This is a genomic window from Nocardia coffeae (genome assembly GCF_019890715.1).
Classification (GTDB): domain Bacteria; phylum Actinomycetota; class Actinomycetes; order Mycobacteriales; family Mycobacteriaceae; genus Nocardia; species Nocardia jiangxiensis.
This window is the reverse complement of the sequence record NZ_JAINZY010000005.1, coordinates 115,343-173,013: the sequence shown is the minus strand read 5'-3', so window position 1 is coordinate 173,013 and position 57,671 is coordinate 115,343. Positions and strand designations below refer to the sequence as shown.

Sequence of the window (57,671 nt, the reverse complement as noted above, 5' to 3'; positions counted from 1 at the left end):
CAACCCCCGCACCGATATCGGTCAGCGACCGACCACCCAGCCGGACATGTCCCGTATCCGGCCGCACCAGTCCCGCAACGATTTCCAGCAACGTCGACTTGCCCGCACCATTGGGCCCCAGCACGGCCAGCACCTCACCCGGCGCGACCTGGAGTTCCACGTCCAGTCCGCGCTGCGCCAGCCGAACCGAAACCTCGAGCCCATCAGCGTCGTTCATGCGCGCCCGCCCCAACGCCACAGGCCCGCTGCCCATTCGCGGCCTTCCGGAACGCCGACGCGGCGGTAGGCGACCAGCACGATGAGTACGGCCATGAGCACCAGCAGCAGCGACAGCGCGACGGCGGCGCCGGGATCGTTCTCGCGCTGCAGGTAGATCTCCAAGGGCAGAGTGCGGGTGCGACCCTGCAGGCTGCCCGCGAAGGTGAGGGTCGCGCCGAATTCGCCCAGCGCGCGAGCGAAGGCGAGTACCGAGCCGGAAATGAGCGCGGGTCGCAACAGCGGCAGCGTGATTCGCCGCCACACGGTCGTCGGCGCGGCCCCGAGCGTGGCCGCGATCCGCTCGTACCGCTCACCGGAGGTGCGCATCGCCCCCTCCAACGTGATCACCAGGAACGGCAGCGCCACGAAGGACTGCGCGAGGACGACAGCCGTTGTACTGAAGGCGATCTCGACGCCCATCGCCTCGAGATGCCTGCCCAGCAGCCCGTACCGCCCGAACAGATACAGCAGCGACAACCCGCCGACGACCGGCGGTAACACCAAGGGCAGCAACACCATCGCCCGCAACACCGGCAGAATCTGCCACCGCACCCGGGCCAGCAGCACCGCCATCGGCACCCCCAGCACGACGCACACCAGGGTACTGGCCAGCGCCGTCTTCAGACTCAGCCACAACGCATCCCGCGACGCCTGCGAGGTCACCAACTCCCCGAAGTGCGGCCACTCCACCGCCCCCGTCAACGCCACCAACGGCCCGATCACGAACGCGAACCCCAGCAACGCCGGAACCAGCAACCACCGCGGCACCCCGGGCCCGGGCCCCCGCACCAGGACTCGCAGGCCACGCTGCACCGGGCCGACCCTCGTATGTCCTTCCCGCGCACCGACACCCGCGGCAGTCGGCTCCGGAACCCTCACCGAATCGTCACCACTCATGGACATCCCTCACCCGAGGTCGGCTCGGTACCGGCCGTGCGGGTCCCGGACCACGACACCGCACCGGGGCGCAGCGCCGTCGAACCATGTCCCTGCCTGCTCCGCGTCAGGGCGCGGGGGACAGCGTCATTCATCGCCGCGGCGCGGGATGGTCCGGCCGCCGAACGACGCTGTCCGCCGACGATCACGGTGCGCCGAATCCGGCCTTCGCCAGGGCCGCGCGCCCGTCGGGGCCGGTGACCAGCTCGTCGAACTGTTTCGCCAGCTCGGCGTGCTTCGAATCGGCAACTGCGGCAATGGGATAGGTGTTGACCGCACCGGAGGATTCGGGGAAGGAGACGGTGGTGACCTTGTTTCCCGCGCTGGACGCGTCGGTGACGTAGACCAGTCCGGCATCGGCGTCACCGGAGGTGACCTTGGCCAGCACATCGGTGACGTCGGATTCCTCACTGACCGGGGTCAGCGTGACGTGCGAGGCGGCCTCGACCTTCTTGGTCGCCGAACCACACGGCACCTGCGGTGCGCAGACCACGACCTTCAGGTCGGGATTGGCCAGGTCCGCCAGGGTCGCAACATGTTTCGGGTTGCCGGGCGGTGTGACGATGGTCAGCACGTTGGTCGCGAAGTTCCGCGGCTGCTCGGTGATCCGCTTGGTCTTCACCACCTTCTGCATGTTCGCGGTGTCCGCGGAGGCGAACACGTCCGCGGGCGCGCCCTGGTTGAGCTGCGCGGCCAGATCCGAGGATCCGGCGAAGGAGAAGCTCACCTTGGTGTTCGGATGTTCGGACTCGAACTTCTTGCCCAGATCCGCGAAGACGTGATTGAGCGAGGCCGCCGCGAACACGGTCACCGTGGTCGTCGAACCGCCCGAACTGCTCGAACCACAGCCCGCCAGCGCCGCACCCAGCGCCGCGGCCGTGATCACCACGCCCGCCCGGCGCGCGTACCTCATGCCGACGGCGTTTCGACCACCACCGTGGTCGCCTTCACGCTGGCCACCGCGACGCTGCCGGGCTCGAGCCCCAGCCTCCGCACCGACTCGCTGCTCATCAGGGATATCACCGTGAACGGCCCGCATTGCATCTCCACCTGTGCCATCACCCCGTCGGCCACCACCTTGGTGACCAGTCCGGGAAACCGGTTGCGGGCCGAGCTGGCCCCGCCCAGCGTCACCTGCGGCGGCCGCGCCTGCGCGACCGCCCATGCCGCCAGATCCCTGCCGTCGATCACCAGACGACCGGACGCGTCCTTGTGTGCGTCCAGTGCGCCGGTATCGATCCACCGGCGCACGGTGTCGTCGCTGACACCGAGCAGTTCGGCGGCGTCACGAATCCGCAGGTCGGGCATCAGTGAAGGATAGTTCCGCAGATTCGGTGGAAACAATGGCCGATCGTCCGAATCTGCGGATGAATTCGCGGCGAACACAGTAGGTGTAACCGAACCGCACCCCCGGATGTCACCGCCTGCCAGTACGCTCGGAGCAATCATGGCCACCTATTTCGATCCGAGATCCTGGTCGCCGTTGCGGGCCGTCGGACTCGGTAGGCGGCTGCTGGATCCGGGCTGGTTGGAACAGTGGAGTTCGTTCACCACCGCCTGGCTCGATCCGGTCGCCGACCTGGGCGCGGGCGCGGTCACCGCACTACTGCCCGATGTGCTGATGACGCTGCTGAGCGAGGGGATCCTGAGCCGGTTCGGCGGTCAGGTGATCAGCGCGACACTGCTCGGCAGCGATATGACCGCCACCCTGGAATCCCTCGAAGCCCGCCGCCGCGGCGCGCATTTCGAGACCAGGGCCATGCTGCGCGGGCTGCGCTGGAACCGTCATCCGATCGAGCGGATGACCGTCGTCGCGCACGGTGTGCGGCTGATTCCGGGTGTGCCGACGAAGGTGCGCAGCACCCATCTGGACATCACCGGCACCATCACCACCGCCGCGCTGATCGGCTGGCTGAACACCTGGCAGCTGGACTGGGAGCTGGGCGTGGGCGCCGGCGGGCTGATCACCGCGCGACATCGGCGGCTGCGCATTCAGGCGCTGGTGGATGCGTCGGTGACCAACGATCTGCTCACCGTCCAGGTCCGGCAGGCGAGCTGGATGGGTGTGCGAATCCCGCGGCGAGCGTTCGCCGTGACCCCGATACCGCTGAGCGACCTGCCGAAGCAGCTTTCGGTGCGGAGCGCGGAACGCGACGGTGAGCTGGTGCGATTCCACGTGGACGTGCCCGAGATCATCGGATCGTTCGATCTGGCGCAGATGCGCTCAGCCATCGTCGCGGGCACGACGCTGATCATCTTCTAGCGAGTCACCTTCCAGCGAGCTCGCGCAAGGACGCGAGCCCTACTGCCCGCCCGCGCTCCACCACTCCCGCAGCGCCGACTCGGCCTCCTCGCGCGTCATCGGACCGCGGTCCAGCCGCAACTCCTTCAGGAATCGCCAGGCCCGGCCGACCTGCGGTCCCGGTTCCAGGCCGAGCAGCTCCATGATGGCGTTGCCGTCCAGATCCGGGCGCACCCGCGCCAGATCCTCCTGCTCCTGCAGGCGTTCGATGCGCGCCTCGAGATCGTCGTAGGTGGCGCGCAGTGCGGCGGCGCGGCGCTTGTTGCGGGTGGTGCAGTCCGCGCGGACCAGTTTGTGCAGACGCGGCAGCAGTTCGCCGCCGTCGGTGACGTAGCGGCGCACCGCCGAATCGGTCCACTGCCCCTTGCCGTAGCCGTGGAAACGCAGGTGCAGGTAGACCAGACGGGCCACGTCCTCGGTGAACTGCTTCGGATACTTCAAGGCGCGCATCCGCTTTCGCACCATCTTGGCGCCGACCACCTCGTGATGGTGGAAGCTCACCCCGCCGCCCGCCTCGTTGCGTTTGGTCGGCGGTTTGCCGATGTCGTGCAGCAGCGCCGCCCAGCGCAGCACCAGGTCGGGATCGCCCTGTTCCTGGTCGATGGCCTGGCGCAGCACCGTCAGCGAATGCTGGTAGACGTCCTTGTGCTGGTGGTGCTCGTCGATCTCGAGTTTCATCGCGGGCACCTCGGGCAGGACCCGCTCGGCCAGCCCGGTCTCGCACATGATGTCGATGCCCTCGGTCGGGTGTTCCCCGGCGATCAGCTTGTCCAGCTCGGTACGCACCCGTTCCGCGGTGATCCGGCCGATCTCGTCGGCCATCATCGCCGTCGCGGTGCGCACCCGCGGTGCGAGTTCGAAGCCGAGCTGGGCGACGAATCGCGCACCGCGCAACATCCGCAGCGGATCGTCGTTGAACGAATCCTCCGGTGCGGCAGGGGTATCGAGCACACCGGCCAGCAGCGCGGACATGCCGTCGAGCGGATCGACGAATTCGAGCGCGCCGTCCGCGCCGATCCGCACGGCCATCGCGTTGACGGTGAAATCGCGTCGGACGAGATCGCCTTCGAGCGTGTCGCCGAAGGTCACCTCGGGATTGCGGGAGACCCGGTCGTAGCTGTCGCTGCGGAACGTGGTGATCTCCAGCTGCCATCCCGACTTGGACGCGCTGACCGTGCCGAACGCCAAACCGCCCGTGTCCCAGAGGTTGTCGGCCCACCCGCGCACGATCTGCTGCACGACCTGCGGCCGCGCGTCGGTGGTGAAGTCCAGGTCGGTGCCCAGCCGTCCGAGCACCGCGTCGCGCACACTGCCGCCCACCAGGTACAGCTGATGCCCGTGCGCGGCGAACATCTCCCCGAGCGGGGTCAGCACATCGGACACCCGCCCCAGCGTGATGGCCGCCGAGGCAAGCAATCTCGTACGCCGATCCTCCGGCGACAGCGGGACCGGCACTGCTACATCCTCGGACTTCGGCGAAACCACAGCCACGCAGCTTACTGACCGGAGAACCCGCGACCCCATCCGCAGCATCGAGACGGCGGACAACCGACGAAAGAGAAGGGGTACAGGAGTCGGTCGGGGGAGTCTTTCAGCTGCGCAGGTACGAAGCGCCGTTGAGGTCGACGATGGTGCCCGAGGCCCAGGCCGCGGCCGGTGACGCGAGAAAACGGACGGCCGCGGCGATCTCCTGCGGGGTGCCCACGCGCCCGAACGGGCTCTGGTCGCGGATCCGATCACCATCCGGACCGGCCAGTTTGGCGGTCTGCCGTTCGGTGGCGACGAATCCCGGGGCCACCGACGTCACGACGATGTCGTGTGGCGCCAGCGCCAGGGCCATCGACTGCCCGAAGGCGTGCAGGGCGGCCTTGCTCGCTCCATAGGCGGGAAAGTCCGGTTCGCCGCAGAACGCACCGCGCGATCCGACGTTCACGATGCTCCCGCCGACGCCGCGGTCGATGAGGTGCCGGGCCACCGCCCAGGTCACCTCGGCCGTCCCCAGCACGTTGACGTCCATCATGCGTCGCCAGATCTGCTGCCAAGCGTGCAGCGACACGTCGGCGACCGGATGGCGAGTGCTGTCCGCCGGGGCCACGGCCGCGTTGTTGATCAGGACATCGATGCCCCCGAGCGCCGTCACCGCCTCGCCCACGATCCGTTCGCCGGTACCCGGCTCGCCGAGATCACCCTCGATCAGCGTGTGCCCGTCGCCGGGCAACTGCCGCAACGTCTCCTCGGCGTCCGAGCGTCGGCTGGCGTACTGGACCGCCACCCGGTCACCCTGCTCGGCGAACGCCGCGGCGATCGCCCGCCCGATCCCCCGGGACGCGCCCGTGACCAGCACACCCCTCATCGCACGAACGCCGTCGACCGGAGCGGCCGGGTGGACAGTGGGACGGGACGACATGGCGCCCCTCCTCTCATGACGCGACGGGAAACAACCCCGTCCACCTTCCTCCCACCACCGGGAATTCCCGGCACCGCACCATCCGCACGAGCTGACGCGCCAGCAAGCGGCCTGCGTCAGCACCGACGCGTTGTGGCCACGAACACAGCGGTCACGTCACCAGGTCGGCGGCCGAGACAGTCACGACACCAAGCTGCGCACGCACGATCCTCAGCCACGACACCGACTCACACCCACCCGATTCCACCCCGTCCGTACACGCCACACAGCCACGACAACAACCTGCGCCCACAACAGGTCCACTGCCACAACACCACTCACAACACCGCCCGACACACGCACCCACAACGGTTTGCGGCCGGCTCGCCGTTGAGCGGTCGGCGCGTACGCGACGAAGGAGCAAGCGCCGGCCGCTCAACGGCGAGCCTGAGGGGCCGCAAACCCGCCGGAGCGAAGCGGAGGCCAAAGATTCAGCACAGCTAGACTGACCGGGTGTCTCCGGCCGATCGCGCGAACAGTCGACGCCGCCAACCCCGGCGCCGCGGTTCGGCCGGTAATGCGGCCAAACCGAGGATGCGCACTGTCCGCGAAACGTCCGCGGGCGGCCTGGTCGTGGACGGGCTGGACGGGCCCCGCGATAAACGCTGCGCCGCCCTGATCGGTCGTACCGACCGGCGCGGGCGGCTGCTGTGGTCGCTGCCGAAGGGACATATCGAACAGGGCGAGACCGCCGAACAGACCGCGGTGCGCGAGGTGGCCGAGGAAACCGGCATCAACGGTCTGGTCGTCGCCGAGCTCGGCAGCATCGATTACTGGTTCGTCACCGAGGGGCGCCGGGTACACAAGACGGTGCACCACTATTTGATGCGCTCGGTCGGCGGCGAGCTCTCGGACGCCGATATAGAAGTCACCCAGGTTGCCTGGGTTCCGCTCACCGACCTGGATTCCCGGCTGGCGTACGCCGATGAGCGCCGGCTGGCGGAGGTCGCGAACCGCCTGATCGACCGGATGGAGAACGGCAAACAATGACGCATGCGGGTCGGAGGCGTCAATGAGTCAGCTCATGGACGCCCCGCAGGCGCGGGCGCGCACACTGTCTCGACACCGCTGGGCGGCGATCCTCGCCGTCCTGGTCCTCGGGGTGCTGAGCCTCGGTCTGACCGGCCCGGCGGCCGCGGAGCCGTCGGGGGTCGGCGATTCCTCCTCGACGCCGAAGTTCCTCAAGCTCACGCTCGACTCGGTGTCGCCGAACACGGTCACCACCAGCAGTGATTCGGTGGTGACCATCACCGGGACGGTCACCAATATCGGTGATCGCATGGTGGACGACATCGAGATCCGAACCCAGCGCGCCGGTGCGATCACCGATCCGCGCGGGCTGCGTTCGGCGCTGCGGCTGGATCAGTCCAGTTATCCGGTCGCCACGCCGTTCGTGGATGTGGCGAATCGGCTGGGTCCCGGGCAGCGCAAGCAGTTCACGCTGCGGGTGGGCGTTCGGGCCGGTAGTAAAGGCACGCCGGGAAGTGCGCCGGTCACCGCGTCGCTGGATATCCCCGGTCCGGGGGTGTATCCGCTGCTGCTGAACGTCAACGGGACGCCCGCGTACGGCGGTCAGGCCCGCTTGGACGACGCACGTTTCCTGCTCCCGGTGCTGGGCCTGCCCTCGCCGGCGGGTGATTCGGATCAGAAGTCCGCACAATCTGTTTCGGCCCCGACCGACGCACCCGTCGCGACGACCATGCTGTGGCCGCTGGCCGACCGGCCGCGACTGGTGGCCGGAATCCCGGGATCGGTGAACGGCAAGGCACTGCTGACCGATGACGAACTGGCCGGTGAGCTGGCCACCGGCGGACGCCTGGATCAGCTGTTGGGCGCGCTGGAATCGGCGGTGCACCCCGATTCGGCCGGGACCTCGGCCAATGTCGCCAGTGCGCTGTGTCTGGCGGTGGATCCCGACCTGCTGCTCACCGTGTCGGATATGACCAACGGATATCGGGTGCTGGCCAGTCCGTCCGATCCGGACGGCCCGACTCGCGACGGCACCGGCACCGATGCCGCGAAGGCGTGGCTGAATCGGTTGCGCGCGCTGGCGCCGACGATGTGCACCGTCAGCCTGCCGTTCGCGCAGGTCGATCTGTCCGCCCTGGCCGCCGTGCACGATTCCGCATTGACCTCCCGCGCGATCTCCTCGCCGACCGATCTGGTCGACCAGATCCTGTCGATGCGGTCGGTGCACGGGGTGAGCCTGCCCGAGTCCGGCAGTATCGACTCCGATGCGGCGACGATGCTCGGCCAGCACGGTTTCACCTCCGCGGTGTTGGCCGACAACGCCGTCGCGCCCGCCGGGACGACCGGCACCTCGAGCAGCTCCGGTTCCTCGACGCACAGCGCGACGACGGTGTCGGCGAGTTCGAGCACCGCGACCCCCGCGACCGTTCGACTGCCCGGTCCGACACCGCCCGCCGCGCCGTCGAACGGGACCTCCACGCCCGATCCGGGGATGAAGGTGTCCACCTTCGACATCTGGCCCGCCACGGCGCTGGCCGCGGTCGGCTCCAATCCGCCGACGCCCGCGTTCACACCCGAGAACGTGCGTTACGACGTGGCCAAGGATTCGCGGACCGCACGTCTGCAGGACGCGCTCGGCGCGATGTCGTGGACCGCGCTCAGTCCGCAGCCGAATCGGCCCCGTTCGCAGCTGCTCATGCCACCGCAGCAGTGGAGCGCCAACCGGGACGAGGCCGCCACACTGCTGACCCAGTTGCAGACGCTGGTGCACAGCGGTCTGGCGACGCCGCGGTCGTTCCAGGATCTGCTTGCCGTCCAAGCGGATTCGCACCCGTACGAGGTGAGTCATCCGTCCGGCGCGTCGTCGGGCGCGGTGCCCGATAGTTTCGTCGCGCCGATTCAGCAGCAGGCCGGGCGGATCACCGATCTGACGAACACCCTGGTCGAGGTGCCACAACAGGAGCCGACCCCGCAGACCTTCGTGACCCCGCTGCGGGACGATCTGGTGCGGACGTTGTCGCTGTCCGATCGCACCAGCACCGGTTCGCAGGCCGATACCGCCGCGCAACGCCGTCTCGACCAGACCACCACCGCTCTGGACGGACTGTTCCGATCGGTCACCGTGCTGCCCCCGGGCGGGGTCTACACGCTGGCGTCGGAGCAGAGTCCGCTGCTGCTGGTCGCGCGGAACGAACTGCCCGTCGCGGCCCGGATCCGGTTCAAGATCGGCGTCCCGTCCGGGACCGACATCACCGATATCGGCGAACAGACCATCCCCGCGGAGGGCACCCGGTCGTTCCAGATCCCGACGAAAGTCAGCGACAGCCGAAGTCTGACGATTCCGATCTCCATTACCACACCCGACGGCATCGCGCTCGGCAACGCCACCTCGGTCAAGGTACGGTCCAACGCATACGGTTCAGCGTTGGCGATAATTACCGCATGTGCCGGTGCACTGCTGTTCCTGTTGGCCGGTCGCCGCTTGTGGCGGCGCTTCCGGGGACAGCCCGATCCGGCCGACGAGGGGTTGGACCCGGGGAAGCGACGCAGGCTGAACAGGTACCTGCGCGCGCGGACGCGGGTCCTGCAGCGACAGGAGACACCATGATCCAGTACAGCGATCGAGCGGACGGGGCCGGACACGGCACGACCGCTCGGGGTGTCCCGTCGTGCCCGGGTGAGTTCGCCGACGCGTCCGGGCCCGGCCGCCCGGCGCCGGGGGTCCGATGAGTGAATACGACGACCCTCGCCACCTGGATCCGGCCGGAGACGATTCGTCCCGGCGACGACCACCTGTCGCGCCGTGGGAGCGGGGGGCCGCCACGCCGGACCAGTTCGGCGAGCCGGAGCCGCCGCAGCCGCAGTCCCCGCCGCTGCGGGTGCCGCTGACCGGACCCATTCCCCAGGTATCGCAGGCCGATCCGCGCGGACCGGAACAGGCGCCGCCGGGCGGAGCCGTACGAGGCGTCCCGCCGGACCGCCGGACCGCCGACCGGATGCCGCCGAGCGGAACCATGCGTCAGTCCCCGCCGAACGGTGCGGACCGCCGTCCTCCGCCGGACCGCATGCCACCCGGTCCGGACCAGCGTCCGCCCAGCGGAACCATGCGCCGGGTACCGCCACCGGACCAGATGCCCCCGAGCGGGACGCCGCGACGAGTACCCCCGAACGCCCCCGATCAGCGGCCGCCGAGCGGAACCATGCGACGGGTCTCGCCGGGCGAACCCGACATGCCGCCCAGCGGAACCGTCCGGCGAGTACCTCCCGCCGGCCCCGACCAGACACCCCCCGGCGAGCCCCCGCGCCGCCCGCGCCCGGCCGGACCCGACCAGCGTCCACCCAGCGGAACCATGCGCCGGGTGCCTCGGGGCGAACCCGATCAGCGGCCCCAGGACGACGCCGCACGACAGGCGCGCCCGCCGGTACCCGATCGACAACCGCCGAGCGGAACCATGCGCCGCGTGCCGCCGGCCGGATCGGACCAGACGCCTCCGGACGAAACCGGCCGCCGGACTCGCCGAGGCGGACCGGACCAACGCCCGCCCAGCGGGACCATGCGTCGAGTGCCTCCGGGCGGCCCGGACCAGACGCCCCCGGACGAAACCGGCCGCCGGACTCGCCCGGCCGGTCCGGACCGGCGTCCGCCCACCGGGTCCATGCGACAGACGCCCCCGGACCGCCGGACCGACGAACCCGGACCGCCGACCGGAGCCACCCGCCGGACACGGGGTGGACCGGTCCGCCGGACAGCCCAGGACCAGCCGCCTTCCGGTCCGATCCGGCCGGACCAGCAGCCGCCCACCGGTGCGCGCCGCCGTGTTCCGCCGCAGGGCAGACCGCCCGCACCGGCGAGCGGACCGATCCGGCAGACCCCGTCCGGCGAACCCGAGGACAGGGGACAGCGGGGTCGCCGGACCGCCTCCGGTCAACAGGCCCCGCCCGGACAGCAGCCCCGACGCCGCCGGTCGGCGGAAGGACGGCCCGGACCGCAACGCGTGCCCGCCCGGACCGAACGGTCCGAGTCCAGCGCGACCGCGCAGCAGACCGAGGCCAAACCGGCGAGTTCGAATTCGCGGTTGCTCAGCGCCACCGGTTCGATCGCGATCGCCACACTCATCAGCCGGATCACCGGATTCGGTAAGCAGGCGCTGCTGCTCATGGCGCTCGGCCCCGCGGTCGCGAGTGCGTACACGGTCTCCAGCCAGATCCCGACGATGATCGAACAGTTGGTTCTGGGTGCGGTGCTGACCGCGTTCGTGGTCCCGACCCTCATCCGCGCGCAGAAAGAGGATCCCGATCGCGGCGCGGCGTTCATCCGGCGGCTGTTCACCACGGCCGCCGTGCTGCTGGGCACGGCCGCGGTGGTGTGTACCGCGATGGCCCCGGTGCTGACCAGGTATCTGTTCCTCACCCACGACGGCAAGGTCAGTACCGGACTGACCACCGCGCTGGCCTACCTGCTGATCCCGGCCGTGCTGTTCTACGGCATGTCATCGCTGTTGATGGCGGTGCTCAACACCCACGAGATCTTCAAGCCCGGCGCCTGGGCGCCCGTGCTGAACAATCTGACCACGCTGGTCGTGCTGGGCCTGTACATGCTGTTGCCCGGCGAGATCTCGCTGGACCCGGTCCGGATGGGGCAGCCGAAACTGCTGCTGCTGGGCTGCGGTATCACCTTCGGCGTCTTCGTACAGGTCGCGAGCATGGTCCCGGCGATCCGGCGAACCGGTATCGACCTGCGGCCGCTGTGGGGTATGGACGCCCGGCTCAAGCAGTTCGGCGGCATGGCCAGCGCGGTCGTACTCTACGTGCTGATCAGCCAGGTCGGATTCGTCTTCGCCACCCGGGTCTCCTCGCACTGGGATGTGGCGGGCCCGGCGATCGTCAACCAGGCCTGGCTGCTGCTGCAGCTGCCCTACGGCGTGCTGGGCGTCACCGTGCTGACCGCGATCATGCCCCGGCTCAGTCGCAACGCCGCCGACGACGACACTCCCGCGGTGGTCGACGATCTCGGCGCCGCGACCCGGTTGACCATGATCGCCCTGGTGCCGGTGGTGCTGTTCCTGACCGTGGCCGGGCCACAGGTCGGCGAGGTGCTGTACGGCTACGGCCATTTCGGTCACGACAACGCGCACCGGCTGGGCGAGGCGGTCAGCTGGTCGGCCTTCACCCTGATCCCGTACGCGTTGGTACTGATCCACCTGCGCGTCTTCTATGCCCGCGAACAGGCCTGGACACCGACCTGGATCATCCTGGGCATCACCGCGGTGAAGATCCTGGTCTGCGTGATCGCACCGCTGGTCGTCAGTCCGGACCAGGTGGTGATGGCGCTGAGCATGGCCACCGGCCTGGGCTTCCTGGCCGGCGCGGTGATCGGCGGCTGGCTGCTGCACCGCAGCCTGGGCGATCTGCGAATGTCGAACGTCGGCCGCACGGTGACCCGAGTGGTGCTGGCGTCGGTCGCCGGTGCCGCGGTCACGGTGATCATCGATCAACTTCTGGGAGTGTCGCGGCTGCATCACGGGCTCGGTTCGCTGTTCCGGGTCGGCGTCGACGGCATCGTGATGTTCGGCGTCGCCTTCGGCCTGATGCGGCTGGTCGGCATTCCGGAGATCGTCGCGATCACCGTCGCGATCTCCCGCAAGCTGGGCTTCACTCCGCCCGCGCCCGACCTGGACCTCGACGGTCCGGCGGGCGACGATCACGAGACGATGCTGCTGCCACGGCCCGAACTGGCGCAGCCGTACTACTACCGGTACGACCCGTACACCGACGCGCAGACCATGGTGCTGCCCGTCATCCGGCCGGACGCGGTTGACCGTACCGGCGGGGGCGAGTTCCCGTACCCTGTTCGGCAGAGAAACGCAAATGCCGATCCCGGCGGTCGCGGAGAAGCGAATATCACTTCCTCCGCAGCTCCAGGGCTCGGCCGGGTCGGCGACGGGCCGGGTGCGCCGCCGGCATATGGGACTTCGACACACCAGGGCGAAGGAGGAACGAGGGTGAGCGACGATGCGGCGGGCGGCGTCCCTGCCGCGCAAGCCGATGCCACCGCAGCGAGCGCGGTGCGCACCGAGGACGTCGTGCCCGGCGAGGTTCCCCCGGATGATCCGGGTGAGCGGACGGAATCGGCCGAGGCCGGCAGCTATGCCGAGGCCGCTGCCGACTCCGCGGACGACGGGCATGCGCAGGACGAACGACCACACGATCCGACCTACGACACCGGCATGCTGCCGGTGGGTTCCCCCGAGATGCCGCCGATGCGCGTCGAATCGCCGTCCAAGCGGTCGCAGCGCGGTCCGAAGCTGATCCCGGGCGCCTCGGTCGCCGGTGGCCGCTACCGGCTGCTGGCCGACTGCGGCGGTGCCCGCGGTCTGCGGTTCTGGCAGGCGCTGGATGTGAAGCTGGACCGCGAGGTCGCGCTGACCTTCGTGGACGCCGATCAGAAGGCCGCCGACAACTCGGGGCACGACGGCCCGCAGGCGATCCTGTCCCGCACGTTGCGGCTGGGCCGGATCAACTCCCCGGGCCTGGCCCGCGTGCTGGACGTGGTGCGCGGCAGCTCCGGCGGCATCGTGGTGGCCGAGTGGACTCCCGGACGGTCACTGCGCGAGATGGCCGAGACCAGGCCCTCACCGATCGGCGCAGCCCGCGCGGTCCGTGCTCTTGCCGCGGCGGCCGAACTGGCCCATCGCGGCGGTGGTTCGCTGTCCATCGACCATCCGGATCGGGTGCGGATCAGCGCGTCCGGCGATGCGGTGCTGGCCTTCCCCGGCACGCTCGGCGATTCGGACGCGCAGTCCGATGTGCGTGGTCTGGGCGCGATGCTGTACGCGCTGATCACCGCGCGCTGGCCGATCCGCACCGGCGGGTTGAGCGGCGCGGCCGCCACCGTGGGCGGGCTGAAACTGGCCGATTCCGGCCCCGACGGCTCGCCGGTCGAGCCGCGGCAGATCCGGCCGGAGACTCCGTTCGAGATCTCCGCGGTCGCGGTCCGCTCGCTGGAGTCGAACAAGGGTGTGCGCACTGCGGCGACGGTTCAGCACGTGCTCGAGCAGGCCTCGGTGGTCGATCAGAAGACCGATTTCATCCCGGTACTGCGACTGGGGCAGCGCGCGCAGGCGCTACCCGACGAATCGCTGGCCGATCCGGAACTGCTCGCCGCGGAGAAGGAACGCTCGCAGCGGATGATGTGGATCCTGGTCGGGCTGGGTGTGCTGGCGGCGCTGGTGGTCGGGGTGATCATCTGGTGGCTGCTGAGCGTCTTCGCACCGCCCACCTCCAACGCCCCCCTGGACGACCAGCGCAAACTCGGTCTGACCACGGCAGCGGTGGCCCCGGCCCCCTCGAACGCGGCCACCTCGGCGCCGGCGAGCAGCGTTGCCGCCGGCACCGGGGTGCCGGTCCCGCTGACCGCGGCCACCGTGTTCTCCCCCGAGGGCACCCCGGACGACCCGAGTCACGTCTCGGCGGTGCTGGACGGCAATCCGACCACGACGTGGCGCACCGACCAGTACTTCCAGCAGTTCCCGTCGCTGAAGAAGGGCGTGGGCATCCTGACCACCCTGGGCAGCCCGAGCAAGCTGACCAAGGTGAGCATCAATTCGCCGAGTGCGGGCACGGTCGTCGAGGTCCGCACCTCGCCGACCGCCTCGCCCACGCTCGATCAGACCCAGCTGATCGGCCAGGCCACCCTCGGCAACGGCACGACCAACATCCCCGTACACGGCGATCAGCCGGTGAGCTACGTACTCATCTGGATCACCTCGCTGGCCCACTCGGGCAATCAGTACCAGTCGCAGATCGCCGATATCCGCTACGAAGCCGCCCGCTGATCCACTCTGGTTGCCTGCCCTTCGAACCTGCCGATATGATTCTCAGCGCGCTCTCAGCAGGGGAGCTTCCCGGGATCTGACGCCGCGGTCCTGGACGAGCGGTATGGGCAGATGTTCGATACAGGGCATCGTGCTGTCGAGAGCGCTGTGCCAAGGGGTATGTGTTGCCGTTTGAAGCGATCGAGCGATCCAGCGGGGGGACGTCGGAGGCGTCCGCTGTAGGCAGACGCCCGATCGATCCGGCCACGGCCACCGATGTCGAACTCCTCGATGCCCATGTCGCGGGTGATCGCGACGCATTCGGCGTGCTGTTCCGCCGCCACTACAACCACCTGTGGCAACTGGCCGTGCGCACCTGCCGGATCCAGGAGGATGCGGCGGATTCGCTGCAGGATGCCCTGTGGTCCGCGCACCGCAATGCCGCGCGATTCCGCGGCGACGCCGAAGTGCGCAGCTGGCTGCACCGGATCGTGCTCAACGCCTGCCTGGATCGCATGCGGCGCAACAAGTCCCGTTACAGCGTGTCGCTGTCCGACGAGAGCGTCGCCGAGCCCGTCGTGGAACGCGACGACATCGCCAGGCTCGAGGTATCGATGCTGGTCGACAACGCGCTGATGCGGCTGCCCGACGATCAGCGCGCGGCGCTGGTGGCGATCGATATGGAAGGGTATAGCGTTGCGGAAGCGGCGCAGTTGCTGAGCGTCGCCGAGGGGACGATCAAGAGCCGGTGCGCGCGCGGCCGCAAGCGACTCCAACAGGAGTTGGAATTCCTGCGGAATCCTGGGAACCGGATGTAGTCGAGATGCGTCATTACTAATGACGGACAAATTCCGTCATACTGGCAGGCTCCGTCCGTGACGGGGCGGCGAGTACCAACTTTTTCACACGGCCCACCCCGGAGAGGCGATGGATGACAAGGGCGAAGCCGCCGAGCATCGGCGCCGACCCGGGGTGAGCGATTCGGACGACGCAGGAGGTTCGATGGCGGCACGCTCGGCTCCGCAACCTCCCTACTCCACGGATCTCCTGGCCGATCTGCACGCCGACAATGTCGCCCCCGATCTCTCCGAACAGCTCTGGCCGCAGGTCCGGCGCGATCCGGAAGCCCTGCGATTCCTCCGCTCACTCGACGACGTCACCACGGAATTGCGGAGTCTGGGCCAGGAGTCCGCGATTCTGCATCCGATGCCCACCCAGGTCACCGCGCGGCTTGACGCACTACTGGACCAGCTCTCCTGCGGTAACGCCGCGGTAGCCGCCGATCCGGCCGCACCGGATCCCGAACCGGCCGAACACGTCGCGACCGTGCATCGCCTGCCCGTGGCCCGTCCGGCCCAGGGGCCACCGAGAACGCACCCCCTGCCGGTCCTGGACCCAGAGCACCCCGACGCCGATATCGCGCCTGCCGACGGCGAGCCGATACCCCTGCGCGCCGACCGGCGACGCTGGCGCTGGCTCGCCGCGGCGGCCGCCGCCGTGGTCGTCGTGGCCGGATCGCTGATCACGGTGGATGCCCTGCGGAGCCAGCAGAGCCCGCCGACCGCGCTGCCCACTCAGCAGTCCGGCGGCGACAACGTCCAGATCTCCGACGATCTCCCGGTCTCCCAGTTGCTCGGCGCCATGGGCCGCCGGGATCTGAGCGGTCCGCTCGCCGATCACGCGGCCCTGGTCGGCTGCGTCAGCGCAGCCGGTCTGGACCGGTCGATACTCGGCGCGATGAACGCCACCTACCACGGTGAGCCCGCGGTGCTGATCCTGCTCACCGGCCCGAATTCGCCCAAGATCACCGCGCTCATCGTCGGCCGGGATTGCGGTCCGGGCAATCCGCACGTGTTGGTGACCCAGGACATCGGCTGAGCGGTATCAGCCGGCCACCGCGCGATGCGGTCCGGCTCACACCCTGTGTGCTGGCCGTTCGGGGGCGGGAACAACAGCGTTTACCCTGTTGTTGACCGACACGCCTGTTGAAACTTTCTTCGGAAGGGCCTCATGAGTACGCAAGTTCGCGACCTGATCATCGTCGGCTCCGGCCCCGCCGGCTACACCGCCGCGGTCTACGCCGCGCGCGCCGAGCTCGAACCATTGCTGTTCGAGGGCACCCAGTTCGGCGGCGCGCTGATGACAACGACCGAGGTGGAGAACTTCCCCGGCTTCCGCGAGGGCATCATGGGCCCCGATCTCATGGACGAGATGCGCGAGCAGGCCAAGCGTTTCGGCGCGGACATTCGCACCGAGGACGTCGACGCGCTGGACCTGTCCGGCCCGATCAAGAAGGTCACCGTCGGCGACGAGACCTATCAGGCCTACGCGGTCATCCTGGCCATGGGCTCGGCGGCCCGCTACCTCGACGTTCCGGGCGAGCAGCAGCTGCTCGGCCGCGGCGTGAGCGCCTGTGCCACCTGTGACGGGTTCTTCTTCAAGGGCCAGGACATCGTCGTGGTCGGCGGTGGCGACTCGGCCATGGAGGAAGCGATCTTCCTCACGAAATTCGCCTCGAGCGTCACGATCGTGCACCGCCGCGAGGAGTTCCGCGCCTCCCGCATCATGCTCGAGCGCGCCCGCGCGAACGAGAAGATCCGTTTCGTGCTGAACTCCGGAGTGGCACAGGTGAACGGGGAGAACAGTGTCACCAGCCTGACCCTGCGCGACACGCGGACCGGCGAGACCTCCGAACTCGCCGCGACCGGCCTGTTCGTCGCGATCGGCCACGACCCGCGCAGCGAATTGGTCCGCGGCCAGGTCGATCTCGACTCCGAGGGCTATGTGCAGGTCAACGACCCGAACACCTACACCTCGCTGCCCGGCGTGTTCGCCGCGGGCGATCTGGTCGACCACACCTACCGGCAGGCCATCACCGCGGCCGGCACCGGCTGCCGCGCGGCGATCGACGCCGAGCGCTGGCTCGCCGAACAGGGCGACATCACCAGCAACACGCTCGACAATGCCGACAAGCCGGTCGAAGTCTCCGCCAACTGATCCACCGCTCGAGGAGTTCATCACGATGTCCGATGCCACGAAGACCGTCACCGACGCCACCTTCGCACAGGATGTACTGGGTAGCGACAAGCCCGTACTGGTCGACTTCTGGGCGGACTGGTGCGGCCCGTGCAAGATGGTCGCCCCCGTGCTGGAGGAGATCGCGGCCACCCACAGCGACAAGCTGACCATCGCCAAGATCGACGCCGACGCCAACCCGACCACCTCGCGGGACTACGGAGTCATGGCACTGCCCACGATGATCCTGTTCTCCCAGGGCAAGGAGACCAAGCGGATCACCGGCGCCAAGGGGAAGGCCGCGCTGCTGCGCGAGCTCGACGGCGTCATCTGACAAGCATTCGCCTCACAGCGGCGGCGGCACGGGTTAGTATTTCGTCGCCGTCCGCTGGGCGCGTGTGCTTTTCGCACGGCCAGCGAGACTCCGTGGTTACGCAAAGACGCGCCAACTCCGGGGTAGGATCCTCTGCACTCGCCAGAATTGCAGAAATTCGGTCCGGGTCTGAGACAATCGACCGACGTTCCGGACGTGTGCCCCGCGGGGATCGCGCCCTGGCACACCCCCGAAAGAGCTTCGGGAGTGGACGGTCCCAGAAATGGGTACCCGGGTTGGCGGAAGGAAAGGGCTCTCACGCATGCACCGACTTCGTCACGGCGATACCGGTCCAGCCGTAACAGAGGTTCGGAGCACCCTCGCAAGTCTCGGTTTCCTCCACATGCATCCGCACGGAGCAGACCGTTCCGACGGCCATGGTGAGTTCTGGAAAGAGACGGACGGCGTCTTCGATCACGATCTCGATTCCGCTGTGCGCGCGTTCCAGCAGCACCGCGGACTGCTCGTCGACGGCGTCGTGGGTCCGGCCACCTATCGCGCACTCAAGGAGGCGTCCTACCGCCTCGGTGCGCGCACCCTGATCTATCAGCTCTCCGCCCCGCTGTACGGCGACGATGTGGCCACACTGCAGCGTCGTCTGCAGGATCTGGGCTTCTACGTCCATCGTGTCGACGGCTACTTCGGCCCGCAGACGCACGATGCGCTGACCGCGTTCCAGCGCGAGATCGGCCTGTCCGCGGACGGCATCTGCGGTCCGGACACGCTGCGTTCGCTGGATCTGTTGGGCGCCCGCGTCACCGGTGGCAATCCGCACCGGATCGCGGAGGAGGAGGTCGTGCACCGGGCCGGGCCGCAGCTGACCGGTAAGCGGATCGTCATCGACCCTGGGATGGGCGGGCCCGACAAGGGCGTCACCGTGCCAACCGAATTCGGCGACGTCTACGAGTCGGAGATCCTGTGGGATCTGGCGAGTCGGCTCGAGGGCCGGATGGCCGCAACCGGCATGGAGACGTTCCTGTCCCGGCCGTGGGGCGCGAATCCGACCGATGCCGAACGCGCGGAGATCTCCAACACCTTCGACGCGGATCTGATGATCTCGCTGCGTTGCGCGACCAACCCCAGCACTCTGGCCAGCGGTGTCGCCAGCTTCCACTTCGGCAATTCGCACGGTTCGGTGTCGATGATCGGTCAGGTACTGGCCGGATTCATCCAGCGCGAAATCGTCGCTCGCACATCGCTGCAGGACTGCCGCACCCATTCACGCACCTGGGATCTGCTGCGCCTGACCAAGATGCCGACCGTTCAGGTCGACATCGGCTATCTCACCAACGATTACGACGCATCGGTGCTGACCAACCCGCGGATGCGCGATGTGATCGCCGAGGCGATCCTCATCTCGGTGAAGCGCCTGTACCTCCTGGGCCAGGACGACCAGCCCACCGGCACGTACACCTTCGCCGAACTCCTCGCGGAAGAACTGGCCGCAGCAGATTCCAACTAGGTCACCCGGCTCTCCGCGACTCGAGCGAGTCCCCGGCGCGGGATGGATCCGGCCGCCGGACACGTACCGCTCCGTGGCCGTACGTGTCCGGGGCGTCCGATTATCGGCAGCCGACTCGGGTCGGGGTGGTGCTTGCTGCCGCGGCGGCCAGGAGCTGGTCGAGGGCGCGTTCGACGTCCTCTTTCCAGAGGTGGTCACTGTCGAGTTCGAGGCGCAGGCGAGGGAAGCGCTGGTGTGGGGCGACGACCGAGAATCCGACATCCTCGAGGAATTCGGCGTCGATCATGCACCCCTCGGGTGAGCAGGCACCGTTGGCACGGGAGGCCGAGGGCGTTCCGGCCGAAGGGATTCCGGTGCCGGGAGTATCGATCCGTTCCATCAGAAACATCGAACTGATCGAGCGGGTGGGCAGCATCGTGGCGGCCGGATCCTGACGGATACCGAAAGCCTCGATCGCGCGAACACCGCGACGCATCAGATCGGCCACCACGGCCTGCATCAGCCGATGTGCTACACCGGTGTCCTGATAGGGGAATTCGGCGCGCAGCGTGGTCAGCAGGACCGCGTCCGGGCTCACCGGTGAGGTGGGGAACAGGCCCGCCCGCGGCACCACGCTCGGCGGTGAGTACAGCGCGCAGCCCGCGGGCTGGCCGTCGACGAGCGCGACCTGTCCGCACGAACCCCATTCGAGCATGACCGTGGACAGCCATGCTTCCTTCTCGAAGACCGGATCGCTGAATTCACGAGAGTCTTCGGCCACGGCGGGGTCGATCTCCCAGAACACGCATCGGCGTGCGTGTGTCGGAAGTTTGTCGAGCCCGCCGAGGCTCAGTGCGGTCACGCTCGTCGACACCGCTCTGCTCAGCCTCCAGCTGTCGGATTCATCCACGCTCACGTGGCATCAATATCTTCTCGCCAGCAAGAATAAGCGATCAACACGAACCGCCTCATTTCCGTCGCTGCGCTCGATGGCATACGCCGTCACAGTGACGTTTCGGCGCAAAGGCAATAGTCATCGGGTGCTCATGGTTTTCGCCCGTATGTTTACGGTGTCAGGACTACTGCTGTTTTTCCATCAGTGTGACGATGCGCTCGAGATCGGCCAAATCACCGAACTCGACGGTGATCTTGCCCTTCTTCTTACCCATGCTCACGGTGACGCGGGTATCGAACGAATCGGCCAGGCGCTCGGCCAGACGATCCAGACCCGGGGCATAGACGGGCTTGCGCTCGGGGGCGGGCTTGCGCTCCTGTTCCGGATACCGGTTCGCCAGCGTCACCGCCTCTTCGGTCGCCCGGACCGAAAGCCCTTCCGCGACGATCCGTTCCGCCAACTTCTCCTGCGCCTCGGCGCCGGCGTCCAGACCCAGCAGTGCACGGGCATGGCCTGCCGACAGAACTCCGGCCGCGACCCGCCGCTGCACCGGGATCGGCAGCTTGAGCAGACGAATCATATTGGTGACGACCGGTCGGGATCGGCCGATCCGATTCGCCAGCTCCTCGTGGGTGACGTCGAATTCCTCGAGCAGCTGCTGATAGGCAGCCGCCTCTTCCAGAGGATTGAGCTGCACACGGTGGATGTTCTCCAGCAACGCGTCACGCAGCATGGCATCGTCGGTGGTCTCCCGAACGATCGCCGGAATCGTCGCCAGTCCCGCGTCCTGGCAGGCACGCCAGCGGCGCTCACCCATGACGATCTGATAGCGGGCGGGGGAGCCGTTATCGGTCGTGGCGGTCCCGCTCAGCGCGCGCACCACGATCGGTTGCATCAGGCCGAATTCGCGGATCGAGTGGATCAGCTCATCAAGCGCGTCCTGTTCGAAAACCTGACGCGGCTGTTTGGGATTGGGCTGAATCTCCTCGGCCGGGATCTCGCGGTAGACCGCTCCGGCATCGGTGTCGGCAGCCGGATCGGGGACCCGGTGCAGATACGCCTCCGCAGGATGCGGTCCGATCGGGTCGAGGCCGATGACGGCGTTCGCCGCGGCACTCCCGAGTCCCTGCACCTCGGCGGGACCGGTCGGGATCAGCGCAGCCAGCCCACGCCCTAATCCACCCTTCTTCGCCTGACTCATCGGCTTATCGGCCCCTTTCCTCATTCACATCGCCGCCCTCGGTAACCGGCGTTGCCGCAACCAGATCCGGCGCATAGGTCGCACCGACGGCGCGAGCCGCCATTTCCCGACCGGCATCCAGGTAGCTCATGGCGCCACGAGAACCGGGGTCGTAATCAAGAACCGTCATACCGTAGCCCGGTGCCTCGGAGACCTTCACACTGCGTGGAATGACCGATCGCAGAACCACATCACCGAAGTGTCCGCGGACCTCCTCGGCAACCTGATCGGCCAGTTTGGTACGGCCGTCATACATTGTGAGGACCACCGTCGAGACATGCAGTTCCGGATTGAGATGCGACTGGACCAGGCCGATATTGCGCAGCAGCTGTCCCACACCTTCCAGCGCGTAGTACTCGCACTGAATCGGGATCAGGACCTCTTTCGCGGCCACCATCGCATTGACCGTCAGCAGACCGAGCGAGGGCGGGCAGTCGATCATCACGTAGTCGATCTCGTACCCGGCCAGATTCGCTTCCTGAATCGCGGTTTTGAGGCGGCCTTCCCGGGCGACCATGGAGACCAGTTCGATCTCGGCGCCGGCCAGGTCGATCGTCGCCGGGATGCACAGCAGGCGCTCGTTGTGCGGACTCTGCTGGATTGCATCCTGGACAGGGATCTCACCGATGAGGAGTTCGTAGCTCGACGGAATACCGGAGTGATGATCGACGCCGAGGGCGGTGCTGGCATTGCCCTGCGGATCGAGATCTATTACCAGGACGGTCATTCCCTGCAGCGCGAGCGCGGCGGCGAGGTTGACCGCCGTGGTGGTCTTACCGACACCGCCCTTCTGATTGGCGATGGTGATGATGCGTTGTTCGCGCGGCTTCGGAATGTTCATCGAACCAGGGTGCAGGACCTGACTCGCTCGCTGCGCTTCCGCCGCGATCGGCGTGTCCGCAGTGGAGATGCTTCCGAAGGGAGTGCGACTGAAGTCCTCCGAATCGAAGGCGTTGCCCTCCAGCATTCCGGGGACTCGCGAGGTTGTTTCCCGTGAAACTTTTGCCGGACCGTTCGACATACAGGCTCCTAACCCCGAGAACTTCAGACACGTGCCGGGCGTGGCTTCGGCGCCACGCGGCTCGAGTAGGCGGAGCGCCGCCTTGTTGCGAGACTGATAGCCATCCGGCGAGCTGCCGGGCACCGAGAAAATGCGCTCACACTCAACGACACTTAGCTTGCCAGTACCGGAGGCAATACGGAAGTTGAACCGCGGCAATCCTTCTCCGACACGCTGAGAATCGGTCAATTCGTATGTGCTTCTCGGCCAGGCGCACACCTTCCGCGATGTTTCACATGAAACCAGCGCGCCCGGATCCGAGGTTCCGACGCTCAGCGCGCTCCGCCGACGAGCCTCTCCGCCCGCCACCGCCGCTTCCTCTCTGCCGCTTCCTCTCTGCCGCTTCCTCTCTGCCGCTTCGCCTCTCCGCTTCGCCTCTCCGCCTCGCCTCTGCTGCTTCCACTGCTGTGAGAAGGGCGAGCGCGGACGACAGCGAACGCAGGCTGAGGGGCCAGGGTGACTGCGGGCCAGGGTGACTGCCGGGCTAGGACCTGGGGAGCACGGGCTGGGGAGCGCGGACGAGGAGAGGGCGAACAGGCGACGGGAAGGGGGCCAGGACGAGGGGAGTGGCTTACACATTCAGCCCAGCCACCGTCTCTGTCGCACGAGAACCCACCGACCGCATCGAACTTCCTTGGCAGACCCCTTGTCCGCTCGATTCGTTGGGCTGGCTCGTCGCACCTGGCCAGCTGTCCATCCTCGACCTGTCCGCCCACCACGGACAGTCCCCTGGACCGCCCGAGCCCCTGTCCGACCTGTCCGCCCACCATCGGTCAGGCCGCCTGGGCCACCCGGACCACAGATCTGCCGGTCCGCCTCTCCTCGGGCCCAGCTGTCTCTGTCCACTCCCGTCTGCTCGGTCAGACACACCCGGTCAGACACACCCGGTCCAACCGATCCGAGTCCCTGGCATCCATCGGTCTCGACAAGTCCCGCAACGTCGCCCACCGGACCAACCGATATCTCAGCCGCCGCATCCCCCGATCCAGAAGTCCTCGGCCCGAGACTCAGCTCGGCCAGTGCAGTCCAGACCCGCACCTGAGCCAACGGCTTCTGCTGTCCGCCCTGCCCAGTCTCTCGCCCCGACACAGTCCGGGGTTCGCCAAAGCTACCTCGGTCCGGCCTTCCTCCGGTCCGGGGCATCCTGCTGTCCAACCCGCCCTCGATCCCATCAGAGACCGACCCAACCAGACCGCAGCCGCCGGTCCGCACATCGCACGGTCCGACAAGCCGGCCCACCGATGCCTCCAAACCCCGTGCCTCCCTCGCCTTGACGCCCCTGGCGCGGCAGCGCCTTCGGTCCGGCAGGTCTCCGGTCAATCCATCCGCCAGGTCCGCGCGCATCCCTCACTCCAGCACACGCCCGACGGCAGCACCGCGGTCAATCCAGGGCATCGCGCGGCTCTCTATCGCCCTGAGTCCAGAGCATCGTCCGGCCGGTGCATCTCTCACCCCCGGCACCTCACTCGCCCCCGCAGGTCCTCAGTCCGGCACCTCAGCCGACCAAGCACGTTCTCAGCCAAGAGAATCACCGAATTCGGCAGATCAGTCGACGCGCCGCCAGATCACCCGGACCAGCGCATCACCGAGCCCGGCGGGCCCATCCGGCCCACGCGTCCACACGGCCGGGCGCATCACCCAGTCCGGCGCATCACCCAGTCCGGCGCATCACCCAGTCCGGCGCATCACCCAGTCCGGCGCATCACCCAGTCCGGCGCATCACCCAGTCCGGCGCATCACCCAGTCCGGCGCATCACCCAGTCCGACGCATCACCCAGTCCGACGCATCACCCAGTCCGACGCACCACCCAGTCCGACGCACCACCCAGTCCGACGCACCACGGAGCCCGGCGCATCAATCAGGCCGACACCTGATACAGGCAGCACGTCCCTCCACCCAGCGCCTCGGCCGACCCATCCACTCAGCCACACGTGTGGATGATCGCCGATAACTCAACCCGGCCTGCCCTCGGTTCGACGTGCGTTCAGTTCGATGCGTAAATCGATCCGACACGTTCTCGGCCGACGAACTCACGGTCCGATACCTCACTCGGTTCCGATGCGGGACTTGGCCGATGCGTTCGCTCGGTCCGACGTTCCTGACGGTTCAGCACTCTCGCCGGTCCAGCACGAGCCTCGGCCCGCTACCGATCCGATTCCGGCCTGCACCTCTATCCTGCACAGTCCCGACCAAGCACGTCCGGCCCATTCATGCCCTCGTATCCGATCGGGCTCACTCAGTCCGCCGACCCTCGATCCAGGCAATTTGGCGCTGCCAACTTTCTCGGCTGGGCGCATGGTCGGGCCCGTCGAGCTTCCTGGGCCGATCAGCATCTCAGTCTCGGAGCAGCTTCGAACTGGCTGATCTCTGTGCTGGACAATCATGGATTCAGGTAGGTCTTGGGGTGCTTCCACTTCCACAGGACATCTGCACCGACGTGGCCACGCATCGGCCACTGCGCTCGATGGGCTGCCGACGCTATCGGCAGCATCAAATTTGGGCCGTCCGATCTGGATGGCAATGACTGTTCCGCATTGGCGGTCACTCGTATCGACCGCCAACAGGTGCGGCCGGAACTCTTAACCGACGTGGCGATGGATCGTCGTCCGTCCAGCCAGCGGTCGGTCCGCGCCCGATGCTGAAGCGGACTCCCATCAATCAGTCCGGCGCGATCCGCCCGCAGCCATGGGTCGGCTGTGCTGTCGCCACCCGTGCGCGGAAACATATTCGCGATCGCCGAGCAGGGGAGGGGCGCCTGGGGCAAAAAATCCGCCCGAACCCGAAAGGCAGACCACCATCCAGCCCCTCGACCGATCTTCGTCACGGTGACGGGAAGAGATTCCGGCGCCGCCGCACACGATGGCGAGGCGACCAAGAGAGCCAGCATTCGAATCATGGAGTCGCCGCGCTGGATGCGGTAGCCAGTCCAGTGACTCGTCTAGCTCGGTCGGTCGCCTCGATGTTTCACATGAAACACGCGACCACGCCATGGGTCCGAACCTGCCCGCGATTCTCGACAAGGAGCGTCGCTCGCGACCGCATCGTTGGAATTTCGCCGAGTCCAGCGATTCCTCACCAAGGGGCCAAGGTGAGCGGACAAATCTACGGTTCGGTATCGGCCCGACGCCGCACGCGTACTCGCGGACAGCGTTCCAGTTGGTACGAGGAGCTGACAGCTACCGCGGATGCCGATCCCTACACGGCCCCTCAAAAGCCTCCAGCATGTCCAGCCGACCTCGCTGCACATCGGCACGCACAACTCCGCAGTCCACACCGACACCCGAACCAGCCCCAAGCATCCTGTCGCTGATCGGACTCGGACTACCGGCCCGCCTGGCCCAGCCGGAAGCATTCCTGCGCAGTCGCATCGGGCACTGCCCAGAACTGTCAGCCAACCGACGGACGACATAGAGAGTCGACCGCCTTCGGCCCCCGACTCCGACCTGCCCAGCGCGAGATCGACTGCACCGCACCGCACCGCACCGCACCGCACCGCACCGCACCGCACCGCACCGCACCGCACCGCACCGCACCGCACCGCACCGCACCGCACCGCACCGCACCGAGGGGAGGGCTAACACTGCCCGCAGTGGGATAGTCAATTCTCTTGCTGCTGTAGTCGATCATCGGCCTTACCGGTCCGAGAGGTGACGGGCACCCCGGGGACTGCTCGCTGTCGGCTACGGCCCCGCCCCCTGGTATCGGCCCACCAATCACGTGCGTCTCTCAGCCGAACTCGTGGCTGGGACTGGGTTCGGAATTGTAGAAGTCAGCGCTACAGACCGCGCTCAATGATTCACGTGAAACCGTGGAATCGCCCGCGGAATTCGGCTCCCATCGCCTCCAGCAGTCGCCTCCGGAGCGCCGCCCTGACCATGGTGCCCCAAGGCCGATCGCATCGCGGCTACCAACCGCTGAATACCGCCCCAACCAACACTAAGGACACTCAGCACGGTCGGCATCACGGCCATAGGCCACAGCCGACAGTTGCACCTGCGACCTCGACCACGTCCACCCGGCCGACTGGAACCGGTCTGCCGGACCAACGCGCCCGCCACGACATGCTACGGCCACGGGCCACAACTGCACCTCATAGCCATGCCCATAGCACCTGCCGCTCGCCACAGCCATTAGCCGCAGCCCTACCGCCCACGCTTACAGCTACATTACCGACTACGACTACAAACTCGCCTCGACGACGACCCGGCTCGTCGGCCGCGGTTAGGCGGCTGCGTCCAGGTGTGCCGCACCCACGTTCACAGTCACGCCCACAGCCAAACCACCGACTACAGCCATTCCGACTACGACCACAACCACGGACCGCACACGACTACGGCCGCACGCCGCACATCCGACCGCCAATTACGGCCACGCCCAACGGCTATGTCGACACGGCCACGGCCAGGTCCACCCTGCCAACGCCTCGACACCTGCTGCGGCCTAAGCCCACGGCCCCCGGCCCCGGATACGCCCACGCCCCCGGCTGCGGCTGCGGCCGTCTCCGTGTCCATGTCTGTGTCCGTGGCCTATGGCTGCGGCCTGTGGCTGCGGCCGTCTCGGTGGCCGTGTCCGTGTCCGTGGTGTGTCCGTGGCCTATGGCTGTGTCCGTGGCCTGTGGCTGCGTGGCTGCGGCTGCACCAGGTCCGTTGGGGATGGGGCTTTTCGGGGAGCCACCGCCGGGCTTTTCGGCAATACGCGCTGGCGATACTGATCAGCCCGGAAAACATCCCCACATCGAATGGTCCACCCGCCCTGTGGAACTCGCGTGCCGACGGATGCGACCTCTCGCGCCAGCCCGGTCTGCGCATACGAGTTCTCGACTTAGCGATACGGCAGACGTTCAGCTCGTCGACAGATGCGCTGGCAATCATGGTGTGGCTCAGTGCATTCGGCTTCCGGTCTACACCGGTTCTATCTGCAAGGCCCGGCGGTCGCGACACATTGATCGCCGGGCACTCGCACGAACACCCTCACGATGTTTCACATGAAACCTGGGGCGGCCACTCGGTGTCTCCCGAATAGTTCACGAGACGCCGCGGTTCCCCTCCGCCGTTTCACATGAAACATCCCCGGATTACCTCGCCCGGCGCACCCGAACACCCCGTCGCCCCGGACGCTCGGAGCGGGGGAGTCGCTCAACACTCAACACGACCGTGGGCGGAGTGACGATCCCGACGCCGCATTCGAGAACCTGCGCATTGCCACCCCCGGCACGCGTCAAATCCTCGCGATCGCGCTCCAGTTCCTCCGCAACGCTCGAACCTTTCATCGCCAGCATGCGGCCGTGCTCGTGTACCAACGGCAGCGACCACTGCGCGAGCTTGGCGAGTGGCGCAACCGCACGAGAGGTGACGACGTCGGCGCCGCCGGCCTCCTTCCGAACGCCGGGCTGCTCTGCGCGACCGCGAACCACCATGACATCCAGCCCAGCCGACTCGATGAACTCCGCGAGGAATATGGTCCGGCGCAGCAGCGGTTCGACGAGTGTGATTCGAAGGTCCGGCCGAGCGATGGCAAGGGGAATCCCGGGGAGTCCGGCACCGCTGCCGACGTCGACCACCGCGGCGCCCTCGGCGATGAGTTCCCCGAGTACCGCGCAGTTGAGAATGTGACGGTCCCACAGTCGTGGTAGCTCTCGCGGTCCGATCAATCCGCGTTCGACTCCGGCGCCCGCCAGGGCCGCGTAGTACTGCTGGGCCAGCGGTAGCCGATCTCCGAATACTCGCGCCGCCTCTGCGGGCGGCTCCTCCGCACCGGAAGCGGGGGAGGGGATCGGATCAACGCCGTCCGTGCCTCGTTCCACGTGAAACTTCCTTCCCGACCGATAGGAATACATATCGGGCGTCCATCGATCAGTCCGCCCGCACTGTGGCTGCGTCCGTACAAGGGTAGGGCCCCCGGTTCAGCGAACCGGGGGCCCTACCCTCACATGACACTTCTAAGACGGCACAACCACCACGTGCCGATTGGGCTCCACACCCTCGCTCTCACTCTCGACACCGTCGACAGCGGCCACGGCATCGTGGACGATCTTCCGCTCGAACGGAGTCATCGCCGCGAGCGACTCGGGCTTACCCGAGTCGAGCACCCGCTGCGCCGCGGCGGTGCCCAGCGCACTCAGCTCCTCGCGACGCTTGGCCCGCCACCCGGCGACATCGAGCATCAGACGGCTGCGCACTCCGGTGGCCTGCTGCACGGCCAGCCGGGTCAGCTCCTGCAGTGCGTCGAGCACCTCGCCGCGACGCCCCACCAGCTTCGACAGATCGCGTCCGCCGTCGATGCTCACGATCGCCCGATCGCCCTCGACGTCCAGGTCGATATCGCCGTCGAAATCGAGCACGTCCAGCAGCTGCTCGAGGTAGTCGCCGGCGATCTCGCCCTCCTCGATCAACTCCTCTTCGGCATCGCCGGCATCATCAGCGGTGGCGGAATCGGATTCACCAGCGGCATCGGAATCGGCCGGGCGCTCCTGCGCGGCGTCGGACTCCTGGGGCTCGGTGCTCTCCGCAGCGGCCTGCTCGATCGTGCCGTTCGCGCTCAGCGCCACAGTGGCGTCCCCTCCATCGGTCTCAACAGTCATTGTTGTCGTTTCCTTCACTCCTGCCGCGAGTTATCAGCGACGTCGCTTCTGATTCGGACGGCCACGATTACCGGATCGCTTGCGATTACCCTGTCCGGTCGACTTACCCGAAGACGCTGTCGACTTACCCGACTTCGCCGTTCCATTCTTCGACGGTGTAGTTCCGTTCTTCGACTGTCCGGTGCCGTTCTTCGAGGCGGTCGAATCGTCCGTGACGGGAGCGTCGACGGGGGCATCGGAGCCGTCCGCGGTCGTGTCGACCGCACTTTCGGTCGTCGCCGGACCACGTTTACGACGACTGTCGGGCTTGGCGCCCGGCTTGGGAGCATTCTGCGCGCGACGCTCGAGCGCCTCCTGCTTCTTGTGCTCCTCTTCCTTGTCGAGCTGCTTGAACACGAGGTGCTGCTGACCGAAGGTCCAGATGTTGTTCGACACCCAGTAGAGCAGGATGGCGATCGGCAGGAACGGGCCACCGACGATCACGCCGAGCGGGAAGACGTACAGCGCCAGCTTGTTCATCAGCTCGGCCTGGTTGGGCCCCATCGGGCTCGGCGAACCGCCGCCGCCCATACCCGTCGGATCCACCGAGACGCCGGTCGCCCGCTGGCGGGCCACCGAAGCGCGCGCGTTGAAGTGCGTCGCCAGACCCGCGATCAGCATCAGCGGGACCGCGACGGCGATCATGTGCGAGATCTCGGGAATGCCGCCGTAGTCGGCGAACGCTTCCATCTGCGATTTGGGAGTGGTGATCGCAGCGGAGATCGGCGCACCGAAGATCCGCGCTCGCAGGAACGACTGCACATCGTCGACGCCGAACGCGTAGTTCGCCGTATGCGCATTCGCGTACGCGCTCATCCCGCCGCTGTGGCCGAAGCCGGGAATGCCACTGGTGACGCCGACCCGGTTGAACGAGCGCAGCACGTGGTACAGACCGATGAACACGGGCACCTGGGCGAGCACGGGCAGGCAGCCCATGAGCGGATTGAAGCCGTGTTCCTTCTGCAGCTTCTGCATCTCGAGCGCCATCTTCTGGCGATCGTTCTTGTACTTCTTCTGCAGTTCCTTGATCTTCGGCTGCAGCTGCTGCATCTGCCGGGTGGTGCGCACCTGCTTCACGAACGGCCAATACAGCACCAGACGGAGTGTGAACACCAGGAACACCACGGACAGCGCCCAGGCGAACCCGTTGTCATTGCCCAGTGCGAGCCCGAAGACTTTATGCCAGAACCATAAGATCCAGGACACCGGGTAATAGATGAAATTGAGCACGGCTCTAAGTACTCCCGTCGGTCGTGTCGCCAGTCACCGCGCGCGGCGACTCCTTCAAAGGCTCGTGTTCGGCCGCCGCGTCGGTCGCCGGGCTAGGCTCGGTCGCAGAGCTCTCGGGCGGTGCCGGATCGGCGGCAGCCCCTTTCCGTTTGCGCTCCGGAACGGGGTCCCACCCTCCAGGGTGCCAGGGCGCACATTTGGCCAAACGCACGGCCGTCAGTCCGAGACCGATGAACAGGCCCCGGGTGCGCAACGCTGTCACCGCGTACTCACTGCAGGTGGGGGTGAATCGGCATACCGGCATCCGTGTAGGGGAGACATAGGTCCGGTACAGCTCGATGAGAAAGATGAGAAGTTTCGCCGGTAATGCGGCCAACATCCGCAGCCGGTTCATGAGGACCTGCCGTATTCCGGCACGCCCGTATCCGTCGGAGTCTGCGGCGGAAGAAGTTTGCGCAGCGCCGAACGGAGCTGTCGATCCAGTTCGGCGCTGTCGGTGTCGGCCGCGCCGGGTAGAGCGCGAATCACGACGTCCGCCGAGGTGGGCAGTTCGTCGACCACACCGGCGCAGATATGACGCAGGCGGCGAGCCACACGGTGACGTACCACCGCGGGGCCCACCGCCTTGCTGACGATCAGACCGAACCTCGGCCCGCCGTTGCGGACGGACGGGGTTATGCCGTCCGCCTGCAGTGCGGGTGTGAGGTATATGTGCACGACAAGATCATGTCTCCCGATTCGTCGGCCGTGCCGCACCGTCCGGGAGAATTCGGCACGATGATGCAGCCGATACGGCTCAGGCAACACCTGAGTGTCCGAGCACGTAACGGGTGGAAATGAGCGGACCGAACGGCGAACAGAGCATGACGCCGATACCGGTACCGATGGATCAGGCCGTGAGCTTGGCGCGGCCCTTGCCGCGGCGCGCCGACACGATGGCGCGGCCCGCGCGGGTCCGCATCCGGAGACGGAACCCGTGGACCCGCGCCCGACGACGGTTGTTCGGCTGGAACGTCCGCTTGCCCTTGGCCACGGTCGACACTCCTCGAGTAGGTGGGCGCCCAGTGACGCCCGAAGCTGGTGGGTGAAACTCTTGTGTGCTCGCGACGACGGACGAGGTCCATATCGGAGCAACTCCCATCGGGGTGCGCCAGCCTCGCTACTCTGGGCAGCAGACACTCGACACCACGTCAATGGGTGACTGTACGAGGGTACTGATCTGCGCCGACAGGGTCAAACCCGGGTCCCTCGATGCGATCTGCACCACGTCGCGCGGTCCGGGCGCCTGCGGTGTGATTCGACCCGCGCGGGCGGACCGAAACCATCCTTGCTCCACGGTCGTCGCAGCATATAAGGTGCGTAGCTAGCAGATTGCTACAGAAGCGCTGGTCGTAGCGCCGCAGGGGGAATGTGTACGGCGCAACTCATCCGCACAGGGTTGTCCACATCTGTGGATAATTGTGTGGAAAGACCCTGGGGGTGGCATATTCTTATGGCCCCCAGCCATCCAGACGGCCACGTCGACGCTCATGCCACCGGGGGTTGCGGGCGATGCCGACCGTCGGCTCCTAGCGACCTGTATCGGGGAGGAAGTATACGTGGACGACGAGCAGAACGTGTTGACCGCCGTGTGGCCGGAGGTGGTCGCCGAGCTCACCACAGGGTCCGGTGATGGTGCCATACCACCGGTCTCCAATGCCCAGAAGGCGTGGTTGGGCCTGGTCAAACCGCTGACGGTGGCACAGGGATTCGCGCTGCTCTCGGTGCCGTCCTCCCTCGCACAGGAGGCGATCGAACGCGATCTGCGCGAACCCATCCTCCGATCGCTGGCCCGTCGGCTCGGTCCACAGGTGGAGGGACTCGGTGTGCGCATCGCCGCACCGGCGGCGCCACCGGCCGATCGCGCAGGCGGTCCGCCCCGGCACGCGCGGCTCACCTCGCGCCCGGATCGGCTGCGTGAACATCCGCGCGCTCCTCGCGAACCTGTGAATTACCCCGCACCGACCGACTACCAACCGGCCCCCGACTACGCCGCTCCGCGCTATCACACCCCGCCCGAATACCCGGGTCACGACGACTATCCCCAGCCCGAGTACGTGTCCGCACCGATGGCCGGAGAATTGCCGACCATCCCCAACCACACTCAGGCAAGCCCCCAACGGCGTGATATCGATCTACCTCCGGTGCGGAACGTCCCTGTTCCGCCCGGACAGGAGTCGTTGTTCGCCCCGGATCACGAGCCCGCGCCACAGCACCGTCCGATGCCGAACGAGCGGGAGGACGACGAGCCGGTCGTCAACGCGCACAATTCGTGGCCGACCTACTTCGCCAAATCGCCCGAGCCGCCGGCCCCGACGCCGTCCGCGCCGGCCTCCTCCTCGGCGAGCCTGAACGCCAAGTACACCTTCGAGACGTTCGTGATCGGTGCCTCCAACCGGTTCGCCCACGCGGCCGCAGTGGCCATCGCCGAGGCCCCCGCACGGGCCTACAACCCGTTATTCGTTTGGGGCGCTTCGGGTTTGGGCAAGACGCACCTGCTGCACGCGGCCGGCCACTACGCCCAGCGGCTGTTCCCCGGGATGCGGGTGAAGTACGTCTCGACCGAGGAATTCACCAACGACTTCATCAACAGCCTGCGGGACGACCGCAAGGTCGCGTTCAAACGCCGGTACCGCGAGACCGACATCCTGCTGGTGGACGACATCCAGTTCATCGAGGGTAAGGAAGGTATCCAGGAGGAGTTCTTCCACACCTTCAACACCCTGCACAACGCCAACAAGCAGATCGTGGTGTCCTCGGATCGGCCGCCCAAACAGCTGGCCACCCTGGAAGAACGACTGCGCACCCGATTCGAGTGGGGGCTGATCACCGATGTGCAGCCACCCGAACTCGAGACCCGCATCGCGATTCTGCGCAAGAAGGCGCGGATGGATCGGCTCGACGTCCCGCACGACGTGCTCGAACTCATCGCCAGCCGGGTCGAGCGCAATATCCGTGAACTCGAGGGTGCGCTGATCCGCGTGACGGCGTTCGCCTCGCTCAACGGTCAGCCGCTGGATCTGTCATTGGCCGAGGTGGTGCTGCGGGATCTGATGCCCGACACCACCACGCTGGAGATCACCGCGTCCACGATCATGGCCGTGACCGCGGAGTACTTCAACACCACGTTGGAGGAGCTGACCGGCCCGGGTAAGGCGCGTCCGCTCGCGCAGGCCCGGCAGATCGCGATGTATCTGTGCCGCGAACTCACCGATCTGTCACTGCCGAAGATCGGCCAGGCATTCGGCCGCGACCACACGACGGTCATGTACGCGGAGAAGAAGGTCCGCAAGGAGATGACCGAACGCCGCCGCGTGTACGACCAGGTTCAAGAACTCACAGCCCGAATCAAACAGCGCTCCCGCTGATCGGGTCCACAGGCCCCTTCACCCCGCTGACCAGGGTGAAGGGGCTTTTTTCGTATGTGGATTCCTCGAGGAATTCTTGTGGAGTCCTCGAGGAATCCACCGGCTGTCCACCGAGTTGCGCACAGCTCTGGGGAGGAATCTGTGCACCAGCTACTCACAGCAGTTAGTACACAGATTGCACACCCTGATTCGTCCTCGAGGTCTGACCTGCGAAGACGGCCGATTCGGCTTGTGGATTCCTCGAGGACTCCATGTCAGGTCCTCGAGGAATCCACCTGTTCTGCACGGGTTGGTGCACATGTGTGCACAACAGGGTGATCATGATGGAAGAACTCGAGGATGGCTCGAGGATGAGCCTGGGACAGATTCGTGGAGTCCACAACGACTCGATGTTCATCCTCGAGTCACCCTCTCGACATCCCCATGCCGCCACGCCTTCTCAGCAGGCGATTCGCCGGGAGTCCACAGAATCCACAGCGCCTACTACTACTTCAGTTCTTCTTCTAGAGATCTCTCTTTTAAAACAGGCGGTGTGGAAAGTCGGTTCGGGACGGATCGGTGCGACGGAGCTTCGTCCCCAACCTCGGATCGATGGCAAGGAGAAGACAGCGCGGCGAAGCGACACCCTCCGGCGCCGAACCTCGCGCGGGCATCGAGCCGCGCCCGAGTCCGTATCCCGTATCCGACGCACCGGGAGGGGCGGCGTAGTCGGTAGGCTCGTCCGCGGGTACGGTTTGGTGTCGGTCGCCTGTGTCACACTCCTGTGAGACGAATCGCGGGAGGCCGATCAGCACCTCCTGCATGAACCCGCACTGCCGAGCCGAACAGATCAAGACCGATCGAGACTGGGAGAGGAAATACCGGGCGATGGAGCTTGCAAGCATGAAGTTTCGGGTCGCTCGCGAGGATTTCGCCGAATCCGTCGCCTGGGTGGCCCGGAGTCTGCCCTCGCGGCCGCCGGTTCCGGTGCTCGGTGGCGTCCTGCTCGTCGCGGGCGAGGACGGTCTCACGGTGTCCGGTTTCGACTACGAAGTCTCCGCGCAGATGCGAGTGGCCGCCGAGGTCGCCGGTCCGGGCCAGGTCCTGGTCTCCGGCCGCCTGCTCGCCGACATCACCAAGGCACTGTCCAACAAGCCGGTCGACGTCTCCGTCGACGGCACCCGCGTGCTGATCGCCTGCGGCAGCGCGAAGTTCTCCCTGCCGACCATGCCGGTCGAGGATTATCCCCAGCTTCCCGAACTTCCGCCGCAGACCGGTGAACTCGGTGTGGACGTGTTCGGTTCGGCCGTCGGCCAGGTCGCCGTCGCCGCCGGTCGCGATGACACCCTCCCCATGCTCACCGGCATCCGGGTCGAGATCGAGGGCACCAAGGTCGTCCTCGCGGCCACCGACCGGTTCCGGCTCGCGGTTCGCCACCTGGAGTGGCAGCCCGGTCGTCCCGATGTGGAGACCGCGGTGCTCGTCCCGGCGCGCACCCTGTCCGAGTCGGCCAAGACGCTCGGGGCCTCCGATGCTCCCGTGCAGCTCGCCTTCGGCACCGGTACCGACGGTCTGCTCGGCATCGTCAACGGCGGTCGCCGCACCACCACCCGGCTGCTCGACGCGGAATTCCCCAAGTTCCGCCAATTGCTCCCCAAGGAGCACACCTCCATCGCCACCCTCGAGGTCGCGGCGCTGATCGAGGCCATCAAACGTGTTGCGCTGGTTGCCGAACGCGGCGCCCAGGTTCGGCTGGAATTCTCCGAACAGGGCCTGCAGCTCTCGGCCGGTGGCGACGATGCGGGCCGCGCCGAGGAGTGGCTCGAGGCCGAGTTCCGCGGTGAGCCGCTGACCATCGCCTTCAACCCGGGCTACCTCAACGACGGTCTGTCCGCACTGCACTCGGACCGGGTGACCTTCGGGTTCACCACGCCGAGTCGTCCGGCGGTACTCACCCCGACCGGTGAACAGGAGCCCGAGGTACTCGACTCCGGTGCGTTCGCCGCGTTGTCCACCGACTACATCTACCTGTTGATGCCGGTGCGCCTGCCGGGCTGAGTCTGCACCGGCATTGTCCGGACAACTGTGGATAAATGTTGACAACTCTGTGAAAAGCCAAGGGCGAGGCCGACGTTCGAGGGCCTTCCCGAAGTTCTCCACAGAGTTCCCGATCGGGGCGGTGGACTGAGCGATGTACGTGCGGACGTTGACGCTGCGTGATTTTCGCTCCTGGGATCAGGTCGATCTCGAATTGTCCCCAGGCCGAACGGTTTTCCTGGGTGCCAACGGCAACGGCAAAACCAATCTGGTCGAGGCTGTCGGCTACTTGTCCACACTCGGCTCACATCGGGTGTCCTCGGACGCACCGCTGATTCGCCTGGGCGCGCAGCGATCTCGGATCGGCGCGACAGTGGTCAACGCCGGACGTGAGCTGCGGGTCGACATGGAGCTGAATCAGGGCTCGGCCAATCGCGCACAGATCAATCGCTCTCCGGTCCGGCGCACCCGGGAGATCCTGGGCATCCTGCAGACGGTGTTGTTCGCGCCGGAGGATCTGGCCCTGGTCCGCGGCGACCCGTCGGAGCGACGTCGCTTCCTCGACGAGTTGTGCACAGCCCGGCTACCTCGGCTGGCCGGCGTCCGCTCGGACTACGACCGGGTGCTGCGTCAACGTTCGGCGCTGTTGAAAACCGCTGGCAGACAGGCACGTTCACGCCCCGGTCAGGCCGCGGAACTGAGCACCCTGGACGTCTGGGACGGGCATCTGGCCACGCACGGCGCGGAACTGCTGGCCCAGCGGCTGCGGCTGGTGCACGATCTGTATCCCCATCTCGAACAGTCGTATCGCTCGATCGCCCCGGAATCGCGCACCGCGTCGATCCGCTATCGCAGCGGATATCTGCCGCCGGAATATCTGGATCCGGCGCGCGATCCACAGCCCGAGGACGTCGAGGTCCTGGAGGCGATCATGTTGAGTGAGCTGGCGCAGGCCCGTCCGAAGGAACTCGAGCGCGGAGTGTGCCTGGTCGGCCCGCATCGTGACGATCTGGAACTCATGTTGGGTTCGGCGCCGGCGAAAGGCTTTGCCAGCCATGGGGAATCGTGGTCGTTCGCGCTGGCGCTGCGGTTGTCGGCCTTCGAATTGCTGCGTGGTATGGGCACCGATCCGATCCTCATGCTCGACGACGTCTTCGCCGAACTGGACCGCCGCCGCCGCAGCGCCCTGGCCACTGTCGCCGCAACCGCCGAGCAGGTGCTGATCACCGCCGCTGTCCCCGAGGACGTCCCGGTCGAACTCGAGGCGACCCCGTTGCGAGTGGAAACCACCGGCGAGGCCGACGAACGGACCTCGCATATCGCGGATCAGGTGTCGCCCACCACATCCTGAACTTCACCGGGTGTCACGACAGGTCTTGTGACACTCCACGGCGGATCGGCGTGTCCCAGCGCGGAGCGACTAGCCTACTTATCCACAGATCGACGAAAGGCAGGGCGATGGCGGACGATTCCGGATCCGACGGGCCTGCCGCGTCGTCCGGTGACTCCGGCCCGGAGTTGCGCGGGGTCGATCTCGCCCGCCGTGCGCTCGAGGAGGCCCGTGCCGCGGCCAAGGCCAGCGGCAAGGCAGTGGGGCAGGGGAGGGCATCGCCGCGTAAGGGCGGTGTTCGGGCGCTTCGTCGGCGCGGTTGGTCGGGAGCCCGCCCCGACGAACGCGATCCACAACTGCTCTCCGCGGTCGCCGGTGCGCTGGCCAAGAATCGCGGCTGGTCCGGGAAGGTCGCCGAGGGCATGGTCTTCGGCCGCTGGTCGAGTGTGGTCGGCGAGGACATCGCCACCCATGCGACGCCGATCTCGCTGACCGACGGTGTGCTCAGCGTGCAGGCCGAATCGACCGCTTGGGCCACTCAGCTGCGTATGTTGCAGGCTCAACTGCTGGCCAAGATCAACGCGGCCGTCGGACAGGGCGTGGTCAAGACCCTGAAGATCAGCGGACCGGCCGCCCCCAGTTGGCGTAAGGGTGCGCGTCATGTGAAAGGGCTCGGTCCGCGCGATACCTACGGCTGAGGCGTTTCACGTGGAACGTGGCGGTCGACATGGGGAACGGCGAGTGCCGCAACCCATCCCGTGTCCGGATCGGAACGAGTGATCGACGACCATCGGCGCACAGGTATCCGATCGGCCACGGAGGCTTACGGGATATTCGAACCTACAAGCCGACCCATCGCGGTTCGATTTATCCCACTCACGACGCTGTCAGGGGTGTCATAGGTGCATCCTGTGCCGGGTGTACCAGTAGGATGGTGAGGTAACTAGCGGCGATACCCTCGGCACGTTCGGTGCTGCCGCCCGCTGGACCCGTAATTCTCGAGCAGTTCGTCATCTCGAGCAGAGGCCGTCTGGGGTCCGACGTGTGCACCGGCAGTGTCGTGCCGAGGGATCAGCAAGTAAGGAGAGCTACCGAGCAGTGGCTGCCAACGACTCCCATGCAAGCGGCTCGACCAACCCCAAGTCAGGTAAGCAGACCTACGGTGCCGACTCCATTACCGTTCTCGAGGGACTCGAAGCGGTACGCAAGCGCCCCGGTATGTACATCGGTTCCACCGGTGAGCGCGGTTTGCACCACCTGATCTGGGAGGTTGTCGACAACTCCGTCGATGAGGCGATGGCCGGCTACGCCACGCGCGTCGACGTCACTCTGCTGGCCGATGGCGGTGTCGAGGTCGTCGACGACGGCCGCGGTATTCCGACCAGCATGCATGCACAGGGCATCCCCACCATCGAGGTGGTCATGACCCAGCTGCACGCGGGCGGCAAGTTCGACTCCGAGTCCTATGCAGTGTCCGGCGGTCTGCACGGTGTCGGTATCTCCGTGGTGAACGCGCTGTCCACTCGCTTGCAGGCAGAGATCGACTACGACGGGCACCACTGGAGCCAGGAGTACAAGGACGCCAAGCCCGGCAAGCTGATCCAGGGCGAGTCGACCAAGCGCACGGGTACCACCATCCGCTTCTGGGCGGATCCCAATATTTTCGAGACCACCGTCTTCAACTTCGAGACCGTGTCCCGCCGCCTGCAGGAGATGGCCTTCCTCAACAAGGGCCTGACCATCACCCTGACCGATGAGCGGGTGACCGAGTCCGAAGTCACCGAGGAAGTGGTCAGCGAGCACGCCGAGGCGCCCAAGCACGCCGAGGAAGCCGCACCGGTCGAGCACAAGGTCAAGACCCGCACCTATCACTACCCGGGCGGCCTCGAGGATTTCGTCAAGCACATCAACCGGACCAAGCAGCCGATCCACAACACGGTGGTCGCGTTCACCGGTAAGGGCACGGGCCACGAGCTCGAGGTCGCGATGCAGTGGAATTCGGGGTATTCCGAGTCCGTCCACACCTTCGCCAACACCATCAACACCCATGAGGGTGGTACGCACGAGGAGGGTTTCCGCTCGGCGCTCACCACGGTGGTGAACAAGTACGCCAAGGACAAGAAGCTCCTCAAGGAGAAGGACGGCAACCTCACCGGCGACGACATCCGCGAGGGCCTGGCCGCCATCGTCAGCGTGAAGGTCGGCGAGCCGCAGTTCGAGGGCCAGACCAAGACCAAACTCGGCAACACCGAGGTCAAGTCGTTCGTGCAGCGCGCCTGCAACGAGCACCTGGCGCACTGGTTCGAGGCCAATCCGGCCGATGCGAAAACCATTGTGAACAAGGCGGTTTCCTCCGCGCAGGCCCGCGTCGCCGCGCGTAAGGCCCGGGAGCTCGTGCGTCGCAAGAGCGCGACCGATCTGGGTGGGCTGCCCGGCAAACTGGCCGACTGCCGCTCCAAGGATCCGACGAAGTCCGAGATCTACATCGTGGAGGGCGACTCCGCCGGTGGCTCGGCGAAGTCCGGCCGCGACTCGATGTATCAGGCGATCCTGCCGCTGCGCGGAAAGATCATCAACGTCGAGAAGGCCCGCATCGACCGCGTTCTGAAGAACAACGAGGTGCAGTCGATCATCACCGCCTTCGGCACCGGCATCCACGACGAATTCGACATCGCCAAGCTGCGGTATCACAAGATCGTGCTGATGGCCGACGCCGACGTCGACGGCCAGCACATCTCGACGCTGCTGCTGACGCTGCTGTTCCGTTTCATGCGCCCGCTGGTGGAACACGGTCACGTATTCCTCGCCCAGCCGCCGCTGTACAAGCTCAAGTGGCAGCGTTCGGATCCGGAGTTCGCCTACTCCGACCGTGAGCGCGACGGTCTGCTCGAGGCCGGTCTGGCCGCGGGCAAGAAGATCAACAAGGACGACGGCGTACAGCGCTACAAGGGTCTGGGCGAGATGAACGCCAAGGAGCTGTGGGAGACCACGATGGACCCGTCGGTGCGTGTGCTGCGCCAGGTCACGCTGGACGATGCCGCCGCCGCCGATGAGCTTTTCTCCATTCTGATGGGCGAGGACGTCGAGGCGCGTCGCAGCTTCATCACCCGCAATGCCAAGGACGTTCGCTTCCTCGATGTGTAGTCCGGCGCGCATCACGCTGCCGCGGACCAGGACTACAAAGGAGACTTCATGACTGAAACGACACTGCCGCCCAGCGGTGGTGGCGACCGGATCGAACCGGTCGACATCCAGAACGAAATGCAGAGCAGCTACATCGATTACGCGATGAGCGTGATCGTCGGCCGCGCCCTGCCCGAGGTTCGCGACGGCCTCAAGCCGGTGCACCGCCGCGTGCTGTACGCGATGTACGACAACGGGTATCGCCCCGATCGTGGCTATGTGAAATCCGCGCGCCCGGTCGCCGAAACGATGGGTAACTACCACCCGCACGGTGACGCCTCGATCTACGACACCCTCGTGCGCATGGCGCAGCCCTGGTCGCTGCGGTATCCGCTGGTGGACGGGCAGGGCAACTTCGGTTCGCGCGGTAACGACGGCGCGGCCGCCATGCGTTACACCGAATGCCGCCTCACGCCGCTGGCCATGGAGCTGCTGCGTGAAATCGACCACGAGACAGTCGATTTCACGCCGAACTACGACGGTCGTTCCCAGGAACCGGTAGTTCTCCCCAGCCGGGTGCCGAACCTGTTGATGAACGGCAGCAACGGCATCGCGGTCGGAATGGCGACAAACATCCCGCCGCACAACCTGAACGAGCTCGCCGAGGCGATCTACTGGGCGCTGGACAACTACGACGCCGACGAGGAAGCCACCCTCGCCGCGTGCATGGAGCGGGTCAAGGGCCCGGACTTCCCGACGCACGGCCTGATCGTCGGCAGCCAGGGCATCCACGACGCCTACACCACCGGGCGCGGTTCGATCCGCATGCGCGGTGTGGTGGAGATCGAGGAGGACAACCGCGGCCGCACCACGATCGTCATCACCGAGCTGCCGTACCAGGTCAACACGGACAACTTCATCAACGCGATCGCCGAGCAGGTCAAGGACGGCAAGATCGCGGGCATCTCCGATATCCACGACGAGTCCTCGGACCGCGCGGGTATGCGGATCGTGGTCACGGTCAAGCGTGACGCCGTGGCCAAGGTGGTGCTGAACAACCTCTACAAGCACACCCAGCTGCAGACCAGTTTCGGCGCGAACATGCTGTCCATCGTGGACGGCGTGCCGCGCACGCTGCGCCTGGATCAGATGATCCGGCTCTACGTCGAGCACCAGTTGGACGTCATCGTCCGGCGCACCCGCTACCTGCTGCGCAAGGCCGAGGAACGCGCCCACATCCTGCGCGGACTGGTCAAGGCGCTGGACGCGCTGGACGAGGTCATCGCGCTGATCCGGCGTTCGGCCAACACCGACACCGCGCGCACCGGCCTGATGGAAATGCTGGACATCGACGAGATCCAGGCCACGGCCATCCTCGATATGCAGCTGCGCAGGCTCTCGGCTCTGGAACGTCAGAAGATCGTCGACGAGCTGGCCAAGATCGAGCTCGAGATCGCGGATCTGAAGGACATCCTGGAGAAGCCGGAGCGGCAGCGCGCGATCGTGCGCGACGAGCTCCAGGAGATCGTCGAGAAGTACGGCGACGACCGGCGCACCCGGATCATCTCCGCCGACGGCGATGTCGCCGACGAGGATCTGATCGCCCGCGAGGACGTGGTCGTCACGATCACCGAGACCGGCTACGCCAAGCGCACCAAGACCGATCTGTACCGCAGCCAGAAGCGCGGCGGCAAGGGTGTGCAGGGCGCCGGGCTCAAGCAGGACGACCTGGTCAAGCATTTCTTCGTCACTTCGACACACGATTGGCTGCTGTTCTTCACGAACCTGGGCCGGGTGTACCGGACCAAGGCGTACGAACTGCCCGAGGCCGCCCGCACCGCGCGCGGTCAGCACGTGGCGAACCTGCTGGCCTTCCAGCCGGAGGAGAAGATCGCCCAGGTCATCCAGATCAAGACCTACGAGGACGCGCCGTATCTGGTGCTGGCCACCCGCAACGGCCTGGTCAAGAAGTCGAAGCTGACCGATTTCGACTCCAACCGGACCGGCGGCATCGTCGCGGTGAATCTGCGCGACACCGACGAATTGGTCGGCGCCGCACTGTGTTCGGCCGACGACGATCTGCTCCTGGTTTCGGCGCACGGTCAGTCGATCCGCTTCCCCGCCAACGACGAGGTGCTGCGTCCGATGGGCCGGGCCACCTCCGGTGTGCAGGGCATGCGGTTCAACACCGATGACGAACTGTTGTCGCTCAACGTGGTTCGCAACGATACGTATCTGCTGGTCGCCACGTCCGGCGGCTATTCCAAGCGGACCGCGATCGAGGAGTACACCGCACAGGGCCGCGGCGGAAAAGGTGTCCTGACTATCCAGTACGACCAGCGTCGTGGCAGTCTGGTGGGTGCGCTCATCGTCGATGATGAGGACGAGCTGTACGCGATCACTTCCGGTGGCGGTGTCATCCGGACCGCGGCGAAACAGGTTCGCAAAGCGGGCCGTCAGACCAAGGGCGTGCGATTGATGAATCTCGGTGAGGGCGATACCTTGCTTGCGATCGCTCGTAACGCCGACGAGCCCGACGAGGTTCCCGGCGAAGACGACACCAGTGGTTCCGAGAAGAAGTAGTTTTACCCGAGCAGCGGCGGCACAACGGATCTAAGGAATCCCCATTGACCACTCCGAACCAGCCGAACGACGAGCGGCCCCACGCCAATGGTGTGACCGAGCGGATAGCATCATCCCCGATTCCGCCCCGTCCCATTCCGCGGCCGGCAGGCACGGGTGAGGGCGGGTCGGGCAGTACGCCCGAAAGTACCGATCAGTCAGCCGATTTCGCGAGTCAGGAGGAGTCGGGCGAGTCGGCCAAGGCCAAGGCCGACACCGGTTCCCGGTTCGAGGAGGGATGGTCGCAGTTGCCGCAGCGTGAGCCGCAGTCCAATCTGAACCGTCCGGGCCAGGCTCCGGTGGCGGGCCGGCCGCCGTCGGTGAGCCTGGGCGGTTCGGGTAATGCCCGGACCACAGCGGATCTGGCGGCCAAGGCCGCGCGCAAGGAAGCGGCGATGGTGAAGTCCGTCGGCATCGACGGACCCACCCGCAGCATCGCCCGCCCCGAGCTGGTGAAGGACATGCCGGACCTGTCCGAGCTGCGTCACCCGCTGCCGCCCTCGGAGCACACCGCCACGACACAGCAACCCGTATCGCCCGCTGTCCCGCAGGCCGTGGTCCAGGCCGCGGCCAGCGGTCAGCCGCTGCGCGCGACCGTTCAGGTGCGGCACATCGATCCGTGGTCGACGCTGAAGATCTCGCTGGTGATCAGCGTGGCGATGTTCTTCGTCTGGATGCTCGCGGTCGGCTTCCTGTACATCGTGCTGTCCGGCATGGGTGTCTGGGACCGTCTGAACAGCACGTTCACCGATATGGTGTCGGACAACAACTCGAACTCCTCGGCCCTGATCGACGCCGGCACGGTCTTCGGCTATGCCGCGGTCATCGGCCTGATCAACGTCGTGTTGATGACGGCCCTGTCCACGGTCGGCGTCTTCATCTACAACCAGTGCACCGACCTCGTCGGCGGTATCCAGGTAACCCTGGCCGACCCCGACTAGTCCCGCTCCACCCACGGCCGGACCTGCCCCCGCAGGCCCGGCCGTTTCCATCTGCACCCCTCCTACCAGCCGTTTTGGTTGTTCCAGGGATGGTCGGGTAATCTTTGCTCTCGGTTCGGGGCAACAAACCCCAGCCCCTACGGGCCTATAGCTCAGGCGGTTAGAGCGCTTCGCTGATAACGAAGAGGTCGGAGGTTCAAGTCCTCCTAGGCCCACATCCCATGAAAAGCCCTTGACCAGTGGTTTCGGTCGAGGGCTTTCGCCATTTCCGGCACACTTCGGATTCGGGTCATACCGCGCGGACCAGGCGGTTGGCCAGGGTCGACATCGTGTAGGTGCCGATTCCCAGGACGACCTCGAGTGCGTTGCGTTCGGTGTATCCGTGCGCCAGCAGGGCTTGCAGGGTGTCGTCGTCGACACCGCCGGCGGTGGCCAGGACGGCGAGGGTGAAGACCCGGATGGCTTCGAGTCGCTTGTCGGACAAGGCTTCCTGGGCCCGCAGGGCGGCGATGAGGGCGGTGTCCGCGCCGTGTGCGCGGAGTCTGGCGGAATGGATGCGGATGCAGATGTGGCAGTCGTTGCGGACGGCGACGACCATGATGACGACCTCGCGCGCGAGCGGATCGAGGGTGCAGTTGTCGAAGCTGTCGCTCATGGCCAGGAAGCCGTTCAGCAGCTCGGGTGCGTTGGCGAGTCTGGCCGCGGCCTCGGGCAGTTTTCCGCCCCATGCCGCCGCGACGTTCCGCATCGCCTGTCGTGATCCCTCCGGGGCGGTATCCACGGTGTGCGCGTCGAACATCTGATCCTCCTAATATAGACAACATGGTTGACGATCAAACGGTAAACCAGGTTGTCGATTCCGGCAAGAGGGAACCTGTGGGCTACGAACTGCCCCTGTTGCTCTTCGCGGGATTTCGCACGGTCCTCGACGAGTTGCACGCCGAACTCGCCGAGCAGGGACACCCGGACGTGCGCCCGGCCTATGGATTCGCCATGCAGGCGATCGGCCTGGACGGCGCGCCCGCCAGTGAAATCGGCCGCCGCCTGGGCGTTTCCAAACAGGCGGCGGGTAAGACCGTCGACCGCTTGGTCGCCGCCGGTTACGCGGAAAGAGTCGACGACCCTGCCGACGCCCGCCGCCGGATCGTCCGGTTGACCCCGCGAGGGCTCGATTCGCTGGCCCGTTCGGCGGCGATCTTCGATCGGATTCGGGCCACCTGGAGTGCCGCGCTGGGCGAGGGGCGCCTGCGCGCACTGGAGGACGACCTCCGAAAGGTCACGGCGCCCACTGCGTTCCGGCTGGATGCGGCGGGCTGGATGGGCGGAACGAGTTGATCCGCCCGGTCGACACGGTGTGTGCCCATCCGCTCCGAAATCCCTGAGAGGATTTCAGCAACCCTGTAGCGTCACCGGAGTGCCATATCTGGAACACGAGGGAGACGTTGCAATCCTGCACTTCGGTGAGTCTCAGCACACTGCTGGCAGCGATCCGGAGAACAGATTCCATCCCGAGTGGATCGCGGGGTTCCATGCACTGCTGGACGACATCGAGGCGCAGGACGGGCCGCGTGCGCTGGTGACGACCGGGGCGGGGAAGTACTACTCGACCGGCGCGGATCTGAGGTGGGTCGCCGAACATCCCGACGAGGTCGACGGATATCTCAGCGAAATTCAACTGCTGTTCGCCCGGCTGCTGATCGCACCGCTGCCGACGGTCGCCGCCCTGCAGGGGCACACGTTCGGAGCGGGGGCGTTCCTGGCGCTCGCCCACGACCGTGCGGTGATGCGGGTGGACCGCGGGTTTTTCTGCCTGCCCGGCATCACCATCGGTGCGTCCTATGCGCCCGGAACCGTGGCGCTGGCCTCGGCCCGGCTGGCGCCACGCGTGGCGCACGAGGCGATGGTCAGTGGTCGGCGGTACGGCGGTGTGGACGCATTGACACTGGGACTGGTCGACGAGACCGCGGTGGAGACCGAAGTGCTCTGCGCGGCAGTCGAATACGCCAAGAACGTGGCTCATACCCGCGGGCCGGTGCTGCGTGACATCAAGTACCGGCTCTACGAGGAGGCGGTGACGCGGTTGCGCACTCCGGTGGCCGGTTACAACAATGCGAGCGTCGCCTGCGGATAATTTTTCGGAGAGCACCCCGATGAATAGTGTCAGCTGCCGGTGAAATCCGGCAGCTGACTTTTTCGCGTCAATTCCGGATGCCGAATATCGTGAATGCGAAAAGCAGGCCGGACGTCCCTCCTGCCGACGTCCGGCCTGTCTCCGGGATATACCCCTCGAGCCCTGGACAGGGATATCTCAGAGCAACGCGATAATGGCGCCGAGAACCACTCCCAGGGTTGCAACGGCGGCACCGGCGGCACTGCCAACGACTGGCAGAAGCATGATTCCTCCTGTTACTGAAATTCGATGTTGATCTTGCCGGAGTGATCATGTCAAAGTGCACGCTTTTCACACCGAACCGGCTCGGCGTGTCGGGGGAAGATCATTTCATCGGTAGGTATTCCGGCGGATTTTCCGGATGGCCGGTCAGTATCGGTGGCAGGAATCTGCAACCTGCTGCATCATCGGGCCCGCCGCCTGGTTGGAGCTCAGCTCGGGGACGCTCACACCGGCCATCTTCTTCCGTTGTGCCGCAAGCTGTTCGAGCATGGCAGTGCGCTTCTCGGCCGGCTGGGAGAACGCGAACCGCAAGATGTTCCGCTGCACCGGCGACGCGTCCAGGCGAGCGGCGGCAGCCGGGGCGACCTGGTGCATCGCGGCATCGATCTGAGCGAAGGAGCAGGTCGATGTGAGCAACGGGCTGAAATCATCGATCATGTCCGCCGAGGCCGTCGTCGATCCGAGCAATCCGGTGCCCGCGGCGAATCCGCCGACAGCGATGGCGGCAATCGCGCACCGCGCGTTGAGCATCCTCATGAATTCACCCTTCGTGGAGTTCGATCGAATAACGGGGCCGGTACCCCGGCGGTGATCGTAGTCAACGACGGTGCGATGACGGCGACGCGCCGACCGCGCGCCGGGGGAAAACCCGCTGGCTCACCTACGGTGATGCGCGGATGCGGCGAATACACACGCTGTCTCGATATCGAATTCGCCGGAGATAACATCGAATTTCGGGGTGCCGGAACGGATGTCACCGACCGGTCGGCGTATGGGAGGCGAGAGATTCACGTGTTGCGGATCGAGGGTGTGTGCAAACGGTACGGCGAAATGGTCGCGTTGTCGGATATGACTTTCGACGTGCACGCCGGTGAGATATTCGGATTCGTCGGCGCGAACGGCGCGGGCAAGACGACCACCATGCGCATCGTGATGGGTGTGATCGGAGCCGACCGCGGCGTGGTCCGCTGGCAGGGCCGCCCGATCGACCTCGATGTGCGCCGGCGTATCGGCTATATGCCCGAGGAGCGTGGGCTGTATCCGCGCATGCCGGTGGCCGCTCAGTTGACGTATTTCGCGCGGTTGCACGGACTTTCGGCATTCGAGGCGGAGGAATCCGCGCACCGGTGGATGCGGCGGCTCGGCATCCAGGAGCGTGCCCGGGACGATGTGCTGAAGCTGAGTCTGGGCAATCAGCAACGCGTGCAGTTGGCGACCGCGCTGGTGCACGAGCCGGACATCCTGGTGCTGGACGAGCCGTTCTCCGGCCTGGATCCGGTGGCGGTCGAGGTGATGAGTTCGGTACTGCGCGAGCGCTGTGCGTCCGGGAACAGTCCGGTGATGTTCTCCTCCCATCAGCTCGACCTGGTGGAACGCCTGTGCGACCGGGTCGGCATCGTCCGCAACGGATCCGTGGTGGCCTGCGGCACGGTCGAGGAACTGCGCGGTCTGGGCCCGGACCGGATCGCGATCGATGCGCCCGGGGTGAGCGGGGACTGGACCGCGCGGCTGCCCGGGGTGCAGGTGGAGCGGCGCGAGGGGACGCGCTGGATTCTGCGGCTGGCCGAGGGCGCCGATGATCAGTGGGTGCTGGGCGCGGCCGCGGCGGTGGGGCCGGTGCACGAATTCACCAGGATCAGGCCGACTTTGACCGAATTGTTCCATGACGTGGTCGCCGACCAGGAGCAGGGAGCCGTCGCATGAACAGCATGCGGATGTCGTCGGTTCGGGCGATCGAACTGGTCGCCGGGCGGGAGATCGGTACGCGGCTGCGGTCCCGGTCGTTCCTGGTGATCACGATCGTTCTGGTGGCAGCGGTGGTGGGCACGGTGGTGCTGTTCGGTTTCCTCGGCCGGACGCAACAGTCCGCGACGCCGACGGTGGGGGTGACCGCGCAAACCGCGCGGTACCAGCAGATGCTCGTCGGTGCGGGACAGACAGCGGGACAGCGCATCCGGACCGTGCTGGTGGATCGCGCGGCAGGCGAGAGCCGGGTGCGCTCGGGCGATCTGACCGCGCTGTTCACCGGCGTATCGGACGGTCGGCTGCAGGTGGTGGTGAAATCCTCGCTGCCGGACGGGCTGCGGACCGGGTTCGACCTGCTGGCCCGCCAGATCGCGCTGAATCAGCAGATCAGCGCGTTGGGCGGTGATCCGGCGACGGTGCAGCGCATGATATCCACCGCGACGGTGGACTCCCGGTCGCTGCAACCGGCCGACGATCACCGCGGCGAGCTGACCGGGATCGCGAGCGTCGTCGGGGTGCTGACGTACATCATGTTGCTGATCAGCATTCAGCTCACCGGACAGGGCGTGGTCGAGGAGAAGGCCAACCGCATCGTCGAACTGCTGCTGGCCACGATTCGGCCGTGGGAGTTGCTGGCGGGCAAGGTGTTCGGCATCGGCGTGGTGACCATCGGGCAGGTGGTCGTGCTGGCCGCGGCGGGTGCGGGTGCGGCGAGCGCGCTGGGGGTGCTGCACATCTCGGCCGCGGTGCTCACGAGTGCGGTCGGCTGGGCGGTGCTGTGGTATCTCCTGGGATATTTCGCGTATGCGCTGGTCATCGCCGCGGCCGCCGCGCTGGTCTCGCGGCAGGAGGACCTGGCCTCGGTGGCCACACCGGTCACCGTGATCGTCATCGCGGCCTACCTGGTCGGGCAGACCGTCGTGCCCGCTCATCCCGATGGCGTTGCGGCCGTGGTGTTGTCGTTTGTCCCGCTGCTGTCACCGGTGGTGATGCCGATGCGTGCGGTCTACGGGGTGCCCGGTCAGCAGATGGCGGCCGCGGTGGTGATCGCCCTGGTGACGATCGTGTTCACCGTGTGGCTGGCCGGACGGGTCTACGCGAATGCGGTGTTGCACACCGGTGGTCGGGTCTCGCTGCGCACCGCGTTGGCGCGTGCGATGCCTGCCCGACGTGTCGGCGCCGACTCGGTGAGTCCGGATCAGGATGCCCAGCGGGACCTGGAAGTCGTCGAGGATCGCCCGGAAACAACTGCGGGAATCGGCCGGTAACTGTCCCTGATCAGCTTGCTGCCCTGCGAAGTTCGTCGAATATCAGTATTCGGGTTCGGCCGCGCGCTGGCGGATCATGCCGACCAGCACGCGCTGGACGGTTTCCAGATCGCCGTTCACCACACCGGCGATATCCTCGGCGGAACAGGGGTGCCGGCGCGGCGGCAGGCCCAGCAGCGATCGCAGGACGGCAAGATCGTCGGTCCCCTCGGCGAGTTGTTCCAGGGCGGGCAGCATCTGTTCGAACGCGGCCGTCGTCGCGGTTCCCGGTCGGCGCACCGCGACCTCCAGTCTCACGGTCTCGGCGAGCTCGGCGGAGATCCCGGTCAGCCGCTCGAGCAACCGATGCCAGTCGTCGGGGTCCACGGACTAAAGCCTTGCCCGGCGCGGGACCTTTGTCCAGCATCACTCGAGCAACATCGCGTGTCGCGCCTTACGCCGAAAACCGTCCCGGTTTCACCGTTTGATGCCCACACCGCCGAGCCAGTCCAGGTATCGGGTCTGCTGCGGCGTATCCGAATCCGGTCGCCACAGCGGAACCTGGACGACGCCCGGCTCGACGAGTTCGAATCCGTCGAAGAGTGCGGTGATCTCGGCCGCCGACCGGGGACGGCCCGGGGTGGTCGTCGAGCGGGTCAGCTCGAGCAGTTCATCGAGCCGTTCCGCGGACCAGCCCTCGTTGGTGAAATGCGAGATCGCCAGGAGACTGCCGGGGGTCAGGCCGTCGCGCAGGCGGCCGAGCACACCCTGCGGATCCATCTCGTCCCCGACCACGTGCAGGATCGAAAGCACCAGTACGGCAACCGGTTCGGTGAAGTCGATATGTTGTGCGACCTCCGGCGAACGCACGAGCGTGTCCAGATCGCGGAAGTCGCCGCGAATCGCCGTCGCCCACGGGATGCCGGCCAGGATTCGGCGGCCCATCAGGAAGGCGACCGGATCGTTGTCGACGTATACGACCTGGCCGTTCACGCCCAGCTCGGTCAGGATCTCGTGGATATTGCCCGCGGTCGGGATGCCCGAGCCGATATCGAGGAACTGGGTGATACCCGCCTCGACGCAATATCTGATCACCCGGCGCAGAAATGCGCGATTCGCCCAGGTCGCCTGAGTGATGCCCGGCCAACGGCGTTCCAGATCGTCCGCCCAATCCCGGTCCACCGCGAAATTGTGCGACCCGCCCAGCAGATGATCGTAGATCCGCGCGATACTCGGCACCCGGGGATCGATGTCATCATCCGCCCAATCGGGAAGCTTTGGCGCAGTGGACATTTCAGCCTCGGTTCATAACTCGCCGACCCGGAATCGAACCCTCCGCCGGACCCGTGATGCTCCTCGACGGTACCCCACGGTTGTCTCGATGCGCTACAGAACACGGCACAATCGGAAGCCCGCGTCAGCCGGATCGTCTTGGCGCGGCGATCCTGCGCGTTCCACGACGAGGGTGGGTTCCAGGCCTATCTGGCTTTGTTGCGGGCGGAATATCCGGCTCTCACCTCGTTGGAGCAATTTCTGCGGCGTTCCGGTAGGGGCGAGGATGCGGGACAGGCTCTGGCCATGGCGGAGCAGTGGATTCCGATGGGGTGGAAGGGAAACGGGGTGACCTCGAGGCGAATTCGCCTCGAGATACACCGGGAACGACCTATGCGGTCGGCTGCTTGTGGTTCGTCGGCGTGTGGACGATGTCGTAGTACACCGACTTGTCGTTCGCATCGGGGTACACGCGATAGGTGAACTCCTTGTCGGTGAGCGTGACGATATCGACGACTCGGCGCGATTGCACCTGTCCCGCGGCATTTTTCGCGACGATCGTGCGCGTCTTACCGTCCGGGGAGACGGCCCAGTCGCCGTGCATCTTCGGTGAGTCGTCCAGAGTGAACATCGTGAAGGTGCCGTCGGCTTTGAAATACGCGAATCCGACGTAGTTCTTCACCGCGTCGTCGGTCAGCGCGACCGACCCGCCGTGCGCCTCCTTCGCGGAGGTGGTCTCCCACGGTGTGGACGCCAGCACCGCCGAGGGCGATCCCTCGGCGACCGCCACCGATGTCGAAGCCGCCACCGGTGTGGACGGCGCGTTCTCCGAGCTGTTGCTGTTGCCGCAGGCAGCGACGAGGCCGACGGCGGCAACGGCCGCCAATGCCGGAGCGAGTTTCTTCATGAGTAGTCCTCAGTTCGCGATCGCGCCGGGCACCCGCCGCTCGCCGTTGTTGAGCTGCTGCCACCGGCGGTAGACATCGACGGCGTCCGCGCGGGCCTCGTGCCGCATCGGCAGCCGGCGCGCATCCCACGGTTTGCCGAATTCGCCGTAGAAGTTGTCGAATTCGAAGTACTTCCGGTCGTCCACGTAGTGCGGCTCGTACTCCTCGCGAGTGGTCAGGAAGACGACCTCGTCGGGTGAGCAGTAGTAGAGCGCGCCCAGGCACATCGGGCAGGGCAGGGCCAGGATGTAGATCGTCGTCCCGGTGAGATGTTCGGTGCCCAGCTCGGTGCAGGCCGCGCGAATGGCGAGGATCTCCGCATGGGCGGTGGGGTCGTTGGTCTGGGCGACCCGGTTCGGGCTCTCGGCCAGAATCTCGCCGTCCCGCACGATGACGGTGGCGAACGGACGCCCGCCCTCCTCGACGTTGCGACGCGCCAGATCGATGGTGTGTTGTGCGAAATCCATTGCGGTCCTTTCGAATTTCCGGCGGGCTCAGAAAGGTTTGGTGGGCAGGTACTTGCCGTCGAGGGTGATCACGGCGCGTTCGCCGCCCTCGGGATCGGGGACCTTGCGCACGTCGAGCTTGAAATTGATGGCGCTGATGATGCCGTCGCCGAACTGCTCGTGCACGAGCGCCTTGAGCGTCGTTCCGTAGACCTGCAGCATCTCGTAGAAGCGGTAGATCGTCGGATCGGTGGGGATGCCGCCGGGAATCGATCCGCGGGTCGGGATGGTCTGCAGTGTGCGCGCCGCGTCCGGGCCGAGTCCGAGCAGATCGGCGACCGCGACGGCGGCCGGTTCCGGTAGGGGGTGCTGGCCCAGGACCGCGGCGGTGACGAATGCGGTCGAATAGCCGGCGGCGTCGGCGATCTGCTCCCAGGTCAGATTCGCGGCGATCTTGGCCTCGACAGCGGCCGCGGCCAGGGCCTGCCGTGCGCTGGGGTCGAACTGTGCATGCACCATGATGGACGATTCCTTTCGTTGCGTCGGCCATCGGGACCTGATGCAATCCAGAGTCGTCCACCTGGGGTTATAGTGTCCAATACTTGTTTTCCATCGCAGCGATAGATGGTGTCGATGGTCAGAGTTCGCGGACGATCTCGTGGACCGTTGCGGTGAATGCCCGCGCCGCTGCCGAGTGATATGCCGAGCCGCGACGCAACAGGCACACCGTCCGGCGGGGCATCGGCGGGGTCAGCGGTACCGGGTGAAGATCGTTGTGCGCGTGCGTGATCGCATCGGGCAGCACGGTCGCCGGCGAGCCGCGTCGGACGAATTCGAGCAGGGCGCTGATCGAATTCGCCTCGACCGCGATATGCGGTCGCACCCCGCATGCGGCGAAATAGTCGTCGATATGCCCGCGCGTCGCGAAATCGCTGCTCAGCAGGCCCAGCGGCTCCCGGGTGAGCTGCCCGACCGGCAGCGGACCGGTCGCCGCCGCGAGTATGTGGTCCGGGCCGACGACGAGGCTGAGCGTTTCGTCGAACAGGTCGGTGGCTTCGATGCCCGCGGCGTGCGCGCCGGCGAAGGCGATACCGAGATCGAGCCGGTCGGCGAGCAGATCCGCCTCGATCCGATCCTGCGTCGTCTCCCGGACGGTGACCGCGATCCCCGGATGCGCGGACCGGAACCGGTGCACCAGCGGCCCGATGAAATACGCGGTGAACGTCGGCGTCATGGCCACCCGCAGCTGCCCGCGACTCAGGTCCTGCACATCGTGCACCGCACGCTCACCGGCCTCGAGATCCCGCAACGCCAGCCGCGCGTGCCGGGCGTACACCGCACCGGCGTCGGTCAGCCGCACCGCGCGCCCCGACCGATCCAGCAGCACCACCCCGAGCACCTGCTCGAGCTGCTTGATCTGCTGCGACAACGTCGGCTGTGAAATATGGAGCGATTCCGCCGCGCGGGTGAAATTCCCGTGGTCGGCAACGGCCAGCAGATACCGGATGTGCCGCAGCTCCATCATTCAACCATAAACTGCGCCCGGCGAACTCGACGTCGCCGGTGTACCTGAGCCGGCGCGACGGTGGCCTGTCGGGCCGTGCCGGGCGCGATCCTGGACCATTGAATAGGTATGCAGCGCTGTCCGTTCCGTGGCGGGGACGACTATAGTCGCTCACGGCCAGGGGTTCGACGGCCGATCAAATCTGGTCCGGAATTGCATTCCTGTGCTCGCCGGTTGACATTCGGCCGGTGTAACGAGACGTAACTTCCGGTCGATGAAACTGTTGGTCCACCGAAAAGAGGTCTGACGAACAATGCTTCACAAGAGATTGCAGACGGTATTGATGGGCGGCGCGCTGGTCATGGCCGCGGTGGCCGGCGGAACCGCCACCGCCGGTGCGGCCCCGCTGACCTACACGGACTCTCCGCTTGCACAATCCTCCACCGCGGTGCGCGGAATCGGTTGTGCCGGTGCGGTATGGGGTAATGCGCGGACGTGGCACAATTGGCCCCAGCGCAGGGGAGAAGTCACCTTCACGGTATTGGGAAGTCTGAAATTCCTCGGTATTCAGGCACCGTGGTGCGCGGTGACGCCGACGGTGCACTGGCGCAATCTCACGACCGGCGCATCCGGATCGCAGTCGGTGAATCTCACGGCCCCGGCGGAGATTCCCGATTTCTTCGGCATGCCAACCCCGAAGCGCGGCGAATTCGTCACGAATACGGGATCCGGACGTGTGGAAGTCAGAATCGACACCGACATGCCGCATTCGCAGAGCGTGACCACCATCATGGTCGACTGACTCTCGGATCTCCCGCACCGATGGAAAAGCGGGCCGGGCTCCCATATGGTGAGCCCGGCCCGCTGTACAACTACCAGGTCTCTCGAACGACGAGGCATCCTTTTTCGAGGATTCCGTATCGTCGCCGCGACCATTCGGTGGAGCCTAGGGGAATCGAACCCCTAACCCCTGCCTTGCAAAGGCAGTGCTCTGCCAATTGAGCTAAGGCCCCAGTCGGGTGCTGTCCGCGCGGACAACCTTCAAAACGGTACCCCCCGGTGGGCTGCGGGGTCAAAACGGGGAGCGTGGTGCGGATCACGGGGCAGTCGGGCGGGGCGGTCCGGTGGTCGGCCGCCCCGCCGCTGCTCGGTGCGGGGGTGTTCACGGCCGTGCGGTGCGCCGATGCAGTCCGAACCCCTTCTCGCCAGAATTCTCCCGCCCGGAACGCAGCCGCAGGGACGGCATCTCGTAATCGCCGCCGTTCTGCGATCGATAGGGGATCGGTTCGGTGTCCGCCAGGGTGAGCAGGCGCTGCTCCCAGGACTTGGCCGCGTCCGAGAAGTCCTCTGCGGAAACATGATTCGTGCCGTACAGCACGAACGGCGGCAGGATGTCCATACCCGCGTAGTACAGGATGCCGTGCTGGATCGGGAAGAGCAGATCCTCGATCGGGCCGTTGATGCCGCGGTCGCTGTAGTGCGATTCCTTGCCGCCGATCGTCACCGACAGCAGGGCCCGCTTACCCGCGAGGGTGCCCTCCCCGTAGCGGTCGCCGTAGCGGTGCTCGTCGTGTTCGCCTACGCCGTAACCGAATCCGTGGGTGAATACGCGGTCCACCCAGCCCTTCATGATCGCGGGCATCGAATACCACCACAGCGGGAACTGCAGGATCACCGCATCGGCCCAACGGAGTTTGTCCTGCTCGGCTCGGATGTCCCCGGCGAGTGTCCCGGTCCGGAGCGCGCGGCCGGAATCGTGCCCGACATGCAGGGGATGCCCTGCCGCGGAACCGAAGTCGTCCGCGTCGACGGTGGCCTTCCAGCCCATCGCATACAGATCGCTGACGCGGACCTCGTGTCCGGCCGCGGTCAGCGTGGACACCGCGGTCTCGGTCAACGCACCGTTCAACGATCCGGGCTCGGGATGTGCGTGGACGATGAACACCTTCATGACTGCCTCCTGCGAAGATCGGTTGTCCTCGATCGTGGCGGCCGATCGGCGCGCTGTTCAGGGGCGCTCGAACCGTCGGACCGGAGTTCCTGGTATCGGCAGGACCACCCGGACCGTCGGTCCGCACGGTGATACTGGAGAGATGGACGATCTCGCCGACTTTCTGCGCACCCGCAGATCCCGGATCGATCCGGCATCGGTCGGCATCACCCCCGATGCGCGTCGGCGGGTCACCGGCCTGCGGCGGGAGGAGATCGCGCATCTGTCCGGGGTGAGCGTGGACTACTACGTCCGGCTCGAGCAGGGGCGGGCCCGGCAGCCGTCCGAGCAGATCCTGGACGCACTGGCCCGGGTCCTGGGCTTGGACCGGGTGGAACGCGCCCATCTGCATCGGCTCGCACATCGTCCGCGGCGTGCGTCCGGGCGTGAGGCGGTCGGCGGACCGGCTCGGCAGCGTCCGGAACTGCTGCGGGTGGTCGAACTCGTCCCGGACAGCCCGGCCTTCATCGTCGATCAGCACCTGGACGTGCTGGCGGCCAACCGGCTCGCCGAACTGCTCTACGGCCGGCGGCCCATGCGCGGAATGAACATCGCCCGGCACATCTTCCTGGAATCCGACGGCCGGGACCTCTATGCGGACTGGGAGGCCTGCACCCGCGACACCGTGGGCCAATTGCGCCTGGCGGCCGGTAAGGATCCGGACGACCCGCAGCTCACTGCGCTGATCGGCGAACTCGCCGTGCACAGCGAACGCTTCCGCAAACTGTGGGCACAGGCGGATGTGCGCTGCCGCTCGCACGGCCGCAAACCCTTCGCCCACCCGCTGGTCGGTGACCTGGAACTACATCAGGAGAATTTCATGGTCCCCGGCGACAGCGGCACCGAACTGGTCATCCTGTCCGCCCGGCCCGGTAGCAAGGCTCACGACGGCCTGCGCCTGTTGGCCAGTATCGGCGCCACCGACGACCGGGACCGGTCGATTCCTCCCACGGGCGGGACGGGAGTGCTTGCGCCAGAGTAACTTCGGACCCTCCTGGGCGAGATTCGGCGATGACAGTAGGGTGGGTTTCATGAAACTTCTTCTCACTCTGGGTGTCGTCGTCGGTGTCATCTTCGCCATCAACAAGTTCCGCCAGCGCGGCGATGCGGATCTGTGGCACGAGGTGACCACTCGCTGAGCGAATTCGCACAGCGTGCCGGTCGGGCATGGCGTGACCTCACCGGAGATCGCACCGCGCTCGACCGGCGGGACGTGTGCCCGATCGAATCGATCCGTATCACGTCGTGACATCCCACTGTGCTTGTCGCACAGCGGAATTCATTGATCATCTGCGCCTGGGCCCGTCGTTCTCGCGCGGGCGGAGCGACCAGTTCGACGCGCACCGGGCAACCGGTCGGCGAAACCGTCCAGGACCTGTCCGGGCACGTATCGAGACCGGTGATCGTGCCCAACCACGGCACGCCGAACGAATTCCCCGATCCTGCTGTGACGACGGCATCAGCCGACGATCCGCGCCGCCGCGCGGTCGGGGCGTTGTGACACAGCACTATCGGCTGTGGATCGACGGTGTATCGGTCGTATGGTCGTTGACCATGGACCGTGCGGAGTTGTCGACATTGGTGCAGTCGGTCGTGGAGCCGTATCTGCTGGACGGCCCGCGCCGGTACGACCGGGCCGACGTGGTGGCCCGGTCCGGGGTGCCGCAGGAGCTGAGCGGGCGACTGTGGCTGGCGTTGGGCTTCGCCGCGGATCCGGACGGTACCGCGATCGAGTACACCGAAGCGGATGTGGCTGCGGCACAGGACTTCCGGAGTCTGGACGCGCTCAGCGCCGCCGATGTCCGGCGGCAGTCCGCGGCGGTGCGGACCATGGGCCAGTCGATGGCGCGCCTGGCCGAGTGGCAGGTCGATCTGGTGGTCGAGGAGATCATCAACCGGATCGCCTCGATCACCGCGCAGGATCCGGATCTGGACCCGCAGACCGTCGCGATGGAGGCGACCGAGGAGGTCGTCACGACCCTGCAGCGGTTGCAGGCGTACGCGTGGCGACGGCATCTGGCCGCCGCCCTGGCCCGGTCGCTGGGCAGCGACGGGTCCGGGGAGAGTGTGCGCGACCTCGCGGTCGGAT

48 protein-coding genes and 2 tRNA genes (2 of these 50 running past the window's edge) are annotated in these 57,671 nt (G+C 66.6%); 25 read left to right on the top strand and 25 right to left on the bottom strand.

The window, feature by feature from the left end; genetic code table 11:
- The 4 genes from K7711_RS20465 to K7711_RS20450 form a co-directional block, all read right to left on the bottom strand.
- Positions 1-217, bottom strand: partial view of a sulfate/molybdate ABC transporter ATP-binding protein gene (locus K7711_RS20465; protein WP_222971039.1) — the 5' portion only. The gene continues 914 nt to the left of window position 1, outside the view; the window shows 217 of its 1,131 coding nt (coding positions 1-217); the start codon lies at positions 215-217; its stop codon lies beyond the left edge, outside the window.
- Positions 214-1,155, bottom strand: a complete 942-nt coding sequence (locus K7711_RS20460) for an ABC transporter permease (RefSeq protein ID WP_222971038.1) — start codon at positions 1,153-1,155, stop codon at positions 214-216. Before K7711_RS20460 ends, K7711_RS20465 begins: the two co-directional genes overlap by 4 nt.
- 184 nt (positions 1,156-1,339) lie before the next feature.
- Positions 1,340-2,107 (bottom strand): molybdate ABC transporter substrate-binding protein, encoded by a 768-nt coding sequence (gene modA / locus K7711_RS20455; protein ID WP_222971037.1) that lies wholly within the window; start codon positions 2,105-2,107, stop codon positions 1,340-1,342.
- On the bottom strand, positions 2,104-2,502 hold the full coding sequence (locus tag K7711_RS20450; protein ID WP_222971036.1) for a TOBE domain-containing protein: 399 nt from the start codon (positions 2,500-2,502) through the stop codon (positions 2,104-2,106). The genes modA and K7711_RS20450 overlap by 4 nt, the downstream gene beginning before the upstream one ends.
- Before the next feature lie 139 nt (positions 2,503-2,641).
- Here K7711_RS20450 and K7711_RS20445 point away from each other — a divergent pair, with 139 nt between their 5' ends.
- Positions 2,642-3,457, top strand: coding sequence for a hypothetical protein (locus K7711_RS20445; protein ID WP_040829266.1), 816 nt, complete (start codon positions 2,642-2,644; stop codon positions 3,455-3,457).
- Between the two features lie 39 nt (positions 3,458-3,496).
- On the opposite strand, the gene K7711_RS20440 is transcribed toward K7711_RS20445, so the two are convergent.
- A complete protein-coding gene (locus K7711_RS20440; RefSeq protein ID WP_372460174.1) occupies positions 3,497-4,912 on the bottom strand; it encodes a CCA tRNA nucleotidyltransferase in 1,416 nt (471 codons plus the stop codon).
- A gap of 175 nt (positions 4,913-5,087) precedes the next feature.
- A complete protein-coding gene (locus tag K7711_RS20435) occupies positions 5,088-5,903 on the bottom strand; it encodes an SDR family NAD(P)-dependent oxidoreductase (protein WP_235747507.1) in 816 nt (271 codons plus the stop codon).
- 492 nt (positions 5,904-6,395) lie between these two features.
- Here K7711_RS20435 and K7711_RS20430 point away from each other — a divergent pair, with 492 nt between their 5' ends.
- The 8 genes from K7711_RS20430 (at position 6,396) to K7711_RS20395 (ending at position 19,575) form a co-directional block, all read left to right on the top strand.
- Entirely contained in the window at positions 6,396-6,932 is a 537-nt protein-coding gene (locus K7711_RS20430; protein ID WP_063713138.1) for an NUDIX hydrolase, read from the top strand.
- A 22-nt stretch (positions 6,933-6,954) separates the two neighbouring features.
- A complete protein-coding gene (locus K7711_RS20425) occupies positions 6,955-9,519 on the top strand; it encodes a DUF6049 family protein (protein ID WP_235747506.1) in 2,565 nt (854 codons plus the stop codon).
- A gap of 1,387 nt (positions 9,520-10,906) precedes the next feature.
- A complete protein-coding gene (locus K7711_RS20420) occupies positions 10,907-14,746 on the top strand; it encodes a murein biosynthesis integral membrane protein MurJ (RefSeq protein ID WP_443678101.1) in 3,840 nt (1,279 codons plus the stop codon).
- A gap of 233 nt (positions 14,747-14,979) precedes the next feature.
- Positions 14,980-15,543, top strand: a complete 564-nt coding sequence (gene sigM / locus K7711_RS20415; protein WP_222971289.1) for an RNA polymerase sigma factor SigM — start codon at positions 14,980-14,982, stop codon at positions 15,541-15,543.
- A 109-nt stretch (positions 15,544-15,652) separates the two neighbouring features.
- On the top strand, positions 15,653-16,603 hold the full coding sequence (locus K7711_RS20410; protein WP_222971035.1) for an RsmA family anti-sigma factor: 951 nt from the start codon (positions 15,653-15,655) through the stop codon (positions 16,601-16,603).
- 132 nt (positions 16,604-16,735) lie between these two features.
- The gene (trxB, locus tag K7711_RS20405) at positions 16,736-17,722 is read left to right on the top strand and encodes a thioredoxin-disulfide reductase (protein WP_222971034.1); all 987 of its coding nucleotides are present in this window, start codon (positions 16,736-16,738) and stop codon (positions 17,720-17,722) included.
- Between the two features lie 25 nt (positions 17,723-17,747).
- Positions 17,748-18,074, top strand: a complete 327-nt coding sequence (trxA, locus tag K7711_RS20400) for a thioredoxin (protein WP_222971033.1) — start codon at positions 17,748-17,750, stop codon at positions 18,072-18,074.
- Positions 18,075-18,375: 301 nt separating this feature from the next.
- A complete protein-coding gene (locus K7711_RS20395; protein WP_040829274.1) occupies positions 18,376-19,575 on the top strand; it encodes an N-acetylmuramoyl-L-alanine amidase in 1,200 nt (399 codons plus the stop codon).
- A gap of 100 nt (positions 19,576-19,675) precedes the next feature.
- On the opposite strand, the gene K7711_RS20390 is transcribed toward K7711_RS20395, so the two are convergent.
- The 9 genes from K7711_RS20390 to rpmH form a co-directional block, all read right to left on the bottom strand.
- Entirely contained in the window at positions 19,676-20,428 is a 753-nt protein-coding gene (locus K7711_RS20390) for a GNAT family N-acetyltransferase (RefSeq protein WP_222971288.1), read from the bottom strand.
- A gap of 205 nt (positions 20,429-20,633) precedes the next feature.
- The gene (locus tag K7711_RS20385) at positions 20,634-21,650 is read right to left on the bottom strand and encodes a ParB/RepB/Spo0J family partition protein (RefSeq protein ID WP_040829276.1); all 1,017 of its coding nucleotides are present in this window, start codon (positions 21,648-21,650) and stop codon (positions 20,634-20,636) included.
- 4 nt (positions 21,651-21,654) lie between these two features.
- The gene (locus tag K7711_RS20380) at positions 21,655-22,938 is read right to left on the bottom strand and encodes a ParA family protein (RefSeq protein WP_222971343.1); all 1,284 of its coding nucleotides are present in this window, start codon (positions 22,936-22,938) and stop codon (positions 21,655-21,657) included.
- Between the two features lie 4,886 nt (positions 22,939-27,824).
- Positions 27,825-28,586: a 16S rRNA (guanine(527)-N(7))-methyltransferase RsmG gene (gene rsmG / locus K7711_RS20375; protein WP_222971032.1), complete on the bottom strand. Its 762-nt coding sequence runs from the start codon at positions 28,584-28,586 to the stop codon at positions 27,825-27,827.
- Between the two features lie 102 nt (positions 28,587-28,688).
- Entirely contained in the window at positions 28,689-29,330 is a 642-nt protein-coding gene (locus K7711_RS20370; RefSeq protein WP_040816883.1) for a Jag family protein, read from the bottom strand.
- A 33-nt stretch (positions 29,331-29,363) separates the two neighbouring features.
- Positions 29,364-30,599, bottom strand: coding sequence for a membrane protein insertase YidC (gene yidC, locus K7711_RS20365; RefSeq protein WP_222971031.1), 1,236 nt, complete (start codon positions 30,597-30,599; stop codon positions 29,364-29,366).
- 4 nt (positions 30,600-30,603) lie between these two features.
- The gene (gene yidD / locus K7711_RS20360) at positions 30,604-30,993 is read right to left on the bottom strand and encodes a membrane protein insertion efficiency factor YidD (RefSeq protein WP_222971030.1); all 390 of its coding nucleotides are present in this window, start codon (positions 30,991-30,993) and stop codon (positions 30,604-30,606) included.
- Complete coding sequence (gene rnpA, locus K7711_RS20355; RefSeq protein ID WP_222971029.1) at positions 30,990-31,406, bottom strand: ribonuclease P protein component; 417 nt, start codon at positions 31,404-31,406, stop codon at positions 30,990-30,992. Before rnpA ends, yidD begins: the two co-directional genes overlap by 4 nt.
- Before the next feature lie 82 nt (positions 31,407-31,488).
- On the bottom strand, positions 31,489-31,632 hold the full coding sequence (gene rpmH / locus K7711_RS20350; RefSeq protein WP_033085250.1) for a 50S ribosomal protein L34: 144 nt from the start codon (positions 31,630-31,632) through the stop codon (positions 31,489-31,491).
- Positions 31,633-32,197: 565 nt separating this feature from the next.
- Between rpmH and dnaA the strand changes: the two genes are divergently transcribed.
- From dnaA to K7711_RS20310, 8 genes are all read left to right on the top strand, one after another.
- Complete coding sequence (gene dnaA / locus K7711_RS20345; protein WP_222971028.1) at positions 32,198-34,006, top strand: chromosomal replication initiator protein DnaA; 1,809 nt, start codon at positions 32,198-32,200, stop codon at positions 34,004-34,006.
- Between the two features lie 867 nt (positions 34,007-34,873).
- On the top strand, positions 34,874-36,043 hold the full coding sequence (gene dnaN / locus K7711_RS20340; RefSeq protein WP_222971027.1) for a DNA polymerase III subunit beta: 1,170 nt from the start codon (positions 34,874-34,876) through the stop codon (positions 36,041-36,043).
- 133 nt (positions 36,044-36,176) lie between these two features.
- Positions 36,177-37,373 carry a DNA replication/repair protein RecF gene (gene recF / locus K7711_RS20335; RefSeq protein ID WP_222971026.1) on the top strand — a complete coding sequence of 399 codons (1,197 nt, stop codon included), beginning with the start codon at positions 36,177-36,179 and terminating at the stop codon, positions 37,371-37,373.
- A gap of 107 nt (positions 37,374-37,480) precedes the next feature.
- Positions 37,481-38,050, top strand: a complete 570-nt coding sequence (locus K7711_RS20330) for a DUF721 family protein (protein ID WP_222971025.1) — start codon at positions 37,481-37,483, stop codon at positions 38,048-38,050.
- A 400-nt stretch (positions 38,051-38,450) separates the two neighbouring features.
- Positions 38,451-40,496, top strand: a complete 2,046-nt coding sequence (gene gyrB, locus K7711_RS20325; protein ID WP_222971024.1) for a DNA topoisomerase (ATP-hydrolyzing) subunit B — start codon at positions 38,451-38,453, stop codon at positions 40,494-40,496.
- A gap of 48 nt (positions 40,497-40,544) precedes the next feature.
- Positions 40,545-43,058 carry a DNA gyrase subunit A gene (gyrA, locus tag K7711_RS20320; RefSeq protein WP_222971023.1) on the top strand — a complete coding sequence of 838 codons (2,514 nt, stop codon included), beginning with the start codon at positions 40,545-40,547 and terminating at the stop codon, positions 43,056-43,058.
- 44 nt (positions 43,059-43,102) lie between these two features.
- Positions 43,103-44,038: a DUF3566 domain-containing protein gene (locus K7711_RS20315; RefSeq protein ID WP_222971022.1), complete on the top strand. Its 936-nt coding sequence runs from the start codon at positions 43,103-43,105 to the stop codon at positions 44,036-44,038.
- 141 nt (positions 44,039-44,179) lie between these two features.
- Positions 44,180-44,253: transfer RNA gene (locus tag K7711_RS20310), tRNA-Ile, on the top strand.
- A 74-nt stretch (positions 44,254-44,327) separates the two neighbouring features.
- Here the strand turns inward: K7711_RS20310 and K7711_RS20305 are convergent.
- Positions 44,328-44,837 (bottom strand): carboxymuconolactone decarboxylase family protein, encoded by a 510-nt coding sequence (locus K7711_RS20305; protein ID WP_222971021.1) that lies wholly within the window; start codon positions 44,835-44,837, stop codon positions 44,328-44,330.
- A 23-nt stretch (positions 44,838-44,860) separates the two neighbouring features.
- On the opposite strand from K7711_RS20305, the gene K7711_RS20300 reads away from it, so the two are divergent.
- Positions 44,861-45,373: a MarR family winged helix-turn-helix transcriptional regulator gene (locus K7711_RS20300; RefSeq protein ID WP_222971020.1), complete on the top strand. Its 513-nt coding sequence runs from the start codon at positions 44,861-44,863 to the stop codon at positions 45,371-45,373.
- Positions 45,374-45,452: 79 nt separating this feature from the next.
- Positions 45,453-46,169: an enoyl-CoA hydratase/isomerase family protein gene (locus K7711_RS20295; protein WP_308014847.1), complete on the top strand. Its 717-nt coding sequence runs from the start codon at positions 45,453-45,455 to the stop codon at positions 46,167-46,169.
- A gap of 408 nt (positions 46,170-46,577) precedes the next feature.
- Here the strand turns inward: K7711_RS20295 and K7711_RS20290 are convergent, their stop codons facing one another.
- Positions 46,578-46,967, bottom strand: a complete 390-nt coding sequence (locus K7711_RS20290) for a hemophore-related protein (protein ID WP_222971018.1) — start codon at positions 46,965-46,967, stop codon at positions 46,578-46,580.
- Positions 46,968-47,261: 294 nt separating this feature from the next.
- Between K7711_RS20290 and K7711_RS20285 the strand changes: the two genes are divergently transcribed.
- Complete coding sequence (locus K7711_RS20285) at positions 47,262-48,134, top strand: ABC transporter ATP-binding protein (RefSeq protein WP_235747503.1); 873 nt, start codon at positions 47,262-47,264, stop codon at positions 48,132-48,134.
- On the top strand, positions 48,131-49,444 hold the full coding sequence (locus K7711_RS20280; RefSeq protein ID WP_222971016.1) for an ABC transporter permease: 1,314 nt from the start codon (positions 48,131-48,133) through the stop codon (positions 49,442-49,444). The genes K7711_RS20285 and K7711_RS20280 overlap by 4 nt, the downstream gene beginning before the upstream one ends.
- 42 nt (positions 49,445-49,486) lie before the next feature.
- On the opposite strand, the gene K7711_RS20275 is transcribed toward K7711_RS20280, so the two are convergent.
- The 6 genes from K7711_RS20275 to cynR form a co-directional block, all read right to left on the bottom strand.
- Complete coding sequence (locus tag K7711_RS20275) at positions 49,487-49,810, bottom strand: hypothetical protein (RefSeq protein ID WP_222971015.1); 324 nt, start codon at positions 49,808-49,810, stop codon at positions 49,487-49,489.
- A gap of 90 nt (positions 49,811-49,900) precedes the next feature.
- Positions 49,901-50,716, bottom strand: coding sequence for an SAM-dependent methyltransferase (locus K7711_RS20270; protein WP_222971014.1), 816 nt, complete (start codon positions 50,714-50,716; stop codon positions 49,901-49,903).
- A gap of 370 nt (positions 50,717-51,086) precedes the next feature.
- Positions 51,087-51,602: a DUF4822 domain-containing protein gene (locus K7711_RS20265; protein WP_222971013.1), complete on the bottom strand. Its 516-nt coding sequence runs from the start codon at positions 51,600-51,602 to the stop codon at positions 51,087-51,089.
- A 9-nt stretch (positions 51,603-51,611) separates the two neighbouring features.
- Positions 51,612-52,109 carry a nucleoside deaminase gene (locus tag K7711_RS20260; protein ID WP_222971012.1) on the bottom strand — a complete coding sequence of 166 codons (498 nt, stop codon included), beginning with the start codon at positions 52,107-52,109 and terminating at the stop codon, positions 51,612-51,614.
- Between the two features lie 27 nt (positions 52,110-52,136).
- Positions 52,137-52,607, bottom strand: coding sequence for a cyanase (cynS, locus tag K7711_RS20255; protein ID WP_040816933.1), 471 nt, complete (start codon positions 52,605-52,607; stop codon positions 52,137-52,139).
- Positions 52,608-52,725: 118 nt separating this feature from the next.
- Complete coding sequence (cynR, locus tag K7711_RS20250; protein WP_222971011.1) at positions 52,726-53,610, bottom strand: transcriptional regulator CynR; 885 nt, start codon at positions 53,608-53,610, stop codon at positions 52,726-52,728.
- Positions 53,611-53,905: 295 nt separating this feature from the next.
- On the opposite strand from cynR, the gene K7711_RS20245 reads away from it, so the two are divergent.
- Positions 53,906-54,394, top strand: coding sequence for a hypothetical protein (locus tag K7711_RS20245; protein WP_222971010.1), 489 nt, complete (start codon positions 53,906-53,908; stop codon positions 54,392-54,394).
- A 138-nt stretch (positions 54,395-54,532) separates the two neighbouring features.
- Here K7711_RS20245 and K7711_RS20240 read toward each other — a convergent pair.
- Together K7711_RS20240 and K7711_RS20235 are read right to left on the bottom strand one after the other, a co-directional pair.
- A tRNA-Ala gene (locus tag K7711_RS20240) sits at positions 54,533-54,605 on the bottom strand.
- Between the two features lie 149 nt (positions 54,606-54,754).
- Positions 54,755-55,543: an NAD(P)H-dependent oxidoreductase gene (locus tag K7711_RS20235; RefSeq protein ID WP_222971009.1), complete on the bottom strand. Its 789-nt coding sequence runs from the start codon at positions 55,541-55,543 to the stop codon at positions 54,755-54,757.
- Between the two features lie 142 nt (positions 55,544-55,685).
- Between K7711_RS20235 and K7711_RS20230 the strand changes: the two genes are divergently transcribed.
- From K7711_RS20230 to K7711_RS20220, 3 genes are all read left to right on the top strand, one after another.
- Entirely contained in the window at positions 55,686-56,564 is an 879-nt protein-coding gene (locus K7711_RS20230; RefSeq protein WP_222971008.1) for a helix-turn-helix transcriptional regulator, read from the top strand.
- Between the two features lie 49 nt (positions 56,565-56,613).
- The gene (locus K7711_RS20225) at positions 56,614-56,721 is read left to right on the top strand and encodes a DLW-39 family protein (RefSeq protein WP_218008718.1); all 108 of its coding nucleotides are present in this window, start codon (positions 56,614-56,616) and stop codon (positions 56,719-56,721) included.
- Between the two features lie 415 nt (positions 56,722-57,136).
- Positions 57,137-57,671: the 5' portion of an adenylate/guanylate cyclase domain-containing protein gene (locus K7711_RS20220; protein ID WP_222971007.1), read on the top strand. 500 nt of this gene lie beyond the right edge of the window; the window shows 535 of its 1,035 coding nt (coding positions 1-535); the start codon lies at positions 57,137-57,139; its stop codon lies beyond the right edge, outside the window.

Coding starts and splice junctions, on each gene's coding strand:
- K7711_RS20290 (WP_222971018.1), bottom strand. CDS start 46,967: ATGAGGATGCTCAACGCGCGGTGCGCGATTGCCGCCATCGCTGTCGGC.
- rsmG (WP_222971032.1), bottom strand. CDS start 28,586: ATGTATTCCTATCGGTCGGGAAGGAAGTTTCACGTGGAACGAGGCACG.
- K7711_RS20305 (WP_222971021.1), bottom strand. CDS start 44,837: ATGTTCGACGCGCACACCGTGGATACCGCCCCGGAGGGATCACGACAG.
- gyrA (WP_222971023.1), top strand. CDS start 40,545: ATGACTGAAACGACACTGCCGCCCAGCGGTGGTGGCGACCGGATCGAA.
- trxA (WP_222971033.1), top strand. CDS start 17,748: ATGTCCGATGCCACGAAGACCGTCACCGACGCCACCTTCGCACAGGAT.
- K7711_RS20245 (WP_222971010.1), top strand. CDS start 53,906: ATGCTTCACAAGAGATTGCAGACGGTATTGATGGGCGGCGCGCTGGTC.
- K7711_RS20260 (WP_222971012.1), bottom strand. CDS start 52,109: ATGGATTTCGCACAACACACCATCGATCTGGCGCGTCGCAACGTCGAG.
- K7711_RS20330 (WP_222971025.1), top strand. CDS start 37,481: ATGGCGGACGATTCCGGATCCGACGGGCCTGCCGCGTCGTCCGGTGAC.
- K7711_RS20235 (WP_222971009.1), bottom strand. CDS start 55,543: ATGAAGGTGTTCATCGTCCACGCACATCCCGAGCCCGGATCGTTGAAC.
- cynR (WP_222971011.1), bottom strand. CDS start 53,610: ATGGAGCTGCGGCACATCCGGTATCTGCTGGCCGTTGCCGACCACGGG.
- yidD (WP_222971030.1), bottom strand. CDS start 30,993: ATGAACCGGCTGCGGATGTTGGCCGCATTACCGGCGAAACTTCTCATC.
- K7711_RS20225 (WP_218008718.1), top strand. CDS start 56,614: ATGAAACTTCTTCTCACTCTGGGTGTCGTCGTCGGTGTCATCTTCGCC.
- K7711_RS20270 (WP_222971014.1), bottom strand. CDS start 50,716: ATGTCCACTGCGCCAAAGCTTCCCGATTGGGCGGATGATGACATCGAT.
- K7711_RS20265 (WP_222971013.1), bottom strand. CDS start 51,602: ATGAAGAAACTCGCTCCGGCATTGGCGGCCGTTGCCGCCGTCGGCCTC.
- K7711_RS20425 (WP_235747506.1), top strand. CDS start 6,955: ATGAGTCAGCTCATGGACGCCCCGCAGGCGCGGGCGCGCACACTGTCT.
- K7711_RS20410 (WP_222971035.1), top strand. CDS start 15,653: ATGGATGACAAGGGCGAAGCCGCCGAGCATCGGCGCCGACCCGGGGTG.
- K7711_RS20395 (WP_040829274.1), top strand. CDS start 18,376: ATGCACCGACTTCGTCACGGCGATACCGGTCCAGCCGTAACAGAGGTT.
- K7711_RS20230 (WP_222971008.1), top strand. CDS start 55,686: ATGGACGATCTCGCCGACTTTCTGCGCACCCGCAGATCCCGGATCGAT.
- K7711_RS20445 (WP_040829266.1), top strand. CDS start 2,642: ATGGCCACCTATTTCGATCCGAGATCCTGGTCGCCGTTGCGGGCCGTC.
- modA (WP_222971037.1), bottom strand. CDS start 2,107: ATGAGGTACGCGCGCCGGGCGGGCGTGGTGATCACGGCCGCGGCGCTG.
- K7711_RS20460 (WP_222971038.1), bottom strand. CDS start 1,155: ATGAGTGGTGACGATTCGGTGAGGGTTCCGGAGCCGACTGCCGCGGGT.
- K7711_RS20280 (WP_222971016.1), top strand. CDS start 48,131: ATGAACAGCATGCGGATGTCGTCGGTTCGGGCGATCGAACTGGTCGCC.
- K7711_RS20450 (WP_222971036.1), bottom strand. CDS start 2,502: ATGCCCGACCTGCGGATTCGTGACGCCGCCGAACTGCTCGGTGTCAGC.
- K7711_RS20435 (WP_235747507.1), bottom strand. CDS start 5,903: ATGTCGTCCCGTCCCACTGTCCACCCGGCCGCTCCGGTCGACGGCGTT.
- K7711_RS20370 (WP_040816883.1), bottom strand. CDS start 29,330: ATGACTGTTGAGACCGATGGAGGGGACGCCACTGTGGCGCTGAGCGCG.
- dnaN (WP_222971027.1), top strand. CDS start 34,874: ATGGAGCTTGCAAGCATGAAGTTTCGGGTCGCTCGCGAGGATTTCGCC.
- recF (WP_222971026.1), top strand. CDS start 36,177: ATGTACGTGCGGACGTTGACGCTGCGTGATTTTCGCTCCTGGGATCAG.
- K7711_RS20285 (WP_235747503.1), top strand. CDS start 47,262: ATGGTCGCGTTGTCGGATATGACTTTCGACGTGCACGCCGGTGAGATA.
- K7711_RS20300 (WP_222971020.1), top strand. CDS start 44,861: ATGGTTGACGATCAAACGGTAAACCAGGTTGTCGATTCCGGCAAGAGG.
- trxB (WP_222971034.1), top strand. CDS start 16,736: ATGAGTACGCAAGTTCGCGACCTGATCATCGTCGGCTCCGGCCCCGCC.
- cynS (WP_040816933.1), bottom strand. CDS start 52,607: ATGGTGCATGCACAGTTCGACCCCAGCGCACGGCAGGCCCTGGCCGCG.
- K7711_RS20385 (WP_040829276.1), bottom strand. CDS start 21,650: ATGAGTCAGGCGAAGAAGGGTGGATTAGGGCGTGGGCTGGCTGCGCTG.